Source organism: Flavobacterium sp. DG2-3, assembly GCF_030730925.1.
Lineage (GTDB): Bacteria > Bacteroidota > Bacteroidia > Flavobacteriales > Flavobacteriaceae > Flavobacterium.
Map to the genome: position 1 here is coordinate 1 of NZ_JAVAMB010000004.1, position 57,671 is coordinate 57,671.

A 57,671-nucleotide genomic window follows, 5' to 3' on the forward strand; every position below is an offset into this window, starting at 1 on the left:
TATCTGCTAAATCTGCGGGATCTGCGAGAGACAAAAAACCTTTGCAATCTGTGGCATTTTTTCTCGCAGATTTTGCAAATACAGCAGATTTAGAAATCGAATAAAGATTTCTGCAGATTTTTTATTTAGAAAATCTGCTTAAATCAATTTAATCTGCGTGAAACAAAAAATCTTTTTTAATCCTTTCAATCTTTGGCAAAAACTTATCTATTAATTTGTCTCCAAATTTTAGCCGTAAAATCGTCTTTATACATTAATCTATTTGTTCGCGTTGGGTTTACACGATTGGTTAGGATAATTAAAAACCTTCCATTATCAGGATTCATGAAAAAGAAAGTTCCTGTAAAACCTGTATGGCCGAAATCATCTTTTTTATAAAATTCGTCTGGCTTTCTTTTGTCAAAGCCCAAACCGCGATAAATTCCATTTTTTGCGAGAGGCGAATCTGTAAACTCTTTTACGACATTCGGTTTTAGAATTTGTTTTCCTTTATAAGTTCCGTTATTCAGAAGCATTTTGCAGATTACGGCAATCGATTCTGCGTTGGCGAATAAACCTGCATTTCCAGAAACGCCTCCAAAAATTGCCGCCGCTTCATCGTGTACATAACCTTTTATGGTATCTTTTCGAAAAAGATTATCTACTTCAGTCGGCATGACATCATCTATCGAAGTCCATTTTAACGGATTATAGCCAATTTTTGAAATGCCTAATTCTGTATAAATTTCATTTGTGAAGTAATCTAATTTCTTTCCTGTTTTAGTTTCAATCATTTGCTTCACCAAAAGAAGATTCAAATCGCTATACAAATATTTGCCTCTCGGATTGGTGTTTGCCTTTGCAATCCTGTCATAAACCGAAGGATAAAATTCTGGATTCAACCACATGTTTTTATAAACCTGAATCCAGTTTTCTTTTGACTCGAAAGAGAGATATTTTGAATCGTAAACAATGTTTTTATTGACAAACATAATATCAAACGGCTCAACATATTGCTCTGATTTCTGATTGCTCAGCAAAGGCGAATTGTCTGGCGTAGAAAGCAACGCCTGATAAAAAGTAATACTTGGCGTTAATCCTGAAGTATGCGTTAGCAATTCAAAAAGTGTCAAATCGGCAATGGCTGTGTTTTTGTACATCGGAACAATTTCGCCAACTTGATCTGTAAGCTTTAGTTTTCCATCACCAACCAAACGCATAGTTACCAAAGTCGCTCCTAAAACTTTAGACATTGAAGCCAAATCAAAAACATCTTCTGATTTTACCAATAGCTTTTTGGTATAATCATGAAAACCGTAGTTTTTATAAATTAGATTTTCTTCTTTAGTTCCCACTATAATCTGCGCACCAGGAAAAAAGCCTTTTTCTAGCGCATTGGTCATCATCGAATCAATGCAAACTTCATTTCGTTTTACATCAAAAGAACTCTTGGCGCTTTTCTGAGAATACCCCTTTATTCCAAAAGAAATCAGGCAGACAATTACAATTTTGATCGATATATTTTTCATATTTCTATGGATTAATTTTTAAGTCCTGTCCTGCCATCAAAGGCTCGTTATTGGTTCCTGTAATTTTTATTCTGACTGCTTTTACAGGCTGTTTCGGATAAATTGATGCATTTCCGTAATCAAAATTATCGCCTTTTATAAAATCAGTTCCGTTATATGAAAACTCGACAAAACCATTGTTTATTATAAATCTCGGGTGATGAGGAATTCCAGTTAAAACATCAATTTTAGAGGAAGTTACCGGATTCGTAAAAGTGTACAAAATCCAGTCGCCGTCTTTGCACGGTACATCGGTACGCAAATAGGATTCTTCATTATAATCTTGCAGATTTGAAATTGGAAACTTCGGATTTTCTGCCATCGAAGAAGTCACTTTCACTTCTGGTTCCAGATATGGCGAACAGTTGAATTTTACGTTTGCATCCGACTTTTTCTCTTCTTTATTTTCAACTGTAAAATCTAATCTATAGGTATTTTTTTCATTATAATTTTCAATCGCAAATCTCAAACGAGGTTTTGATTTCAAAGACTTTTCATCTGAATACGTCTGCAATAATTTATCATTTTCAAAAAGTGAAACATTTTTAATTGTTCCATTTGCGCCATCATCAGTTGGATTAAAACTCAAATACCAAATTCCCTTTTTATCCACATGTTCGGTGATGTTTTCTGAAATGGTCAAAACTTCTACTTTCGAAGTATTCCAATTGGCAACTGGCAATTTTTCTACTTTTACCGCAGGACTTGCCGAAGTTTCATTAAAGAAAACTATAAACCTGTATTGCTCGTAATCTTTCGTTTGAATTGGTTCTGTATACAAAGGCGATTGTCTTGTTGGCTCATTTCCGTCTTTGTCAAATCGAACAACGGCGCCTTCATAAGGTGGTGTTACGGTAATCGTTCCGTTCTTATAAATGGCTGTTGGAGGAAAATCTCTAAAAGCGATTCCCATATCGGCCAATCTTTGCAAGTGGCTGTTGGTCAATCTTCCATAAAAATCATCCCAGTTTTTATCTTCTTTTTTAGACCAGCCAATTTCAGATAAAGCACAAATTCTCGGATAACTTTGGTATTCCATAATTCTTGCAGGACGATCTAAATATTCGCTCCACAAAGCACCTTGAACTCCAATTATATTTTTTTGTTCTTCAGGCGTTAAGTCAGCATCTGGAATGGGTTCAAACGAATACGCACGTTTTGTATCGGTAATTGCCGCCCAACGATGGCCGCGTTCTGTTTCCGATTGTGCCATGTCATAATACGTAAATTGTCCCGGCATCATAATGGTTTTATACCCTTTTTTAGCCGATTCGATTCCGTAACTAATTCCCTGCCAAGCAGAAATCAGCGTATTTGGGTCGATTTCTCCACCTTTCAGGATTTCATTCCAGCCGTCTGTTTTTTTATGGTATTTATCGACAATTTTCTGAACCCTTCTAAAGAAATAATTCTGAAGCTGAAAACTGTCTGTAAATCCTTCTTTCGCCATCAAAGCTTGACATTTTGGACAATGCTCCCAGTTGGCACGATTCACTTCGTCTCCTGCAACATGAATATATTCAAAAGGAAATAATCCAGAAACTTCTTTTATAATGTTATCTAGAAGTTCATAATTTTCTTCGCGACCCACGCACCAAACATTTTTCACTTCGCCTTGAACACTTTTCAGCTCTTGCGTTATAGCGCAACCGACTTCTGGATACGAAGCCGTTACCGCACGCGAATGCCCCGGAATTTCAATTTCTGGCATTACGGAGATTCCGCGATTGGCTGCGTAAGCGACTACTTCTTTAATGTCTTCTTGTGTATAAAAACCTCCGTAACGTTTGTCTCCCGAACCGTAAGAGGGCAGTAAAACTTCGCCTGGACCACGCCAAGCGCCTTTTAAGGTCAAATCGGGCATCGATTTTATTTCGATTCTCCAGCCGTTATCATCGGTTAAGTGCCAGTGGAAAACATTCATTTTGTGAGCCGCAAGCCAATCGATATAATTTTTTACCGTTTGTTTATCGAAGAATTGTCTTGAACAATCGAGCATCATTCCGCGCCAGTCAAAACGAGGATAATCTTCAATTTTTACAAACGGAACAGTTCCTTTTTTGACTTCTTTTGCAGAACAAATTTGGACTAAAGTCTGAAGTCCGTTTAGAACTCCGTTCTCAGTTTTTCCTTTTACAAAAATTCCTTTTTCATTTATTTCTAATTGATAGCCTTCATTCGGAAGGTTTAATTTCTTATCGACTAAAAATGAAATGCTATTTTTTCCGTGCTTTTTTCCAATTGAAACTATCGGATTAATTCCTGTATTTTTTGAAAGACTTGCAGCAATATAATCGGCACTGTTTTTTAGTTTTTTATCTACAACTATTTTTAGTGGCGAAGTCAAAACCAACTGTCCAGCGCTTTGCTGAACGGAAACAGGTTTCGGAATCATATCTAATTTTTGGGCTTGTACAAAACCTAACGAACTTAGAAATAGGGCAATTAGAAGAATACTTTTTCTCATCTCTATATTTTATTTTACTGAAAATTCAATCGGACTGCTTTCTGTCTGGGTCTGACTCAAAGCGGTGAGCGCATAAACGTAGTTTTCCAAATCAGCATTTGGCACTTCTAGTTTTAAAGCTGTTGTCACGTAATAAATGTTTTCAGGATTTGAGAAATCGGTTATTTTTCCTTTTGGAAATCTGTAGATCACGTATTTCTTGTCGTTAAATGCCACTTTCCAAGTTAAAACCGCTTTATCGCCTTTTTTGGCAATCACCGCATTAGTTGGCGGTTCTGGTTTTAGTCTTGTAATTCTATTTGCTTCTGGGGTTAAAGCGATGTATTTGTATTCTTTTTGCAGAAGTGGTTTTCTCAATGTATCTCCTTTTTTCAGAAAATTAGAAGCGGTAAAATGCATCGAACCTTCAATTTGAGGCAGTTTACGAATCATTTCAATCTGTTTTACAATTTGATCGGGACTTCTCCACTCTGGTTCTTTTGCCGTAGTCGAAATTTTATAATCGCCATGACCAACATACACATTGGCGCCATATTTATGTTCTGCCCACCATTTTGCCAGAACTTCAAAATCGGCGCGGTCAAAACCAATATGCCAGTACAATTGAGGCGTAACATAATCGATCCAGTTTTCTTTTTGCCATTTTAAAATATTCGCATACAAATCGTCATAGTTTGTAGCTCCTGCATTCGTTTTAGAGCCTTGAGAATCTTTGGCGATATTTCTCCAAACTCCAAAAGGCGAAATTCCGAATTCAACTTCTGGTTTATTGGCAATGATGGTATCTCTAATTTGTTTGATAATTAAATCGACATTATCTCTTCGCCAATCGTCTTTGTCTTTAAACTGACGTGGTTCTTTAGCGAAAGCTTTATTATCTGGAAATTCCTGTCCTTCAATTTTATATGGATAAAAATAATCGTCCATGTGGATTGCCTGAATATCATAGTTGCGAACAATTTCGCCCACTACAGAACACACAAAATCTCTAGTTTCTTGTAAACCTGGATTAAAATATCGAGATTTTCCGTAAGTCAGGAAAAGTTCTGGTTTTTTAAAATATAAGTGATTTTTTGAAAGCACATCTCTCACCGTATCTTTCTGCACACGATACGGATTCAGCCAAACGTGCACATTCATACCGCGTTTTCCTGCTTCATCAATCATCATTTGCAACGGATCAAAACCTGGCGCAACGCCTTGAGTTCCGGTTATCCAATGCGAAGCGGGTTCTTTTGTCGATTTGTAATAGGCATCGGCAGTTGGGCGGATTTGAAAAATTACGGTGTTCAGATTATACGAACGAAGATTATCCAAAAGGGCAATCATTTCGTTTTTCATTTCTTTGTCTGATAAACCTGGTTTAGACGGCCAGTCGATGTTTTCTACTGTAGAAATCCAAGCTGCACGCATTTCTCTCTTTGGAGATTGCTGACTGAAAATTTTGGTTTGAATCAGTAAAACTAGAATTATGATTTTTATGGTTTTCATAATTATTATTTTGGGTTAGTATCGTTATGTTTAACCGCAAAGAACGCAAGGGTTTACGCTATGTTCGCTAAGTTTTTTTTTAAATCGCACAAAGTCGCTAAGTTTATTTTAGCCAATCTTTATTTTTAATCTCGCAAAGTCGCAGAGACGCAAAGTTTTTTTAATCTGTGGCTATTTTTTTCTCTCGCAGATTTGGCAGATTTGGCAGATTCAACAGATTTAATTTGTGTAAATTTGTGTAATTTGTGGCAAAAAAATCTTTTTAATCTTTTTAATCTTTTTAATCTGTGGCAAAAAACTATTAAAAGTTAGTCCAATTTGTAAATTCCGCCTTCAATAAGTGATGTCCACACTTTTCCGTTATTGTCGACAGAAAAACCGTTTACGCTTGAACTTCCTAAATTAAGCACTTTGCTAATTTCAAATTTTACAGCATCTACAATAATCACTTCCCCTTTTCGGCTTCCGATATAAATATTATTATTTTTCTCAATTATTCCTGCCGGATTGTGCTCGTAACCTAATTTCAAATCCAAAACTTTACTTTGGGCAATTACATTTTCTTCTGTTAATTCCAAGTCATCACTTAGCGGAACTCTTACAAGCTCGCCTTCCATTGTTTTACCGTAAAACCATTTTCCATCCTCGCTTTTCCCCATCGATTCTCTAATTTTCCATTTATTAGTTCTCAAAAGAGTTTTTCCGGTTTCAATATCTAAAATAGTCAGAAATCGTTGAGGCGTAACAAAATACAATCTCTTTTTTGTTGCAACCATATTAACATTTCCAGCTGAGTATAAAATTTGGTTTTCGTTTCCGTTATTCCATTTCCAAATCAGATTTCCTGTGTTTTTATCAAGACAGTAAATGTAAGAATCCCAAACTCCATAAATAATTTTATCGCCATGTATTACGGGAATTCCTTGCGAATACGATTTTGGCAGTTTATTTTCCCAAAGCAATTTTCCTGTAACTGCATCAACACAAACAAATGCAGTCGAACTTTCAGTATATAATTTATTGTTTTCAACAATTGGAGAGCCAACCAAAACACCACCTACAGAAGTGCTCCATTTTTGCTTACCTGTTTGCGTGTCGATTCCTAAAATATTGCCTTCGATTGTGCCTTCAATCAGATTATTTTTGACTACAATTGGAGAAAAATAAAGTGAATTTCCTGTCTGTATTTTCCAATTCACCGCTTTATTCTTCAAATTAACCGATTGAATTTCGCCAAGCGAATTTGTAAAATAAAGGTTCTTTTTATCAAACGCCGGAAGATTGTAAATTGAGGCAATATCTTTTATAAAAGGATTTAAGCTTGCTGGATTATCTTTCGGAATTTCAATTTTTGAAGGTGTTGATGGAACAGCAAATTTAAAAACGCCAGGTTTATCGAGCTCTTTCTGATAAATGCGAATACTATCTTTACTTACAATAACCTCATTATAGCTTTTTGTTTTTCCGTCAAGCGAAGTAATCGATGTTCCCATTAAACCACTCAAACCAGAGAAATCGTATTTTCTTAAAGTATGTCCGTGACCGCAAAAAGTAGCTACAGTTGGATATTTTTGTAAAACTGAAAGCACTTCTTTATAATTGCTCACGCTGTTATCTAAAGGATAATGAGCAAAATTCAATACTTTTTTATTGCTGTTTTTTAAATTGTCCTGCAATGTTTTATCCAGCCAAAGTACGTCTTCGTGTTTAACAAATCCATCTCCCATTTTCATGTAAGGTCCACACGGAAATCCGATAAAAACATAATCCCCTTTTGAAAAGACAAATCGGTCTTCTCCCCACAATTTTTTATACGTCAGTCCAGCGCTTTCGCTCCAATTGGTTTCATGATTTCCTGAAACTACATAGTACGGTTTCTTTAGTGTCGAAAGTATTTTATGCACTTCATTCAACTCGTCATCAGCACCGCGATTGGTTAAATCTCCGGTTACGATTACAAATTCAAAATCTGAGTTATTAATTTCTTTTACAATATTTTGAAGTAAAAAATCATTATCATTCCCTACAGAAACGTGCAAGTCTGTAAGTTGAACAAATTTTATAATTTCCTTTTTTTCTGCATTCTGCGAAAATCCAGATGTTATTACAAAAAGCAATAGTATTCTGAAAAATAGATGTTTCATGGTTCTTTTTAGTTAATTAGCAATAATTTATTTTAAACAGTTCTTATTTCGGAATTCACTGTGTCACTTAACAGCAAAGCGCGCAATGATTTACGCAATGTTCGCAAAGTTTTGTTTTTTTTTATCTCGCAAAGACGCGAAGACGCAAAGTTTTTCTCTCGCAGATTTCACAGATTAAGCAAATTAATTGGCGGAAATTTGTGAAATTTGTGGCTAAAAATTAACCGCAAAGCACACAAGGATTTGCGCTATGTTCGCAAAGTTTTTCTCTTGCAGATCTAGCAGATTTAATTTGCTGAAATTTGTGAAATTTGTGGCAAAAAAAAACTTCTAATTTTACAATCTGTGGCTATTCTTTCCTCTCGTTGCTTTCGCAGATTCAAAAGATTTAATTCGTGAATCTGTTGCGAAAAAAACCTAACAGGCTTAAAAAAACCTGTTAGGGATAACCAACCAAAATTTATGTATTGCGAATTATCGGTAGTTTCGCAATGCACTTTATGTTACTTTGTTTTTACACTTTCGTTGAAGAAATCATGAAAAAACAAAAGCTGATATTTTAAAGCATTTTCCCAGTATTTAAGATTATGTTCTCCTGGACGCTCGATATAATCGTGATCTATTTTCTTTGCCAGCATTTTGGCATGCAGATCTCGGTTGACATTCATAAAAAAATCGTCAACTCCACAATCAATAATTAGTTTTAAACTATTATTTGGCAGTAAATCAAGCATATTGACTACTGTATTTTTATTCCAATTTTCTGGAAATTCATTTATAGTTCCAAGGCGTTTTTTAATATCCCAGTTATCAGGAAACGGACGAAAATCTACTCCGCCGCTCATGCTTCCCGCTGCTCCAAAAATATCCTGATGTTTAATCGATAAGTATAAAGCACCATGCCCGCCCATGCTCAAACCAGAAATTGCACGGCCTTCACGACTTGAAATTGTTTTGTAGTTTTTGTCAATGTAAGGAACCAATTCTGCCGTTACATAAGTTTCGTACTTAAATGTAGGGTCAATTGGGCTGTCAAAATACCAGCTAGAATAATTTCCGTCTACACCAATTACAATAAAATTATATAAATCTACCTGTCTTTTAAGTTCTTTAAAATCTTTTGCCCAAGAACCATAATTACCACTGTACCCATGAAGAAGATACACTACAGGAAATTTTTCACTGCTTTTTTTATAACTATCAGGAAGCATCACACAAGTTTTGATGTTCTTTTTCATCGAAGCACTATAAACCTGAATAGTATCTACCTGCGCTGCTTTGGCAGAAAATAGCGAAACTAAAAAGATTAAGATGTAGATTGTTTTCTTCATATTATTGGAATTTCAATTAAAATAATTATTTCAGACATGCTTTTAAAATCGTAACCGGATGTTGGGCTTTTCTGCTTGTTCCGTCAAAAATCTGATGGCGGCAGCTGGTTCCTGCAGCGGCAATTGCTGTTGTTGCTTCTGTTGCCCTGATTTTCGGAAACAGCGTATCTTCTCCCATCTTCATACTGATTTCGTAATGCTCTTTTTCATATCCAAATGAACCCGCCATTCCGCAGCAGCCCGAATTATAAATGGTAACCGTATTATTTTTTGGAATATTCAGCATCGCAAAAGAAGCTTCAACACTGCTCAATGATTTTTGATGGCAGTGTCCGTGAATCTTTATATTTTTCTCTTTTTCAGAAAATTGTCCTGCGTGAATTTTTCCGTCTGTAATTTCTCTTTTGAAAAACTCTTCAACCGTAAAAGTGTTTTTGGCTATTTTTTCGGCACTTTCCTTATCTCCAGCCAATCGTAAATATTCATCTCTAAAAGTTAAAATTGCCGAAGGTTCAAGACCGATTAAAGGCGTATTTTCTGAAATTATATTTTTAAAAGTATTGACATTTTTATTGGCGATTTCCTGTGCTTCTTCTAGAAAACCTTTCGAAATAAAAGCTCTCCCGCTTTCTTCATGATCGATTACGATTACTCTGTAGCCTAGTTTTGTTAATAATTCGTAAGCATCAATTCCGACAGAAACATCGTAATAATTGGTAAATTCATCACAGAAAAGATAAACGCTGCCATTTTCAAAAGCGTTATTCGCATCAAGCTTTTTATTGGCTTGATGCCATTTTCTAAACGTTTTTGGAGCCAGTAAAGGCACTTGTCTTTCAGGGGCAATTCCCATTCTTTTTTTAACGAAAGAAAGATTAGAAGCCCAATTGGTTACAGACGGCGCAATGCTTCCCAATTCATTCAATTTGGAATTGAAAGCAAATATTTTATTTCGAAAAGAAAAACCATTTGCTTTTTGATATTGGTATAAAAATTCGGCTTTTAAAGTCGCTACATCCACATTACTTGGGCATTCGCTGGCGCAGGCTTTACAGCTCACACACAATTCGAAAACCTTATATAATTCTTCGTGATCAAATTTATTTTCTTTTTCAGAATTCGTCAGATATTCGCGTAAAGCGTTGGCACGTGCACGAGTAGTATCTTTTTCGTTTCGTGTAGCACGATAACTCGGACATAAAGTTCCGCCCGCTGACGGCATTTTACGGCAATCGCCAGAACCGTTGCATTTTTCTGCCGCACGTAAAACTCCCAAACTATCAGAGAAATCCTGAATCGTTTTAATCTCCGGTTCTACTCTTCCGGCTTCAAAACGCAGGTTTTCATCCATTTTTGAAGCATTTACAATTTTTCCAACATTCAAAATAGTATCGGGATCAAATGCATTTTTGATTCGTTTCAGCAATTCGTAGTTTTTTTCGCCAATCATAAAAGGCAAAAACTCTCCGCGCAAAATTCCGTCGCCGTGTTCACCGCTTAGTGAACCTCTATATTTTTTTACTAAATGAGCCACTTCAGTCGATAAATTTCTAAACTGACGTAATCCATCTTTTGTTTTTAAATTGATTTTCGGACGCAAATGCAACTCTCCTGCTCCAGCGTGTGCATAATAAATCGCGCTTTGTCCTTGACTTTCCATCATGGCTGCAAATTCGGCGATATAATTTGGCAAATCGCTTAGTTCTACGGCGGTGTCTTCAATAGAATCGGCTGCTTTGTCGTCTCCAACAATACTTCCTAAAAGTCCAAGACCCGCTTTTCGAACTTCGTTTACTTTGTCAATATCAGCTCCGTAAATTTTTGGCAATGCATATCCGAAATTATTAATCTGAAGATCTTTAATCAAAGCATCCGCTTGTAGTTCGGCATCTTCCATACTAATGTGCGATCCTACTTCTAGCATGATAACTGCTTTCGGTTCGCCCACAATAAAAAATCGATTTTTAGACTGTTCTCTGTTGGTTTTGGTACAATCTAAAATCGTATCGTCCATCATTTCGCAAGTGTACAAATGATGTTTCATGGCTACAACGACCGCTTCTAAACTTTCTTGAATAGTATGAAAATGCGCCACAACCATAATAGTATTCGTCGGCGGAAGATCGTCAGCTTTTAAAGTAACTTCTGTGGTGAAAGCCAAAGTTCCTTCGCTTCCGCAAAGTAGTTTTCCTAAATTGATAGTATTTTCTGTTCCCGAAAAAAGTTCTGATTTTAGTAATGCATCAATTGCATAACCTGTATTTCGTCTATGAATTTCTGGTTTTGGAAATTCTCTTAAAATTTCTTCCTGATTTTCTTTGTTCGAAAGCTCTTCGTAAATCGTTTTATAAATTTTACTTTCTAAAGAATCTCCTTTTGTTTTGGCAATAAATTCTTCAGAAGTTAAATCTTTAAATACCGCTGTAGATCCGTCGCTTAAAACGGCTTTTATTTCTACAATTTTATCTCTGGTAACGCCGTACCGAATTGAGGTTGTTCCTGAAGAATTGTTTCCGACCATTCCGCCAATCATACATCTATTTGTGGTAGATGTTGTGGGTGCAAAAAATAATCCGTGCGGTTTTAAATATAAATTTAACTCGTCACGAATTACTCCCGGCTGAACGGTTACCGTTTTATTTTCGCGATCAAAAGCAACAATTTTATTGAAATGTTTTGACACATCGACAATGATTCCGCTTCCGACCGTTTGTCCCGCAAGCGAAGTTCCAGCTGTTCTTGGCGTTATTGAAATCTTATTTTTGGAAGCAAAACGAATAATATTGACAATATCATTTTCTGATTTCGGAATCGCCACAGCAAGAGGCATAATTCTATAAGCAGAGGCATCTGTGGCGTATATTTTTTTATGAAGTTCATCATAAAAAAGAGTTCCTTCTAAGGAGTTTTCTAATTCTTGTAGTTGAAGAAAATCGGACATTGAATTGGTTGTGTTGCTTTTGGTTTTTAATAACTGTTTTATTTCTGAACTCAGTTTTAAAAACTGATCGATAATAAAACAAATTCTAATTTTAATTAGAAATCAATATTTATTAAAGTGCCTAGCTTTGAACTCCCTTCAAATGAAGCAATGGTTTTCATAAATATATTTGACTAACAATATTAGTTTTAACAAATATAGATACAAAAAAGATATAAATACATTATTTTGCGTTTTTTAACATAATAAAATTACAAAAACGCAACAAAACGCAAAAAGTATTTTAGATACGTTTAGATTATAAGATAAAAACGCCAGATTTTCTATATTCGTCCAACCTTTCATCTTCAGGATCCAATTCGGTTACAATTGTGTCCAACTGCGTAAGATCGCAAACGCCGTGTGGCATTTTGGTATTTAATTTATTAGAAGCAAACATCGAAACTACTCTGTCAGAAGCTTCTATCATTGCTTTTTTCACTATAGAAATTTCGTAACCCACTTCTGTAAGTCCTTGTTTTATATTGATGCTACTGGCTCCGATAAAACAAATATCGGCTTTAATTTTAGACACCACCTGAATTACATCCATACCTATTGTTACCATTGCATTTTTCTGCATTTTCCCTCCAATAAAAATCAGATCAATATTAGGATGCTGAGATAATTGCATGGCTATTGGCAAGCTATAAGTATATATGGTAGCTTTTAAATCAGCAGGAATTAACTTTGCAAAAACCAAATTTGTACTTCCTCCGCTCATTATAATAACCTGATCGTCATGAAGTAAAGACAATGCTTTTGTTACAATTTTCTTTTTCTCCTCTTCAGAAGTTATCGCAATGTCAAATACATTTGCAGGTTTTTCTTTAACTTGAACTGCACCGCCGTAGACCTTCTCCAACTGCTTTTTACTGTCCAATTCGTTCAAATCTCTTCTTATAGTATCTTCTGACAAATCGAGAGCCAAAGCTAAATCTGTTGTAACAACTTTTTGGTCTTCAATAAGCTTAGTCATTATATATTTATGTCTTTCGGCTTTCAGCATGTTTTTTATAAAAGTTAAAATTCATCACAAATATATCAAATATTTCAAATTATATCAGAAAAGACCCTTAAAACTGCAAAATCATGCATTTATTAAATTTTTAAAATAAATCAAATAAATAATTCGAATCAAAATTTGCGTTATTTTGCGTTATTTAAAATTATTTTCGAAAAATAATACAAAATAACGCATTTGTATGCAATAATTAAATATATTTGCTCAACAACAACCATAAAAAACCAGATTAATCATGAAAAAATTACTCTTTATTTCAGTGTTGTTTTTGTGCATTCAAACAGTATTTGGACAAGCAAAAACGGTTACTGGAACAGTAAAAAACAAGAAGGATGGCTTTCCTCTTCCTGGAGTTAGTGTCCTTATTCAAGGAACATCAAATGGCACAACTACAGATTTTGATGGAAACTACAGCATTAGTGTTGCTTCTGGACGAAGCCTTAGCTTTAGCTACATGGGTTTTGAAACTGCAGTAGTGAAAGTTGAGGGACAACAGAAAATCAACGTTGACATGGCAGAAAGCGCTGCAAAGTTAGATGAAGTAGTTGTCGTGGGATTCTCTTCGCAAAAGAAAGCAAATCTTACTGGTGCAGTTGCTAAAGTTGATGTAAAAAAAGCTTTAGGAAGTATTCCTGTTACAGATATTACAAAAGGTCTTCAGGGAACTACTCCAGGACTTAATATTACTTATAATTCAGGTAGCATCGGTAAACAATCCAAAATAAATATTCGTGGAGCCGGAACTATTGTAAACGGAGAGGTTTCAGGATCGCCACTTATTTTAGTTGACGGTGTTCCGGGTGATCTTTCTTTATTAAATGCAGAAGATGTTGAATCTATGTCTGTTCTTAAAGATGCTGCCTCTGCTTCTATTTATGGTGCACGTGCTGCATTTGGAGTTATATTGGTTACAACTAAAAGCGGTAAAAACGCAAAAGGTAAAGTACGATTTGCATATAGTGTAAATACTGGTATTAGCAACCCAATTTCTTTGATTCAATTTAATGATCCTACAGTAGAGCTTCCTGCCATGATCGAGGCACAAGCTAGAGCGGGTAATGCCAATCCAGAGTCTTTTGGAATGAATTACAAAACATTATTGCCAGGTATTATTAACTGGAAAGAAAAATATGCTGCAACAAGAAATCCTAATGATAAAAATATGATTTTAGGAGAGGATTTTGACGTAATTGGTGGTAGAGAATATTTTTACAGAATCTGGGATCCGCACGCTGAAATGCTAAAAAAGAATGCTATACAAACGCTTCACAATTTATCAGCTCAAGGTTCTTTGGGAGAAAAAAGTTCGTTTATTGTTTCATTAGGTCTTGCTAATCAAGATGGTGTAATGAAAATTAATACCGAAACCAATCAAAGATTCAGTCTTAATATGGGTATGACTACTCAATTAACAAGCTGGCTTACTGGAGATTTTAAAGTATTGGGAACTTTTCAAGAATATAATTCTCCTTTTAACTACTATAACAACGGTGTTGATACGGCTGGAAATGGATATTTTGGATACTACATGCGTTGGGGTTCTTATTTCCCTTATGGTACTTACAATGGCACTTATTTCAGACATGCGCCAGGTTATATGGCAAACGCATCTCAAAATGAGAATAAGTCAAATGATATGAGGATAAGCGGAAAACTTACTGCTCAAATTACAAAAGACTTTAATCTTATTGGAGAATATAGTATAAACAATAATTTTTCGAGCCTTAAAATGAATGGTGGACAAGTGCCGCTTTGGGACTGGTGGACAAGTGCTGCTGACTTAGTTGCAGGAAAACCTACCTCTATGGAAGTTGGAAATGATTTTGTTGCGCAAGCTAAAACATCTTACACTAGAAATGTAGCCAATATTTATGCAAATTATACTAAAACTTTGGGTGAAAACCACAACTTTAAAGCATTAGGCGGTTTAAACACGGAGTGGTACGATCAAGAAAGAACCTATGCGCGTAGAAATACACTTTTGGATAAAAACAAACCAGAATTTAATCTAGCTATTGGTGATCAATTTACTGCACCTCTTGTGGCTAATGATATCTTAAACCCAGGTTTATCAAGATATGCTATTGCCGGATTCTTTGCACGTGTGAATTATGACTACAAAGGAAAATATCTTTTGGAGGTAAACGGACGTTATGACGGTTCGTCAAAATTCCCTACAAATGAGCAATGGGGATTCTTCCCTTCTGCTTCTGTTGGATACAGAATTTCGGAAGAAGCTTTCATGGAAGGTACAAAAAGCTGGTTAAATGATTTAAAAATTAGAGGATCTGTCGGTTCAATCGGAAATCAGAATATTGCTAACAATGCCTTTTTACCAGTTATGACGAATGTTACTACTAATCCTAACCCTTATTGGATAGGAAGCGGTTCAACTGTTCCTCCAACTGTGAATCAGCCAACAAACGTTGATCCGAATTTAACTTGGGAAAAAGTAACGACTCAGGATATTGGTATTGATATTCGTATCTTTAATATGCTTGGATTAACTTTTGACTATTATCAAAGAGATACTAAAGGAATGTTAGCTCCTGGTAAAACACTTCCTGGTTCATTTGGTCAGGCTGCTGCTAATACAAATTCTGGAAACTTAAGAACAAAAGGTTGGGAGCTTGCGCTTAACTTTAACAAACAAATTAACCAAAACATTAGCGTTTATGCAGATTTAACGCTTTCTGACAATACTACTGAAGTAACAGAATGGAACAACTCTGCGAAACTGATCTCAACTACATCTTTTTACGCAGGTCAAAAATTGGGCGAAATCTGGGGATTAGAAACAGATCGTTTGATTCAAACTACAGATCAAATTGATGCAACTGGATTAATCGTAAATGGTGTTGATTATAAAAATATTAGAACTGGTGCTTTCAAATTTGGCGCTGGAGATGTAATGTATAAAGATTTAGATGGCGATGGTGTAATCTCAAGAGGAGACGGAACAGCTCTTAAACCTGGAGATTTAAAAGTTATTGGAAATACAACTCCTCGTTACCAATACGGAATTCGTTTAGGAGGTGCTTTATACGGATTTGACATTGATGCTTTCTTTCAAGGAGTTGGTAAACGTGAATACTGGGCAACTTCTGATTTAGTATTGCCATTCTACAATAGAACAGATGCTATGTATGTAAACCAGAATGATTACTGGACACCAGAAAACACAGATGCTTATTTCCCTAATCCGTACCCTAACCATGCTGGAAATGCTTTTGGAACTTATGCACCTGGATCTAACAACTTTGTGGCACAGTCACGTTATTTATTAGACATGTCTTATTTACGTTTAAAATCTGTAACGATTGGATATACTTTTCCTAAAAGCATTACCGAAAAAATCGGAATCGATAAAATTAGACCATATGTTTCTGGCTTAAACTTAGCGACTTGGAAAAGCAGCAAATTACCAGTAGATCCTGAGATTAATGAAACTGAAGCGGCATGGGGAAGAACTTTCCCTTATTCTAAAACGATATCATTTGGTATTCAACTTGCTTTCTAAAAAGGTATTTAAAATTTAAAAAATTAATCAAAATGAGAAAATATATAACAAACTCTAGGATAAAACTAACAGTTGCCTTGTTCGCTATTGCAAGTGTAACAGTTAGCTGTTCAGATTTTTTGGACACGCCACCTGAAGATGTGTTTACAGATGACAATTTCTGGACTTCAGAAAACAACGTAAAAACATTCTCTTGGTTGAACTATAATACCTTTAACGGTTATGGAAATAATGCAGGTATTACAGCTGACTTCTATTTTCATTCAGGAACAGGTTTAATAGATGACAATTTAGCGAATAACGTTTTTACCAACTTTCCAACGGCTCCAAATGCAACTAATGCAAACTGGAACGAATACTATACTTTGGTTCGTCGTTGCAATCTTATGCTAGCAAGAGTTCCTAATGTGCCAATGGATCAGGCAAAGAAAAATCACTACATAGGTGTTGCTAAATTCTTTAGAGCGCATACTTATTTCCGTTTGGCACAGCAGTTTGGCGATGTTCCTTATACAGATGAATATTTGTCTCAAAGTGATGCTAACGTATATAAGCCAGCTTTATCAAGAGCAGAAGTGGTTGACAATGTAATTAAAGATTTGGAAGAAGCAATTCCGATGTTATTAAACGTTGATGACAGCAATGTTACTGTAAATAAATATACTGCTTATGCCTTATTAAGCCGCGTGTGTTTAAGTGAAGGTACTTACAGAAAATACAATGGTGGACAGAATGGAAATGCTTATCTTCAGAAAGCAAAAGACGCTTCTTTAGCAGTAATGAACAATAATTTGTACAAATTAAACGCAGACTGGAAATCACTTTATAATTCTGTCGAATTATTAGGAAATGCTGAAGTAATCTTGACAAAGAGATATATTAAAGGTGTTTTAGGAAATTCTGTTCAAGCCTATACCAATACTTCTACAGTTCAAAACGGGTTGACAAAATTTGCTGCACAAAGTTATGTAACGACTAATGGATTGCCAATCAAACAAGCGGGCAATACTCAATATTTAGGCGATAACACTATTGCCAATACTTTTGCCAACAGAGATCCGCGTTTTGCTAAAGCATTTAGCAATGTAGATTATGCTTATTCTGATAAACCTTATACTGGTTTGACCTCTATTACGGGTTATGTGTTCCAGTTATACAACAATCCTGCTACAACAGGTACGGAGGTTTCAACAATTGGCCAAAATCAAATTGACGCTCCAGTTTTCACACTAAGCGAAGTGTATTTAAATTATGCTGAAGCTTGTGCAGAATTAGGAACGATCACAACTGCAGATCTTAATTTGTCTATTAACAAAGTTCGTACACGTGCAGGAATTGCTACTTTGACCACAGATGGTACAAATGCTTCTGCTAACGGAGTACAAATAGATGATCCACAAAGAACAGCAGCATTAGAACAAATTTCAGGAATTGTTAATCCAATTATATGGGAGATTCGTCGTGAGCGCAGAATCGAGTTTATGAGCTGGACTACGATGAGAAAAGAAGATCTTATGCGTTGGAAAAAAGGAGATTACTTAGATACAAATGCTAATCCTGATGTTGCTTTAGGAGCTAAAATTCCTGCCTTGATAGGAACTAATTCTAAAACAAAAGTAAATGCAGAAGGATATGTAATTCCTTACGCTGCAGGTGTTACAAGACCATTTGTTTCTCCAAAAAATTACTTAACTGCTATACCTACAAATGACATCAGTTTATACGCTGCCGAAGGTGTAGAATTAAAACAAAATCCAGGCTGGTAATACACTTAAAAACCAGATTGCCCCATATTAAACTGCCTCTGAAATGAGAAATTTTAGAGGCAGTATTTTAAAATACTCTTTTTTAAACAAAACGAGACTGATAAAAAAGACCCAATAAAATTTCGCCCTGAAAATTCATGTTTTCAATCTTAGTTTTTTAGATTCCCCAATCTACTTTAAACATTCATATATACTCCGATAAAATAGTAATTTTATTAGTCCATTTTGTCTTAACTAATAAACTGTATTTAAAATGATAAAATTTATAGCAAAAAGCGCTTTTGTTGCAGCCTTTCTATTTTCTGCACCGTCCTATTCGACGGTAAATCGATCAATGGAAAGTAATAGTTCAGAAGAAATTAATTACGCTGCAATAAAAACCGGAGCCGATAATTACGAAAAATATTTACCTCTTTTAAAAGATAAAAAAGTTGGAATTGTAACTAATCAGACTGGGATTTTAACCAATAAAACTCATGTGGTTGATTTTCTTTTGGAGAAAAAAATCGCAATTCAAACTATTTTTGCTCCCGAACACGGATTTAGAGGAACAGCCGATGCTGGAGAACATGTTGTAGACGGAAAAGATCCGAAAACGGGTTTGCCAATTATCTCGCTTTATGGTGACAACAAAAAACCAAAACCAGCGCAGTTAGCTGGTCTTGACGTTATGATTTTTGACCTTCAGGATGTGGGCGCGCGATTCTACACCTACATTTCTTCGCTGCATTATGTGATGGAAGCTTGTGCAGAAAATAATATTCCGCTTATCGTTTTAGATCGTCCAAATCCAAATGGTGCTATTGTAGACGGACCTCTTTTAGAAAAAGAATTTACAAGTTTTGTAGGCATGCACCCTATTCCGCTCCTTCACGGAATGACAATTGGTGAGTACGCGCAAATGGTAAATGGACAAAAATGGCTGAAAGATGGCGCTCAATGCAAACTAACCGTTATTCCTTGTGTTGATTATAAAAGAACAATGCCATATAGTTTATTGGTAAAACCGTCTCCGAATTTGCCTAACGACCAATCGATAAATCTATATGCGAGTTTATGCCTTTTTGAAGGAACAAACGTGAGTATGGGACGCGGAACCGAAAAGCAATTTCAAATTTATGGATCTCCTTATTTAACTAAAACAAATTTCAGCTTTACGCCGAAACCAAATTTTGGGGCAAAAGATCCTTTATATAACGGGAAAGAATGTTTTGGCGAAGACTTAACAGCGTATCCAAAACTAAAACAGCTAGAATTAAAATGGCTGATTAAAGCCTACCAAAACACCAGCGACAAAACAAAATTCTTTAATGGATTTTTTACGAAACTGGCTGGAACAAAAAAATTACAGCAGCAAATTGAAAGCGGTGTTTCTGAAAGTGAGATCAGAAAAACATGGCAAAAAGACCTTGAAGCTTTCAAAAAAATGCGAAAACAGTATTTAATTTATTAGTTTTTTAAACACATAGAAACATAGAATTTCTATTTTCTGAAAAAAGAGTTTAGAAGAGAAACTCGTTTCTCCACACATAGCTAGACGTTTCCAACTTTGTCAAAGTTTAAAACTTTGACAAAGTTTCACACAACAACTATGTGCATTAAGATAAGTGAAACGTCTTTTACACATTACAAAAAACTATGTCTCTATGTGTTAAAAAAAGTACACATAGCTATGTGCATTAATGCAAGTGAAACGCCTTTTGCACACTACAAAAAGCTATGTCTCTATGTGTTTAAAAAAACATTCTGTATAAAAATATCAAAATTGTAAATCCAGAATATGGATTTCAAAAATCAAAAAAAAGAAAAATGAAAAATAAAAATCCTGAAACTGAACAAGAATCTTTGTACAAAGACTTGGATCAAATGAGCGTGAAAGAACTTCTTACCAACATTAATACAGAAGACAAAAAAGTTCCGCATATTATTGAAGAACAGATTCCTAAAATAGAAAAACTAGTTAAAGCCATTGTAAAAAAAATGCAGTTGGGCGGAAGATTATTTTATATCGGAGCAGGAACTTCTGGGCGAATCGGAATTTTGGATGCATCAGAATGTCCGCCTACTTTTGGCGTTTCGCATGATATGATTATCGGAATTATTGCAGGTGGAGACACTGCGATTAGAAAAGCGGTTGAAAACGCCGAAGACGATACCGAACAAGCTTGGAAAGATTTAGCCAAATTTGAAATTTCTAGCTTAGATATGATTATCGGAATTGCGGCTTCTGGAAACACGCCTTACGTTTTAGGTGCTCTTAAAAAAGCAAAAGAACACAATATCAAAACAGGAAGTATTTCTTGCATCAGCAACGGACTTATTGCACAAGAAGCAGATTATCCTATCGAACTAATTGTAGGCCCTGAATTCTTAACAGGAAGCACGAGAATGAAAGCAGGAACGGCTCAAAAATTGACTTTGAATATGATTTCTACTTCGGTAATGATCAAACTTGGGAAAGTAAAAGGCAACAAAATGGTTGATATGCAATTGTCTAATGAAAAATTAGTAAAACGCGCTATCAAAATGATTATGGAAGAATTGGAAATTGAGCATGATCTAGCCGAAGAATTATTGCATAAACACAAAAGCGTGAGAGCTGTTTTAATGGCGCACAGCAAAAATCAGGAAAACTAAAAACCACATTATCAAAATCTTTTATAGATTTATACAAATTCAAAAGCTGGATAAATTCATTTTTTGGAGTTTTTAACACCGACCTGACAGAGTAAAATCCGTCAGGTCAATTTAAAAAAGTCTCTTTATTTAAATTTAACATATAGCTAAACTATGTGCATTTAAATTAGTGAAACGCCTTTTTAAATTTGTATAATCTATGTTTCTATGTGTTGAAAACAATTAAACCAAACAGATTTAGATAATTTATAAAAAACCAAAAAACTACCAAATTATAAAATGACACCAAGTACCATTCTTCTATTAATTATAATTTATTTCGGAACCTTATTTTATATCTCACACAGAGTGAGCAAAAAAGACAGTGGAAATGAAGCTTTCTTTACAGCCAATAAAAATTCAAAATGGTATTTAGTTGCTTTCGGAATGATTGGAACAGCACTTTCAGGAGTGACTTTCATTTCGGTTCCTGGAGAAGTTGGCGCTGCCAGCGGAGAGCAATTCAAATATTTTCAGTTTGTTTTGGGTAATGCCTTAGGTTTTATCGTCATAACCAAATTATTATTGCCTCTGTATTATAGAATGAATCTGACTTCTATTTATGGTTATATAGAACAGAGAATGGGCGTTTTTAGCTATAAAACAGCCGCTTCTATTTTCTTAATCAGCCGTACAATCAGCTCGGCTTTTAGACTTTATTTGGTTGTCATTGTTTTACAGCGTTTTGTGTTTGACTTTTATAATATTCCGTTTGCTTTTACGGTTATGATTTCTTTACTATTAATTTTCTCTTATACCTACAGAGGCGGATTAAAAACGATTATTATTACTGATACTTTACAGACTTTCTTTTTAGTTACTTCTGTTTTCTTAACGATTTACTTCATCTGCGACCGAATGGATTTAGGTGCCATCACCGCTTTTGAAGAAGTAAAAAACAGTAATTATTCTAAGATATTTTTCTTCGATGATTTTATGGGAAGTAAGTTTCATTTCGTCAAACAAATCTTAGGCGGAATGTTCGTAACTATAGCTATGACGGGATTAGATCAGGATTTAATGCAAAAAAACCTGAGCTGTAAAAACATTGGCGAAGCACAAAAAAACATGTTCACTTTTACAGGAATCTTTGTCATCATCAATATTTTCTTTTTGAGCGTTGGAGCGTTATTATACATCTACGCCAACAAAAACGGAATCGCTGTTCCAACAGATTTAGTGACAGGGAAACCAAGAACCGATTTGTTATTTCCAGAAATTGCTTTAAATCACTTGGCGCTTGTTCCTGCAATTGTATTTTTATTGGGAATTATTGCGGCGACTTTTGCTACGACAGATTCAGCTTTAACAGCTTTAACCACTTCTTTCTGTGTTGACTTTTTAGGAATGGACAAAGCAGAAAACAGTCAAAAGAAAAACACCGTGAAGATTAGACATTTGGTACACATCAGTTTTTCCATTTTAGTCTTTTTTATCATCTTGATTTTTAATGCCATAAACGACAGTTCTGTTGTCGGCATGATCTTCAAAGTGGCTTCGTATACTTATGGTCCGTTATTAGGATTATACGCTTTTGGCTTATTCCAAAAATCAAGAAATGTAAATGACAAATTAGTGCCAATAATCTGTTTATTGTCTCCATTTTTCACTTATTTAATTAATGAAAATTCGAAAACGCTATTCGGAGGATATGTTTTTGACAATGAATTAATCGTATTAAACGGATTAATAACATATCTAGGATTATATATTACAAGCTCTAAAACGAGCGAAAAAATAAGCTTCTAATCCAGCTTATCAATATTGATGAATCAATTTGGGTTTAATAGTAAAACTCAAATTGATTTTTAAAAATAATTATATGAAAAATTCATTCCTAAAAATCAGTTTATACGCCATTTTTATATTTTTAATAACCAATTGCGCTTCTAAAAAAAATACCGTAACCGATGCCAAAAAGGATCTTCCTGTAAAAGACACCGTTGTTTACGTTCAAAAAAATAGTGCCGAGAAAAAAACTTTCTTTAAAGATTCTGATAAAGAAACCGCTTGGGTTGACAGCATTTACAATAAAATGACAGTGCAGGAAAAAATTGGCCAGCTGTTTATGGTTTCTGCTTATTCGAATAAAGATTCTGTACACGTTAATCAGATTAGCAAACTGATCGAAGATTATAAAATAGGAAACGTTATTTTCTTTCAAGGCGGACCCGTTCGTCAAGCAAAATTGACCAATTTATATCAGTCTAAAGCAAAAGTGCCTTTAATGATCGGAATCGATGCCGAATGGGGATTAGCCATGCGTTTAGACTCCACTTATCGTTATCCTTGGAATATGACTTTGGGCGCGATCCAGGATTTGAGTTTAATTGAAAAAGTGGGAAGAAATATGGCTGCCGAAAACAAAAGAATTGGCGTTCATTTCAACTTTGCTCCTGTTTTGGATATTAATACGAATCCTAAAAACCCAATTATCGGAAACCGTTCTTTTGGTGAAGATAAAGTAAATGTAACCGAAAAAGCTTTAGCCTTAATGAAAGGAATTCAAGGCAATGGCGTTTTCTGTACGGGGAAACATTTTCCAGGTCACGGCGATACTTCAACCGATTCGCATAAAGCTTTACCTACCGTTGATTTTTCTAAAGAAAGAATGGATTTGGTTGAATTATATCCGTACAAAAAATTATTTGATGAAGGTTTGGCTTCTGTTATGGTCGCGCACCTTAATATTCCGAGTTTAGAATCGCAGCCAAATTGCCCGTCATCGGCTTCTTATAATGTGGTGACGAATCTGCTTCAAAAAGAATTAGGTTTCAACGGATTGATTTTTACAGACGGTTTAGCGATGAAAGGCGCTGCCAATTTTAAAGGCCCAGGCGATTTGGAAATTGCCGTTCTTTTGGCTGGAAATGATATTTTGCTTTGTCCAGAAAATGTTCCTGTAGCTTTCCAGAAACTAGAAGTAGCTTACAACGAAAATGTAATTACTGAAGAAAGATTAGCACATTCGGTTAAAAAAATATTGCATTTCAAATACAAAGCAGGCTTAAATAAATACAAACCGATCGATTTAAATAATTTGGTTGAAGATTTAAATCCGACTCAAAATGATGCGCTTCATTATAAATTATACGAAAATGCGATTACGGTTTTAAAAAACGAAAAAGAAATTCTTCCGATAAAAGATTTAAGCGAAAAAATTGCATACATCAAATTGGGCGAAGATACCAACAGTACTTTCCTTTCTACCTTAAAAAAATATACCAATATTACAGAAGTGAAAGACACCAATTTGGATAGTTTAAATAAGGAATTGAGAAAATTTGACAAGGTTATTATCAGTTATCATAAAGTAAATAAAGCTTGGGAAAAACAAGAATTTACTTTAACCGAAATGCTTTGGCTGAAAGAAATTGCAAAACACAACGATGTAATTTTAGACATTTTTGCAAAACCGTATTCGCTATTATCGATCCAAGATTTTGATGATATTGAAGGATTGGTTGTTTCGTATCAAAACTCAGATATTAGCCAAGTGGTTTCGGCAGAATTGCTTTTTGGAGCCATCGCAGCCAAAGGAAAACTGCCTGTTTCTATAAATGATGCCTTTCATGTAAACGATGGTTTAACTACCGAAAAACTAAACCGACTTGCTTTTACAGCTCCAGAAAATGCTGGAATGAATCCTGCCGTTTTATCTAAAATAGATGCTGTCGCGCAAAAAGCAATTGACGGAAAAATGGCGCCAGGAATGCAGGTTTTGGTAGCGAGAAAAGGAAACGTAATTTTTCAGAAATCGTACGGAGCACAAACCTACGATAACGGAAAAAAAGTAACTGATTCTGATCTGTACGATGTGGCTTCGATTTCAAAAATGATTTCGACACTGCCAAATGTGATGCAATTGTATGATAAAGAAAAAGTTACGCTAGACACCAAACTAAAAGATATGGTGCCATTTTTTGCCAAGACCAATAAAGAAAACATCACTTTCAAAGATTTATTAAACCATTACGCGGGACTTCAAGCTTGGATTCCGTTTTACAAAGCGACATTGGACAGCAACAATCAGCCTTCTGAAAAATATTATAGAAAAATAGCAGGTCCAGGTTTTACGACCAAAGTTGCCGAGAATCTTTATATAAGAAATGATTATCACGATACGATTATGAAAATCATTGCTGATAGTCCGATTTCTCCAAAAAAAGAATACAAATACAGCGATTTTACTTTTATTATTTTAAAAGAATATTTAGAAAGAAAAACACATAAAAAGTTGGAAGATCTGAGCAAAGAAAACTTCTATAGCACATTAGGAATGACCAATACGCTTTATAATCCGCTGGACCGATTTGACAAAAGCAATATTGCACCAACTGAAATTGATAATTATTTCAGACATCAAGTAATTCAAGGTTATGTGCATGACATGGCTGCCGCAATGGAAGGCGGAGTGGCAGGTCATGCCGGAATTTTTTCGAACAGTATGGATGTAGCCAAAATGATGCAACTGTTTTTACAAAAAGGAAATTACGGCGGTATTCAATATTTTTCTCCGCAAACTTTTGATTCTTTCAATACCTGCTATTACAAAAATGAAGGTGTTCTAAGAGGTTTAGGATTTGACAAAAGAGTTCACAAAGGCGGCCCAACCTGCGACTGCGTTTCTGAAGCAAGTTTCGGACACACTGGTTTTACAGGAAACATGGCTTGGGCAGATCCAGAAACCGAAATTGTGTATGTTTTTCTATCCAACAGAACATATCCTGAAGTGGTAAACGACGAAAATAAATTAGCCAAAGGAAAAATCAGAGAAGAAATTCAGCAAATAATTCAAGATGCAATTGTAAAATAATAGAATCTTTCTTCTTGCATCTTGCATCTCAAAAATCTAACATCTAAAATATTTAACCATGACAAAAGAACGTTTAACCTCACTCGATGTCTTTAGAGGATTTACCATTTTCTTGATGACTATCGTCAACAATCCGGGAAGCTGGTCATCTATTTATCCGCCTTTAGAACACGCCGAATGGCATGGCTGCACGCCTACTGACTTAGTTTTCCCGTTTTTTGTTTTTATAATGGGAACAGCGATTCCGTTTGCAATGCCTGTAAAACATTTTGACGGAAGCGTTTTCAATAAAATCTTAGTCCGTTCCCTTCGAATTTTCTGCTTAGGATTGTTTTTAAGCGTTTTCAGCAGAATACATCTTTTTGGTTTAGAAGGAATTCCATTGTTAGGATTAAGATTGGTTATTGCCTTTGCAGTGGCGTATGCGCTCTTAGGAAACTTCACCATGAAAGTGAAAACTATTCTTGCAGTAGGAATCTTTATAATACTAATTGGACTTTCATTTAGTGGATTAGAACATTTTGAAGACACTAGAATTCCTGGCGTTTTACAGCGAATTGCCATTGTGTATTTCTTTACTTCCATTTTGTATTTAAAAACCAATTTAAAAACACAGCTTTTAGTTTTAGCGACACTTTTAATCGGATATTGGCTTTTAATGGCTTTTGTTCCCGTTCCAGGATTTGGTCCTGCCAATTTCGATAAAGGAACCAATCTTGCAGCTTGGGTAGACGATACTCTTTTAAACGGTCATTTATGGGCATCGTCTAAAACTTGGGATCCAGAAGGAATCTTGAGCACGCTGCCAGCCATTGGAACTGGAATTTTAGGAATGTATATCGGACAGCTTTTAAACTTATCGGTTACCAAAATAGAAATCGTAAAAAAGACGGCTATCACAGGAGTTGCGTTAGTAATTGGCGGTTTAATTTGGAACATCTTCTTCCCTATCAACAAATCGCTTTGGACAAGTTCTTATGTTTTATACACAGCGGGAATTGCAACTATTTCATTGACACTTTTATACTACATAATCGATATTAAAGGCTATAAAAAATGGACGAAATTATTCTTGATTTGGGGCGTAAATCCAATGATTGTGTTTTTCTTTTCTGGAGTAATTCCGAGAGTTTTGAGTTCGATAAAAGTCGCTGATCCAGAAAATGTTGGAGAAGAAATCGGTCTTCAAGCCTACATTTACGATCATGCAATTGTGCCTTGTTTTGAAAATCCGCTGAATGCTTCGCTGGCTTATGCTTTGTCTTATGCGGTTTTCTGGTCGTTTATTTTATGGATTTTCTACAAAAAGAAACTGATTTTTAAAGTGTAATCTAATATTCCGTAGGAATATCTCATCGGTAGAAAAATAATATATAGTTTTCCATTGTGTTCCGTAGGAACACCTGATTTTAGGAGCGCTATTTTATTAATCAAACGTTCCTAACGGAACGATAACCACAATTCCAAATTGTTCTACCAATGAAACATTCCTACGGAATGAATTGTTTCTGAAAAAAAATAATTTCAGCCGGACCTACATAATTGTTTGTTAGTTATGTTTTCTGATGCTTGTATAATGGAACTGCTTTTCTTTTCTAAAAATTTTAAGAAAAGCAGTATCTTGCCGTACTAATCAAAGCATCAGATTTTAAATTATGGATAGTCCGGTTGAAATTCCTTTTAAAAGCTTTATTCAGCTTAAACCAGAGGAAAGCACTGCAATATACCTGCAGTTGGTTTTTGAGTTCATCAAAGCCATACAAACAGGTTTTCTTCCTGAAGGCACCAAACTTCCCGGCACACGAATTTTATGCAAAGTCCTTTCTGTAAACCGAAATACTTTAATCAAAGCTTTTCAAGATTTAGAATCTCAAGGCTGGATTGAAACACTTCCGAATAAGGGAACTTTTATCCTTTCGCAGCAAAAACAGAAAAACAAAGCAGAATTTACGATTTCGAAAGAGCAAAATTCATCTGAAGAAAATATCGGATTTAGTTTTCAGCGTTCAACTATCCTCGAAAATCCAATAGAGATAAGTAATCTTCCGTATCAATTTAATGACGGAATGCCCGATTTAAGATTGGTGCAAACGGATGTTTTGGCAAGATTGTATGTTTCGAAATTAAAAAGAAGAAAAACGTCTAAAACCTACGAGCAGATAGAAATGCGTTCGCATTCGAATTTTAAAACGCACTTTTCTAATTATCTCAATCTTACCCGCGGCATTCGTATTTCCACTTCAAATTTGCTTACCGCAAGCAGTCACGAAATTGCTTTGTATCTGGTTACCAAAGTCCTTATTGCTCCTGGCGACAAAGTGGTTGTTGCTTCTCCAGGTTATTATATGTCAAACATGACGCTGACGAATACAGGAGCACAGATTATTTCTATTCCTGTAAATGAGGACGGAATCGACACGAAACGTTTGAAAGAAATCTGCGAAACATCAAAAATTCGGGTTTTGTATTTAACTTCCAATTATCATTATCCGACGACTATTTCGCTTAGCGCGAAAAAACGAATCGAAGTTTTAGAATTAGCCAATCAATATGGATTTGTGATTCTGGAAGACGATTACGATTTTGATTTTCATTATGATAATAATCCTGTTCTGCCTCTCGCTGCTTTCGATTCGAATCAGAAAGTGGTTTATATTGGTTCTTTCGGAAGATCGCTTCCGTCTGGTTTCAGTTATGGTTTTGTTGCCGCTCCAGCGGAATTTATTAAAGAACTCGAAAAACATCAAAACATTCTAGAACCAAGAATTGATGTGCTCAAAGAACAAGTTTTAACCGAATGGATTACGGAAGGAGAAGTGCACCGTCTTTCTAAAAAAAATAAAAAAATCTATAAAGAGCGCCGTGATTTTTTTGTTGCTGTTTTAAATGAAAAATTAAATGGCAAAATCAAATTTAAGGTTCCGCCTCGTGGATTGGCTATTTGGGTCGAATGGCTGGATCATTTTAATCTGATACAATTTCAGAAAGAATGTTCGAATCATGGTTTGTTTCTGCCAAAAACTATTTTGTATCAAACCAAAAATCTTACTGCGACCCGCTTGGGATTTGGACATTTGGAAATAGAAGAAATGGAAAAAGCGGTGACTATTTTGGGTGAATGTTTGGAGATTGTTTTAGCGAAATGATGTTTATTTTTTAAACACGGAGCATAGAAGCCAAAATTGTATCCCCAAGGTTGAAACCTTGGGCTATGTTTGAATAGGATTGTATTAAAACCATTCTAAGCTATTTTTCAAAACCCAAAAGAGTCATATTTTACTGATAATTATATAATTACACTTTTTAATCCTATAACAAAAAAAGTCTTTTTGAAAGTAACTTTGAAATAGAGTTTAATTTAAATAAAAGGGCTTATGATTTTATATTTACTTATACAGTTAATTCTAGTTGCAATTGGGGCGACATCGGCAATGACTTGGTTTAGTTATGCAGTGTCGAAAAGCTTTAGAGAATTGTATAAAGAGCCTGTTTTATTGAGTTACGCTCTGCAAAAAACAAATATCAGCCTTTCTAAAAAATCACAAGATACTTGGGCATGGCTGATACATTACATTATTGGTTTTCTATTTGTTATGGGATATCACATAGTATGGGTAAAGGATATATTGCCAATTTCGCCACTAAGTGCACTTATTTTAGGTGCTATCAGTGGTGTAATTGGAATACTCAGCTGGATAGTTATATTCAAAATGACCGATCATCAACCCCCCATTGATTTTAAAGGTTATTATATTCAGCTGTTCTTTGCCCATATTATTTTTGGTGTTGTCGCAACGGCTCTATACGCTATTCCGCTAATCTTTTAATACTCGCAAAAGCTTATGTCACTGTCTAAATACAACGAGAAAAGAGATTTTAAACAAACGCGCGAACCGAAAGGAAAAATCGAAAAGTCGGCAAGCGAATTGATTTTTGTGGTGCAGAAACATGCTGCGTCTCATCTTCATTATGATTTTAGACTGGAAATGGATGGGGTTCTAAAAAGCTGGGCCGTGCCAAAAGGTCCATCAATGGATCCAGAAGTAAAACGTCTCGCCATGATGGTCGAAGATCACCCTTACAGTTATAAAGATTTTGAAGGTACAATTCCAGAAGGCAATTACGGCGCAGGAAATGTAATTGTTTGGGATAACGGAACGTATACTTCTGATGAAAAAACAGCTTCAGACGAAAAACAATTATTAAGTGATTTAGCAAAAGGCCGTTTGAGTTTTATTCTAAAAGGCAAAAAACTAAAAGGCGAATTTTCATTGGTCAAACTGCACGGAAAACAAGAAAATGCTTGGCTTTTAATTAAGAAAGATGATAAATATGCTTCTAATGTTGATATTTTAGAAAAAGATAAATCGGTTATTTCTAAAAGAAGTTTGGAACAATTGGAGAAAAATGCTGAAAAACTGGCTTCAAAAACCAAAGAAAAAACCACGCCGAAAACAGCTCAAAAGAAAGCAGTAAAAAAAAAGTCTGATCCAGAAACTGAAAAAGCAACATTCCTAAAACCGATGCTTGCCAGCGTACGCGAAGAACCTTTTGATGATGATGAATGGATTTTTGAAAATAAATACGATGGCTACAGAACCATTGCTGTTATTAACGAACAGGAAGTGGATTTATTCAGCAGAAATGAAATTTCTTTTAATACTAATTTCAAACCTATTGCCGAAGAGCTAAAAAAAATAGATCATAATGTGGTTCTGGATGGCGAAATTGTGGTCGAAAATGAGGCTGGAAAAGCAGAATTTCAACTGCTTCAAAACTACATGAAAACTGGAATTGGCAATCTGAAATATTATGTTTTTGATTTATTGAATCTAGATGGAAATCTCATTACCGAATTATCGCTTTTGGAACGAAAAGAATTGCTTAAAATTCTCTTTAATAAATATTCCTTTTCGAATGTTTTCTATTCGGAACATACAGTCGGCGACGGAATTAAACAATTTGAAAAAGCGGCTAAAAATAAAACAGAAGGCATAATTGCCAAAAGAGCCGACAGCAATTATACTATCAATAAAAGAAGTTCAAACTGGTTGAAAATAAAAACTGCCAACGAAGAAGAAGCCATCATTATCGGAATTACCGAACCTAAAAATTCGAGAAAATATTTTGGCGCCATCCTTTTGGGACAATATAACGGCAAAAAACTGGAATATATTGGTAAATGCGGTACTGGCTTTACAGAAAGTATACTGAAAGATTTATATACTAAATTGAAACCGCTTTTTATAGATAAATCTCTTCTTGACGCGAAAATTCCGCTACGCGATACAATCCAGTGGGTAAAACCAAAAGTGGTTTGTCAGGTTAAATTTTCAGAATGGACACAAGACCAGCATCTAAGACATCCCGTTTATCTCGGAATACGAATAGACAAAAAAGCAGAAGAAGTGCTTTTGTCTTTTAAAAATGAAACTACAGCAAAACTAAACCAAGAAGAAATGACAGTTACAAAAGAAAATAAAGCCCCGATTAAAACAGAAAATGATTTCGATTTGAAAGTCGGAAAAACGGTTTTACATCTTACCAATCAGAATAAAGTTTATTTTCCGAAAGATAAAATCACAAAAGGCGAAATTGTTCAATATTATGATGAAGTTGCAGAACTTATTCTTCCATATTTGAAAGACCGTCCGGAATCGATGAACCGCTTTCCTAACGGAATTGACGGACCAAGTTTTTACCAGAAAGATGTTGATGTCGATAAAATTCCGAAATGGTTGAAAACAAAAAAAATCTTCTCTGAATCAAACAATGCCGATATCGATTATCTGATTTGCAACAATAAAGAAACATTGCTTTATATGGCCAATTTAGGCTGTATCGAAATGAATCCGTGGAATTCTACCATTAAACATATTCAGAATCCGGACTGGCTCGTAATTGATTTAGATCCTGCAAAAGATGATTTTAAACAAGTTGTTCAAACCGCGTTGGTCGTAAAAGAAGTTTTAGACGAATTGGAAACCGAATGTTTGTGCAAAACATCAGGCGCTTCTGGACTTCATATCTACATTCCGCTTGGGGCGCAATACGATTACGATTCTATAAAAATATTAGGCGAACTGATCGCAAAAGAAGTGCAATCGAGACTTCCAGATATTACATCTGTGGACAGAAGCATCAAAAAAAGAAACAACAAATTGTACATTGACTTTTTGCAAAACAGACGCGGACAAACTTTGGCGGCGCCTTATTCTGTTCGTCCAAAACCTGGCGCAACAGTTTCAACGCCTTTAGAGTGGAGCGAAGTGAATGAAAAACTGCATCCGTCGCAATTTACAATTAAAAATGTTTTGCAGCGATTTGAGAAAAGAGGCGATTTATGGAAACCTGTTTTATCCAAAGGCGCCAATATTAAAAAGATTATTCATAAACTAGAAGCAAGCCAGAACAGTTAAGACGATTTTTTCTTTTTGGTCTCTAAACTTGCTTTTAGCATCGACATTAAATCGTCGCTTTGTTTGTGTACGACTTTTAGTTTTGGAGCTGCCTTTTGCGGTTTCCCTTTGGCTTTCTTTTTAATAATATCTAAAAGCTTAGCAGTATATTCGTCTTTATAGCCAGAAATATCAAATTTCTCCGTCAGTTGGTCGATTAGTTTTTCGGCCATATCCATTTCTTTTGTTGCCTTTTTAGACATTGGCGGAAGCTTTAATTCATCTGTGCTTCGAATTTCTTGTTCAAATCGAATTCGATTTAAAACAATAACATTTTTGTACGGTTTTAAAATCGCCAAACTTTCTTTGTTTCGCAACACAAATTTCGTAACGCCAACTTTTCCAGAAGCTTCGAGCGCATCGCGGAGCAATCCGTACGCATTCATCGCGCCTTTGTCTGGTTCGAGATAATACGGCTGTTCGTAGTAAATGCTTTGGATTTCTTTTTCGAAAGCAAAACTTTCAATATCTATTGTTTTGGTTTTAATCGCGTCGGCGGCTTCAAAATCAGAATCTTCTAAAATGACATATTTATCATCTAACTTGTAGCCTTTTACTATATTTCCAAAATCAACCTCTTTACCTGTGTCTTCATTAACACGTTTAAACTTGATGTTGGCATGATCTTTCGCGTCAAGCATATCCATATCTAGACTGCTTTCCTGCACTGCGGAAAACATTTTAATCGGAATATTAATTAATCCAAAACTTACCGAACCTGTCCAAATTGATCTCATGGCTTTTGTTTTTAAATTGAACTCTAATTTAGTCCATCTAAAAAACGTAAGTCTTACAAAATCAAAGATTTGTTTTATAAAGTTATGAGGAAAAAGAGTTATGAATTATGAGTTATGAGTTATGAGTTATGAATTATGACCCTACAAAAACTTGAAACTTGAAACTTGAAACCTCCAAATCTTAAAACCTCTGTCCCTCTGTCCCTTTGTCTCTCTGTCCCTAAAAAATCAATAATAAATACTCAAAATTATTTTTGATTTGGAGCTGTCGATAATCTTTTCTAATTTTTTAAAAAAAGCTTCGCTAACCATTGGACAGCCTTGACTGTTGTAGATATAATAATCCTGTTCTTCATTTGGCACCGCTGAATAAGGATGTAAAACAATTGCCCTTTTTTCGGCGTTGCTATTGGTATCATGCAAACCTTGCAATTTATAGGCTTTACCAAACATTCCGCGATACGATTTTCCAATCGCATAACACCCTAAAGAAGTACATTTAGAATTGGGTTCGTTGCTAAATTTTAGATCTCCTCTTACATTGGTTTCAGATCCAGAGCCATTGGCAACTAGACCTTCTTCAAGAATTTTATTGTTTTCGAGATCGTAAACAAAAAATCTGTTTTTGCCAGATTTAATCTTCATATCGATTAAAAAAGCAATTTTTGTATTGTAGGTATTATTTTTCGAAATTGTATTTTTTACTTCTTGAAGCTGAACGTAAAGACGTTCCATATCAGGACTTATTGGTTCTCCTGAGACTTTACTTTCATTCGGATTTCCAAAGAAAATAAAATAAGAGTAAGCAATCAGACTTAGAATTTTCATTGTAATTGTTCTTAGAAATTAACAGTACAAAATTACTTGCCGTTCTAAAAAACAAATACCTACAAAAGACTGAAAAACAATACAATACGATTTTATTTTATAAAAAAAACAGATGATAAAATCATCTGTCTTTTTATGTTTCAAGTTTGAGGTTTCAAGTGAAACTCATAACTCATAACTCATAATTCATAATTCATAACTCAAATTACCAACCTCTTACCGCTCCACCTTTAAATTGCTCTTCTGCTACTTTTTCTACTTCTGGAGATTGAAAAGCTTGTAAAAACTGTTTTACTTTTTCTTCGTTTTTATTGTCTTCACGGCTCACCACCAAATTCACATAAGGCGATTCTTTATCCTCAATAAACAAAGCATCACGAGACGGAACCAATCCCGCCGCAGAAGCAAACGTATTGTTGATGATGGCGATAGAAACGTTTTCATCATCTAACGCGCGAGGCAATTGAGGCGCTTCTAATTCTAAAATTTTTAAGTTTTTAGGATTACTTACAATGTCAGTCACTTTTGGCAATAAACCAACGCCGTCTTTCAGTTTTAATAATCCGTTTTTCTGTAAAAGCAATAAAGAACGTCCGCCGTTTGTTGGATCGTTTGGAATAATAATCGTGCTTTCGTTCTTCAACTCAGAAAGGCTTTTTATTTTTTTAGAATATCCTGCAATTGGATAAACAAATGTATTTCCGATAATTGCCAATTTGTATCCTCTTTGTTTTGACTGCTCATCCAAATATGGTTTGTGCTGAAAAGCATTGGCATCAATATCACCTTGACTTAAAGCTTCGTTCGGAATTACATAATCGTTGAAAGAAACCAACTCTACTTCTAATCCAAATTTTTCTTTGGCTACTTTTTTTGCCGCTTCAGCTACTTTTAGTTCTGGTCCAGAAGCCACTCCCACTTTAATAAAATGTGGATCATTATTTTTTTTATCGCCTCCGCAATTTGATAAAACAAGTGCTAAAGCAACTACTCCAGCTGTTTTTAAAATATTTAATTTCATAAGATTAACTTTTATATTTTTTTATATTTTGATGAGCCAATTATCTAATTTTCTAATTGACCAATTATCTAATTTTCTAATTATCTATGGTCAAATCGCTTTGATAATTTGTCTCCTGCAAACTGAATTATGAATACTAAAATGACCAATAAAGCTAGAACAGAATTCATCGTCACGGCATCATAACCAATATATCCGTATTGATAACCAACTTGTCCTAATCCGCCTGCGCCAACTGCTCCGCCCATTGCCGAATATCCGACAAGCGTGATTAAAGTAATCGAAGCCGCATTGATTAATGATGGCAATGCTTCTGGCAATAATACTTTATACACAATTTGAAAAGGTGTTGCTCCCAATGCTCTTGCCGCTTCGATTAATCCTGACGGAAGGCTTAGCAAACTATTTTCTACCAAACGTGCAATAAAAGGCGCTGCACCAATACTTAACGGAACCAAGGCGGCACTCACTCCAATTGAAGTTCCCACAATGGCACGCGTAAAGGGAATCATCCAAACGATTAAAATAATGAATGGAATAGAACGAAAAACATTTACTATAACAGATAATGTTCTGTTTAAAACTGGCTGCTCCAGAATTTGGTTTTTACGGGTTAGGAAAAGCAAGATTCCTGTTGGAAGTCCTAATAAAAAACCGAAAAAGCCCGATACAAAAGTCATAACAATGGTTTCCCATGTTCCTTTTAGCAATAAATCTATAATAGAATCAGACATAACCTAAAATTTCTGTTTTAATGTGTTTGGAATTAAAATATTGAATCGCCGCATCGTAATTTTCGCGTTTTCCTGATAATTCAATCAGCATTACACCAAAATTAACTTCGCCTGCCTGATCCATTTGTGCGCTCACGATTTTGAAATCGGTATCAAAAATTCTTGACACTTCTGAAATAACTGGTTCGTTAACCGATTTTCCTGTCATTTCCAATTTCAATAACGGATTTAAAGTTCCGTTATCTTGCTTTTGCAATTTATCCTGATAAACTTCTGGAATATCAATATGAAGAGACGAAGCGATAAATTCTTTTGTCAGTTCGTGTTTTGGATCAGCAAAAATTTCGCCTACGCTTCCCTGCTCTATCAGTTTTCCGTGACTGATTACTGCCACTTCATCACAAATTGATTTTACCACTTCCATTTGGTGTGTAATCAACAGAACCGTAATATTCAGACGTTTGTTAATGTCTTTCAATAAATTTAAAATCGATCTTGTAGTTGCAGGATCTAATGCGCTTGTCGCTTCATCAGACAAAAGCACTTTAGGATTATTGGCTAGAGTTCTCGCAATGGCAACTCTTTGTTTTTGTCCGCCCGAAAGACTTGCTGGATAATCGTTTGCCTTTTCTGCCAGACCCACCAATTGCAATAATTCTAAAACACGCGTTTTGATTTCGTTTTTAGGAGTTCCTGCTAATTCTAACGGAAAAGCCACATTATCAAAAACGGTTCTAGAAGAAAGCAGATTAAAGTGCTGGAAAATCATTCCGATTTGTCTTCTTTCAATTGCCAAATCTGCATTTGACAATTGCATTAGTGCTTTACCATCCACTATAATTTCACCAGAAGTTGGTCTTTCCAATAAATTGACACAGCGAATCAGCGTACTTTTTCCTGCTCCTGAAGTTCCAATTACACCAAAAATTTTCCCTTCAGGAACTCTAAGCGAGACATCAGACAAAGCCGAAACGATCTTGTCTTTCTGATGGAAAGTTTTGGTTACATTTTTTAATTCAATCATTTTTTGAGTTTTAAAAAACAAAAAAGCCTTTCATATATAAGTTGAAAGGCTTTTCGAAATAAATTTTATTATTTTATATATAAGCCAGATCAATAAATACCATAATAGCAACACAGCACATCATACTGTGGCGATAATAATTATTCATTTTCTGGTTCTGTTTCTTCATAGCGAGTGCAAATTTAAATAGTTATTTTCAATTTTAACACATAAATCGTCAAAACTTTTATTTCCCTATCAATTTAGTAGGTTATTTTGAAGGGAATTCCAATTTTGAAAAATCCCAAATTCCAAATGGGGAATGAAAATTCTAATATTTAAATTCCAAACCCCAAATAATCAGAATGAAACTCTTAAATCATTTTCATTAGGACCTCGAAGAGGTCAAATATTTATAAAAGCTCAAAATAGTTGTATGTGCGACCCCGATGGGGTCGTATTACATTATCTTAATATCTTTCTATAAACATATAATCCCTTCGGGATTTCTCGCATCTTGAAAATATTCAAAATGAAAAAAGTCCAAATGGAATGAAACTCTAAATAAAAAAATTCCAAATCCCAATTGACATTTGGAATTTGGAATTTAAAATATTGGAATTTAATTTTTAATTATTTTGTTCTGCAATTACAGATTTATTCAGTTTGATTACTCTGATTTTTTTATTGGTATTATCAGACAAGAAAATGCGGTCGTCTAGCTGAGCTGTTGCAACAATGGTTCCGAAAGCATTTTTTCCTAAAATATCAGAAGCGCTTAAGGCTGCTTTGTAATTCATTTTAACGAAATCTGCTTTTGGATATAGTTTTAAATAAGATGCACTTCCCACATTTTCTGAAGTTACAGCCCAATCTTTACTGAAAAAAACCGCAATTGGCTTGATATCTACAAATTGTACTTTTTGTGGTTCAATAGGAGTTGTTAACGAAGCCGTGGCATTGGCTTTAATATTGGCAATACTGTAATATAAATAGCTTTTTGCGTCTCTTCCTGCTACAACCAGATTTCCATCAGAAACATCCATAGAATATACTTCTGTGTATCCGTTTAAGGTATTCAGTTTGGCAATAGGCTGTAAATTCCAATCGCTTGTTTCGGTAATTTGAGAAGCTTCAAAAACCTTAATGCTCTTTTCTTTTTCTTTTACGAATATCAATCCGTCTTTTGCCACAACGCCAAAAACGTGTACAAAAGTCTGCCACCATTGTCCATTTCCAACCGTGCTGATTCCGGCAGTAGTAGCTTCATCAAAAACAAACAATCTCGATTCTGTACTTCCAACATAAATACGGCCGTTATCAACGCTAACCGATGTTAAACTCGTCAGCGCAATGGTTGTGGTTCCTTTTTTATATTCTTTTATGGTTTTAATGTGTTGCAATGTTAGAGCATTAAATATCTCCAACACATTTCCGTTGATCACATACAATTTCTCATTCGCAATAGCGATGCCTTTTGGGTCAAATGCTTCTGTACTTCCTGGAATATTTTCGTTCGTAATTACAGCTTCATCCGTCGGATAATAATACGTGTAATCTTTAGAGGCAACATCGTCTTTACTGCAATTGGTAAACAAACAAAGTGCTAAAATTAGGGGCAGGATATGTTTCATGTGTGAGGTATATTTTAGTTCCATTTTCCTTCGCCTTTATATTTCAGCAAAAATGGGTTTTTAGGATCGATTTTAAATACTGGTTTTTTATAACTTCCTTTTACGTAAGCTGTTTTTGAATACGTTTTTAAAACCTCTGGATCTGTAAACGGAAGATCATTCAGATGAATTAAGTATTTATAAAAATGAGTCAGCATTTCTTGCTGGCCTCCGCCCTCTCCGCTATTTGCAAGATTGCTACTATGGCTAAAGCCAATATGATGCGAATATTCGTGAGACCAAACCGACATTTCTCCAACCCAATGTCCAGTTACATAACCCGATTCCCATTGCGATGCCAGATTTCCTCCGCCCCAAGCAGAATCTCCTCCTACCATAGCCATCCAAACGGGTCTTTTATCCAAGTAATTCCAATATATTTTTTCGATTTCTTCTTTCGAATAATAATCGTAAACGCCATCAACATCGTCAGCATTCCCGTGCCAGTTTAAGGCACCGTTTATTGCCGTTCCAGCTGTTGTCGCTTGCTCTTGTTTGTATTTGTCAAAATTGGTAAAAGTGCTGTAATACAAAGGATGGCTCAGCGCATAAGAATAATTGATAATCATCGTAATAGCTTCTTTTGCCAATGCCGGATTCATTGGAAGAAATTTACCCAATTCGTTAATGTGGTAACCGTCATGAAACTGAACTAAATGGTTCGATTTTATTTTTTTGAATTTCTGAAATAAAGGATCTTCCGATTCTACAGAAAACTCAATTGCTCCAGACGAAAAACCTTCAATTTTATCAATAGTTACGGTATTTCCTGTTTCTAACAAATAATCGTTTGTCTTGTCTGTCAAAGGAATTTTATGAAACGAACGATGAAATGCGGGAACTTTTGAAAAGCTAAAAAGCAAAAACTTCTTGTCGTAATTAGGCAGTTTTGCATACACTTTTACATCTGTCAATCCAACTGGAGAATACAGGGAAACTTGTACAGAATCTTTTCCTTTTTGAATAACCTGAAAGGGTTCGTTTACTCTAAACCAGCGGTCTGTTTTATCATACATTTTTGAAGGACTTTCGTCATCTTCAAATAGGATCATCGGTTTATTATCTGCGGGTAAAGCTGAAGCGTCAATGCTTGGTAGGTAATTTGGCTTGTAGTTTTCGCCATCATCACTACAGCCAAAAATAATACTTGCTAATAGGGCAAGTACAAAAAAGTGAGTGTTTTTTCTCATCAGTAAGTAAGTAGGTTTGGGGTTAAATATTCCTGCAAAACTATAAATATGCTTGGTATAAACAAGCTTCTTGCAAGAAAAATACGAATATAAAATATACTAACCGTAAGTTTATACCAATACCTACTATACTTAAAAGTTATATTTTAGAATTCTATCGGCTCAAGTCCAAAGTTTTGATTGCAGATAAATCAGAATTGAACTGGACAAAACTCGAAGGAAATCCTAACTTGATTTTTCCTACTTTATCCTGCAGACCAATTGCTGCAGCGACTCTTGTGGTTGCCATTTTTATAGCTTCGTCCGCCGAAACATTTAGATTGTTATAGGCATTTTGCACGGCTTCTGTCATCGAGATTGAGGCTCCTGCCAAATTTCCATCTTCATTTCTATAGAAACCATCTACCAAATGGGCATCAAAATTATCCCACTTAAAGTTGGCTACTTTTCGACCTAAAAATGTTGCGTCACTAATTAAGAAAAACTTATCCTGTTTCAATTTATATGCAATTTTAGCGGCTGCGTAATCGCAATGAACTCCGTCTAAAATAACTGGTGCATATACTTCTTCATTTTCAAAAACGGCTCCAACCAAACCAGGCTCACGATGTCCGAATTGTGTCATGGCGTTGAATAAATGCGTTACTAGGTTTATTCCTTTAGAAAAATAAACTTGCGCTTCTTTATGTGTTATGGTCGAATGTCCGATAGAGATTGTTATACCTCTTTCGATCAGCATATTTAACTGCTCTTCTGTAAAACATTCTGGAGCAATTGTAATGACTTTTATAACATCTTTTCCTTTACTGATAATTTCTTGAAGTTCTTCATTCGTTGGCTTTCGAACCTGATCTATACTGTGCGCGCCACGTCTTTGTGGATTCAAAAATGGGCCTTCTAAATGCATTCCGATTACGCCGTTTTTATGTTTTTTCATGTAATCGCGAACAGCTTCGATTCCTTGTAAAATGGTTTCTCGCGAAGAAGAAATTAAACAGGGTAAAACATGTGTCGTACCGTATTTCATGCTGGCATCATAAATATCCTGAATGGTTTCTTCGTTTGGAGTCTGGCTGAAATAATACTTTTCTCCGCCGTTTATTTGAATATCTATAAATCCTGCGGCAAGGTGATTTCCGTTCAAATCGATTGTTTCAATATCGTTTGGAATTTCTTTTTGTACCGAAATAATAGTTCCGTTTTCTACAATTACAACTCCATTTTCTATTATTTCGTCACCTGTATGCACCACAGCATTGACAATTGCCTGTTTCATGTTTTTGATTAATTTCTTTTTTCCAAATTTAAAGAAGAAGTTTTGATTAACAGAAATAAAAAATTTCATAAAACAAATAAGTCGTCATTTTTTTTAACAATTAAGATTGCTAGCGCGAGTCTCGCTCGTGAACATAAAGTATTTCTTATATTTACTCAAAAAATATCATGAAATTAAAACAGCAAAATAAAAACCAGAATTAATTTTGAGGATATTCAATGGGGAGACTGGGATTATGATGGATGTCACAAAGTACTCTTTAACAATAAATTGTTTTCAGGATATGTTGTCTATGACAGGCATGAGAATGGTAGTATCATGAATGAAGTTGAGTATAAAAATGGAAGTCATCTCGGCTGGGAAAATGAATATAACGTAGACGGACAACTTACATATTCTTGCTTAACAGTTGGAGAAACATCTCTTGAAGTATTTGAATACGATAATGATGGAAATCTAATTGATCACTGGAAAACCGTTGGGGACGTTTATTTTCAGGAAATGACTCTAAAATTTAATTTAGATTAGGTTTTAAAATGTTACCTCGCTAGCGTGTGCACAACAGCATTTACGATTGTTTGTTACATTTCTAGTTTTTTTCAAGTTTATTTTTTTCAAATAAAAAAGCTCTAGATTTCTCCAAAGCTTTTTTGAATTTAAATTCTGAAAATTAATATAATGAGCTATTATATACGTTTCCCACGGTTGAAACCGTGGGCTATGTTGAATTAGATTATCAAGATTTTTAATCTGGATTGGCCAATATTTTATACAATTCGGCATTCGAAAGATAAAATTGGTTTTCTAAACTTATTTGCGAAAGCTTTGCACTTACTAAATTATTTTCTCTCGAATTGATTAAGAAAATCGAACTTTCGCCAAAAGAGAATAATTTTTCTTCTGAGTTCAGCATCGTCATATAATCGTTTACCAGATTATCGATTACGATTTTTTGTTTTCTTAAAGAAGCAATTTCGGTTTGCTGTGCTTTGATTTTATTTTTAAGCTCCAATCGCTGCTGTCCAATATCATATTGCATATCCTGAATTTTCAGTTTTGCCATTTTTAAGCTTCCACGTTCTTTTCTCAAGAAAATCGGAAAACTGAAATCGATATTAAACTTATAATCATCGGTGTTGAAATTATTCCAATAATTCGGTTCTGAAATATAATTGTAACCTACATTTATCTTAGGAAGCAATGAATTGGCTTTCAGCTGTCGATTGACTTCCAAGATATCCATTTTAGTTTCTAAAGACTGAATTTTTGGGTGCGAATCTAACGACTCCACATCGACCATCATAGCATCTGTTCTCAGGGTTTCTTCGATTGTCTGTATTAAATTTTGCTCTGGTTTTACTACGTCTCCCAATTCAACCGGAACATTTTCAATCCATAAAAAATTAGCCAATTTCAATTTCGCTTTAGCCAATTTTAAATTTCCGTTTTCAACATTCAGCTCTCTGTTTCGCACTGTAATTTTAGCTTCAACACTGTCAATTGCTGGTGCATCTCCAGCCGAAATTAATTTCTTAACTCCTTGAAAACGAGTACTAGCAAAACCTAAATAGTTTTTGTACAATTCGGCTTCGTTATAACTTTTTCTCCATTCAAAATACGCTTCACTAGCCTGATATAAAACTTCGATTGCTCTTAGTTTTCGCTGTGCATCGCTTAGTTTTACTTGAAGTTTACCTTCTCTAACATCGGCCATTCTTTGGTTAATAAACATTCCCTGCCCCAAAGCAACGTTAATTCCAAGCGAAGTTAAACCCGCTTCTGGAGTTTTATTTTGCGGGTTGTAATATTCTCCGCTGGTATCGTCAAAACCTGCTTTGATCTCCACTCCATACCAAGTCGGAATTTTGAAACTGCTGTTTAATAACGAATAATATTCTGTGCCTTTAAATTCTTTCTTATTGTAATCTACTTCCAGTTTTGGATCAAATCCGCCTCGCGCCGTCATCAATTTTGCCTGCGCATTCGACACTTCAAGATTGGCTTGTTTTACCAATGGGTGGTATTTTTTTACATAACCCAAGAACTCGATATAAGTAAGTTCCTCTTGATTAAAGTTCTGACTTTGCAGTGTAGAAAAACAAAATACCAGTAAGAAAGAAAACAGTTTTACAAGATTTCTCATTTTACTTTTTCTCCTTTCCTTTTTCTTCTTTTTCTCCTGAATTGTAATAGTTTGGCGGGAAACCATTCAAGTTTCGCCAAATCTCGTACCATACCGAAACTGTTTCTAGCAAAGCAATACTTTGTGCTCCGGCACCGATGCTTAACTCTTTCGGCCAGTGGCGGTCTACTCCATCTGGAGCTACTAATATTCTGTATTTTCCGTTCGGGCTTATAAAGTTTTCAATAGCAACGACTTTTCCTCCGTAAGTTCCATAAGATAATCCAGGCCATCCAGAAAATACGATTCTCGGCCATCCGTCAAACCAGACACGAACTTTTGCACCGCGGTGAACCAACGGCAAATCGATTGGATCTACGTACGTTTCTACCGCAATATCATATTTAGAAGGCATAATACTTACCACAGAAGTTCCTTCTTTGATCGTTTCTCCAAGACCCGCCAATAAAGCACGGTTTACATAACCGCTTTGAGGTGCTGTAATGTAGTACAAACCATTTCTAAGTCTATAATTGGTGTATTGGTTTTCTAGCTTATTTACCTGAGCTTCTGTATCGTACTGCGTGCTTAAAGCGGTAAATTTGTCGCTTCTCGATTTTGATATCTTTTCAGCATATTCTGCCGTAATTCTATTGATTTCTACTTTCGCATTAATCAATTCGTTTTTGCTGCTTAGCAATTTATTTTCTTGCGTAATTACATAAGCTTCAGATTCTTGCAATTTTAATCTTTTTTGCTCGACATCTGTCAAAGGTTTTAAACCTTCTTTGTTTAAAGCAGTCGAACGATCAAATTGCGTTTTTGCAATTCGAAGCTGTGTTTTAACCGCCACAAGATCCATACTGTCACTTTTTATTTTTAGCAATGACTGGCGAATTTTGTTCTGCGCTTGCTGTAATTTCAATTGTCTTTCTGTGTTTAGCGACTGTGCTTGCACATCAAGAGAGTTTACTTTATCGCCATACGATTCTACTGCCATTTTTTTAGCATCTACCTGCTGTTTGGTATTACCAACCAGATTCGGATCCAAGTAATCTTCTTTGATCTCCGAAATAAAAAGTATCGTATCTCCTTTTTTTACATAATCTCCTTCTTTTACAAACCATTTTTCAATACGTCCCGCAATAGCGTTGTGAACCGTTTGCGGTCTTTGATCTGGTTTTAAAGTTGTTACAGAACCGCTTCCTGAAATATTCTGCGTCCAAGGCAAGAAAAGGCAGCAAACTAGAAAAATCAAAAATCCGATAATGACTTTGTTCAAAATTCTGTAATGCGGTCTGCGGGCAACGCTTGTAATCGATTTGTATTTGCCCGGCGTTATAAGTACGTTATTATCTTTAGATATGTTGAGCATGATTAAAGCTTTATGTCGTTAATAATTTTTCCGTCATCAATCGTAATCATACGAGTGCATTTGCTTTTCCAAACATCATTTTTAGAAGTTACAATAACAGTCCAGTCATTTTCTTCAGAAAGTAAAAAGTCAACTATTTTACTCGAAGTAATGTCGTCCATTTTATCTACTGGATCTTCTAAGAATAAGATATTCGGTCTACCCACAATACTTCTGGCCAAAAGAATTTTTTGAACATCAGAAGCAGAAAGTTCACGACCTCCGGGATGAATTTGATTCTCCAGCCCGTTTTCGAAAGTTTTAATGTACGGTGTAAGACCAACATTGTCTAAAGCCCATTTTAAATCATCGCTATTTAGTTTTTCGTTTCCAAAAACAATATTTTCGCGAATCGTTCCTGCAAAAAGCGTGTCGCCCTGCAAGTACGTTCCTGCCTGCGCTCTATAAGTATCTTCGTTAAGACGATTCATATAATTGTCTGTCACATACATAGCTCCGCTTTCTGGTTCTAAAACGCCCGAAAGCAATCGCAGTAAAGTACTTTTTCCTGCACCGTTTGTTCCGGTAAGAATAATTTTTTCTCCTTGAGAGATTTTTAGATTAATATTCTTAAGCGATTTTTTATTGTGTTGCGGATAATTGTAATTAATGCTTTCGGTTTCGATATTGATTCCTTTTTCTGTTTTGTCTGAAGTTTGCGGAATGCACGAAATCTCCATATCTGTCACCTGTCCGATTTTTTCAACAGAAGTCAAAACGTCGTAAAAAGATTCCAATCCGAAAATGATTTTTTCTACCGAATTGATTAATAATACAATTACGATCTCAGCTGCTACGAACTGCCCTATGTTCATTTGGTGGTGAATTACCAGAAAACCACCGATCGATAATAAGGCAGCAGTAACAATTACCTTAAAAATAGTAAGCTGAATGTATTGTTTTTTCATTATCTGAAAGTGTTTTTCACGGTAATTGACGTAGTTGGTCACATAGCCGTCATTTCGTTCCAGAGCATATTCAAAAGCTCCTTTTCTGCGGAAACTTTCTCTGTTTCTGGCAATTTCCTGAAGCCAAGCTGCAACTTTATATTTAAATTTTGATTCGTTCAAACTGGTTTCCAGTCCGTCTTTATACGAAAATTTAAAAATGACATATAAGATCACAATAAAAAGAAGTCCGATTACCATAAAGAAAGAATGGTACAGAACTAATAAAATAATCCCCAGACCGACCTGAAGAAATGCTGTACAGAAATCTAACAACAATTTAGCTGTACCTTTCTGCACCATCAGCGTATCGAAAAAACGATTGGCTTTTTCTGGAGCATATTCAGAATACATTTCTTTAAATTTAATTAAAGGCATTCTGTAAGCAAATTCGAAAGAAGAACGAACGAAAATTCGCTGCTGCAGATTCTCTACAATACGCAGCTGTAAAATGTTAAGGACTCCTCCAAAACCAACTCCAATTGTTACCAGAATCACTAGAACTATCCACGAAACGCTCAACTGTCCGCTTTGAATAAAATTAATAATGGCTTGGATTCCCAAAGGCAGAGAAAGATTTACTAACCCTGCAAATGCAGCATAGAAGATAATTTGATATACATCGCGCTTATCGAGCTGCAATAAGTTATAAAAACGTTTAAATGGTGTCATGAAATGTAAGTATAAATACAAGATTATTACATAGAATAAATATACGGCAAAAACCGCACTTATAGATTAAGATTTTGATCCTAATCCTTAAAAAACAAGTATTTATGAATTCAGCCGAGGAGGCGGTATGTCTATTTTACCATGAAAACCAAAGGAAAAGATTGTATTATCAATATATTTTTTTCCCTCAGATTCAATTCGGAAACCCATATTAGGCATCAATGATTCTGATGAAATCAAATATTCCATTAAGGGAATTCCTTTTGCTAATTTGGCTGTTTTAGTATCTTTTGTTTTATAGTCATCCAGTTCTTCTGGAATTCCGTCACATTTGAAGATTTTTTTCAAGAAATTACACGTAATCCCTTTTACGGTGTAGGTTTCAGCGTTATCGGTTAAGATGCGGCTCACGCTGTTAGAAATGTTCAAACTGCTAATTAGAAAATAGCCGACAAGTAACGCCTGAAGGCATTTACATAAAAAGCTATTTTTAATTCTGTTCAACATTTTCTAAAATAATTATTTTATTCTACTGCTAAATTTTACTTCTTAGTGGGCAAAAAAACGATCTTTTTCATCTAAAAACCCAATGATTTAGCGGTGTTATTCTAATTTTTGTGAGCGCGCAAGTTAGACCCATATTTTTTGCCGTACATTAAAATAACATTAGAATTTCGCTTATTTAGAAACTTTAAAAATTAATTAACAAGTCATTCTTACAGAGCTATCGGAATTATGTAAAGACAGATCAGAATTCTATAATTCTTACAGCAATATCCGTTCTACTTTTGGGTATCGAAAATTTGACTTAGTTCTATAAAAAAATATATAATGTTACCCGTTACAGAAATTAGATTTAACCATTTAATACACAATCAAAAGATGATCTACGCAAAAAATGATTTGACCCGATTTTTAGATGCACAGAACAAACTTTATTTAACTGCTTTTTCTGAAATCAAAAAAGGTAAAAAAGAAACGCATTGGATGTGGTTTATTTTCCCGCAGATTAAAGGTTTAGGAAAAAGTACTCTTTCTGATTATTATGGTATAGCCGATTTGAAAGAAGCAACGGAATATTTGAAACACCCCATTTTGGCGAAACATTTAATCGAGATTTCAAAATTACTTTTGACGTACAAGAAAAAATCTGCTGAAGGCATTTTGGGCGAACTTGGAGCTAGAAAACTACACTCGTCTATGAGCCTTTTTGTTCAGGTAGAAAATGCAGATCCTGTATTTCAACAAGTTTTGGATACCTTTTTTTATGGACATTTAGATCCATTGACTTTAAATTTTGCAACCAACGAAATGTTCCTAGCGGAACAATAGATATCAAATAATCATTCCGTAGGAATGGTTGGTAAAAACAATAATAACCCCGCAGTCACGTTCCGTAGGAACGTTTGATAGACCCAATTTAAAAAATGATGTAAAAAATGAAACGTTCCTACAGAACGTTGAATAATTATTGCTACCGATGAAATGTTCCTAGCGGAACATATAAAAAAATCTGTGAAAATCATTTAATCTGTGGCCAAAAAACTACCGACGAAATGTTCCTAGCGGAACATTTAAGCATTTCGTAGGGATGTCTGTTGGTAAACTAGTGTTCTGCCAAGCACTGTACTTTCTTAATATTCTTAGGACAAAAAAGGGAATAGCTCAAAAGCTATTCCCTTTTTGATTAACAACATAATTATAAATAAAGTACAAATCCTGAACTTTAGCTTTTCTCAAATTTCGAAACTCCTTTTTTGAGCCAATTCAAATAATCTTCAATATTGGGATTATAGGCCGAAGTTTCGTTAAGCGCTTCTCCGTTATGATCAACTAAAACATAAAACGGCTGTGCGTTGGTTTTATAAGTAAGCGTTTGAAATTCGCTCCATTTCTGTCCAATATATTTCAATTTTTTTCCTGTTATCTGAGACGTAATTTGCTCATTCGGATGCAGTTCTCTTTTATCGTCTACATACAGCGAAATCAAAACCAAATCTCCTTTTAAGATTTTCTGCACCTTTTCGTCAGACCAAACGTTGTCTTCCATTTTACGGCAGTTTACGCACGCATGACCCGTAAAATCGATCATGACTGGTTTTCCGATTTTTTTGGCGTATTGCATTCCTAAATCGTAGTCGGTAAAGGCCATAATATTGTGCGGACCAAGTTCTGCGCCTTCTGGCAAGTTTTGCGTGATTTCTTTTGAAGAAGAATTATTGAGACCATTCGGAATTTCGCTGTAATGCATTGGCGGCGGAAAACCGCTAATCATTTTAAGAGGCGCGCCCCAAATTCCGGGAATCAGATAAATGGTAAAAGCCAGAACCAAAACGCCCAATCCTACTCTTCCAACGCTTAAATTAGAAATCGGACTATCATGCGGCAACTGGATTTTTCCAAAAAGATAAAAAGCCAATGTTCCAAAAATAGCAATCCAAATCGCTAAGAATGTTTCTCTTTCGAACCAATGCAATTGCAGCACCAAATCGGCATTAGACAGAAATTTAAAAGCCAAAGCCATTTCTAAAAATCCTAAACATACTTTAACCGAATTTAACCAACCACCCGATTTTGGCAGCGAATTTAGCCAGCCTGGAAAAGCGGCAAATAAAGTAAACGGCAAAGCCAAAGCCAAAGAAAAACCAAACATTCCGACAAACGGTGCAATTCCGCCTCGAGATGCTGCTTCTACTAATAAAGTCCCAACAATTGGTCCCGTACAAGAGAACGAAACAATTGCCAAAGCCAACGCCATAAACAATATTCCGACGATTCCCCCTTTGTCTGCCTGAGAATCGACTTTGTTGGCCCACGCATTTGGAAGCATAATTTCGAATGCTCCTAAAAATGAAAAAGCAAAAATCATTAAAAGGATAAAAAAGATCAGATTGAACCAAACGTTTGTCGAAAGCGCATTGAGAGAATCTGCTCCAAAAGCCCAAGTTACAACCGCTCCCAAAAAGATATAAATGGCAATAATCGCGATTCCGTAAAAAATTGCTTTTCTAATTCCCTGCGATTTTGTTTTGCTTTGTTTGGTAAAAAAACTCACCGTCATTGGGATCATCGGAAAAACGCAAGGCGTGAGCAAAGCTGCAAATCCAGAGAAAAATGACAATAAAAAAATCGTCCACAGACTTTTGGATTCGGTTTCAGATTTTGCTTTTTTGAATTCTTTTTTTGGCATTTTTAACGCTTCTGCAGGAACAATTTTCGCTGTCTGCACTTTTGTTTCGGCAACAACAGAATCAATTATTTCTGTTTTATTTTCTTCTTTTACAGCAACTTCAATTAAAGTTTTCGCTTTCGCGGAAGGGCTAATTGCAAACTCCAATTCGTCTGAACTTGGCGGAAGGCAATTTTCATCATTACAAACCATAAATTCAACCTCAACCTTAATTTTGAACGGTTTTGATGAAAGTATTTTTATGCGCTGTCTAAAAGTGGTTTCTTTTTCAAAAAACTTAATCTGCATCTTGAAAACAGGATCGTTAATCGTTTTTCCTTTTTCTTCTTTTACAGCATCTGTCAACTGAAAATCGGCACTTTTGATAAAATTAAAATGAGTGGGTATCGGGCCACCGTCTGCCACTTCCTGACTGTATAAATGCCAGCCCGATTCTATAATGGCTTTTGCCTGCAATTCGTATTCAGTATCAGAAATTTTCTCGACACTGGTTTTCCATTTTATGGGATTATAGATCTGAGCCTTTACGAATATGGAAAACAGCAGGAAAAAGCCCAGTAAAAAAACATTTTTTTTCATGGGAAAATTTTTAAAAAAGAGGGTTGAATAGCAAAAAACAACCCTCTAAGTAATCCGCTATACAAACTAAATTGCTTACTAATTCAAAATTTTATTTGATAGGGAAACACAAATTAAACTCTAATAAAAAGAGGTCAGATTATTTTAGTGGTTTGAAAACTATTTCATAAGAATCTGCTTTGTTCAAAAATGAATTGGCAAATTCTTGAATGTCTTTCGCAGTAATGTTTTTTACAATATCCTCGTAATTTTTAGGATCATTCATGTCGTACTTATTCTCAAAATAATTCTGAAGCAAATTCAAGCTGTAAGTATTAAAGTTTTTACTGTCTTCTTTCGACTTTAAATAGTTGATTCTGGTTTTCTCGATATCTTCAGCACCAATTTCCCCTTTTTTGATTTTATCAATTTCCTGGTATACAATTGGCAGTAAGTGCTCTACTTTATCAGCATCACAATCAAAAACAACATTCATTCTTATTTTCGAAATTGGAAATTTTTCTAAGCTTGCCGAAACATGCGTTCCATAGGTTCCACCTTCTTTTTCACGCAAACTTTCAGTATAACGTAAGGTTAATATATCAGCTAAATAAGAAGTCAGAATTCTGTTTTTTTGAGTAAAAGAATATTCTTTAGAGAATGCAATTCGCACAGAACTTTTAGGTGTTTCCATTTTAATAAAAACATCCTTGTCTATTTTAGGCGCAATCCATTTTGGATTATCATTTTTAAAATGTTCTTTACGTTTTATTCCTTCAATGCTTGCTATGTATTTTTCTAGCAATGGTTTCAAAATTTCTGGAGTTACATCACCAACAATAAAAAATTCAAAATTTGAAACATCTGAGAAACGATCCAGATAAAATGACTTCATTTTATCAAAAGACAAATCATCAATAAACTGCTGATTCATGATGCGAATTTTTGGATTGTTTTTTCCATAGATTGCAAAAGTTAGGCTGTCTTTCATTTTAGACGAAATATCATTTTGTCTATTTTTTAAAGAATTTTGCATTCTCTGTTTCAGCAAATTGTATTGATCGGCATCAAATCTTGGCTTTACAAATTTTAAATAAACGAGTTGCATGAATGTCTCGATATCTTTAGTATTCGTAGAACCAGATACCGACTCAGATAAGCTAGAAATATCTGCAGATACTCCAAGGATTTTCCCTTTTAGTACTTTTGACAGCTCTACATTAGAAAGTTCTCCAACGCCCGACATCGATGCAAATTCTGAAAGTGAATTTATTGATGGCAAATCTTTAGCTCCATACAGAGAAGATCCTCCCAAACTTTTTGCTTGCAGCAATACGTGCTTTTTATTTTTATCTGCAAATTTGTAATGCACTTTTACACCATTGCTAAGTACAAAAGTTGTGGCATCAATGGCTGTTTCTTTTTTCTCAGACACAATTTTTCCTGGAACAATTTTTAGATTTCCTAAAAGTGTTTTTCCTTCAAAAGTATCTACATAAGGCTGTAGAGAAGCATCACTTTCTGCTTTCTGAATAATAGCAAAAGCTTTTTCCTGAGTCAAATTTTCTTCGCCTTCAACTCCAGTAACAGCAACAACTCGGTTTTGAGAAGTATACAATTTACTGATTTGTTCTTGAAGAATTTTGCTGTCCAAATTGTTCAAAATGCTTTTTGTCATTTCAAATTCTGCTTTTGGATCAGCAATTACTTGATGATTCAAATAATCGCCTTTTACCATTCCGATTACTTGTTTGTGCGAAATCTCGTTTAGTTTATCTAAGTAGTTTTCGTATCCTGAAATAGTTTCTGTAACGGCGCGTTCAATTTCTCCTTTAGAAAAACCAAATTTATACGCTCGCACCCATTCGTTCATTACCATTGCAAAAGCTTCGGCCTGTTTTTCTGGTTTTGGCGAAACGCTTAAAATCCAGATATCATTTAATCGAGAATAGTTTTGGTAACCAATCTGAGCACTTTTAAATGGACATTCTTGTTTCTGCGCCATTTCTGCCAAACGATTATTCAGAATCGAAAACGCAATACTTCTTTGCGTCGATTTTTCTAATTCGGCGTACGTATTGGTTGATTTTTCAGCCGCATGGCGAATCATAAAACTAATTCCAGAAGCCGAAATTTCTTTGTCCAAAGCCAATTTAAAAGTTGGTTCTGCTCGATCTGGAATCGCAATTTCAAAACGTTTTTTCGGGTTTTGAGGCGTCGGAATATCAGCAAAAAGTTTCTTGATTTTCGCTTCAATTTCATCTGCATTAATGTCTCCAACAATAGCGATTGCCTGCAAATCTGGACGGTACCAATCTTTATAAAAATCTTTTAAAACCTGATATTTAAAGTTTTTTACAATATCCATATCACCAATCGGCATACGGTCTGCGTAAAGCGAATTATTGTAATAATAAGGTGCCAACTGATTGTAAATTCTCGCACGGGCATTTTGTCTCGTACGCCATTCTTCGGTAATTACACCGCGCTCGGCATCGATTTCTGCATCTGTAAGCGATAAGAAATTAGACCAATCGTGCAAAACCAATAAACAAGTATCTACTACTCCACCATCTTTTGACGGAATATTGTCTAAGTTGTAAACCGTTTCGTCTGTACTCGTATAGGCATTGATGTTTTTCCCGAAAACGGCTCCTTGTTTCTGAAGCGTATTCAAAATGCCTTTTCCTTCAAAATGTTTGGTTCCGTTAAACGCCATGTGTTCCAGAAAATGCGCCAAACCTTTCTGCTGATCGTTTTCTAAAATTGAACCTACATTTTGAATGATATAATAACTTGCCGTATTTTTATTGACTTCTGTCGGATAAATATAATACGTCATTCCGTTTGGCAGAACTCCTTTTTTTATTTTCTGATTGACCGCAATTGGATCACTCGATTTAAAGTTTTGCGCTTTCGCGGAAGAAAAAACTCCCGCGATAAACAGTAAAATGAATATTTTTTTGCTGCACCACATAAAATATATTTTTTTTAGCTTTTCAATAATTTGTCCAGCTGCACTCTCAATTCAGGATTTGAAGGTCGAAGTGCATCTGCATTGATAATATTTCCTTTTGTATCAAACAATAAAAATCTCGGAATCGCATTGACATCGTAGTTTTTAGCCACATCAGAGCCAAAATCTTTGTCTGCCATTAACTGAATTCCTTTTAATTCTTGTTTGGTTACAAAATCTTTCCATTTCTGAGCATCTTTTGCTTTATCTAACGAAAGACTCACAAAAACAATATTTTTTCCGTGATAATCTTCTTCAATTTTTTTCATGTGCGGAATTTCAGCCTTACATGGTCCGCACCAAGTTGCCCATAAATCGATGTATACAAATTTACCTTTGAAATCTGAAAAAGAAACCGGTTTGTCGTTAATATCTTTATAGGTAAAATCTAAACCTTTTTGTCCGACATTTTTGTGCAATACTTTTTCATATTCTAGTAAAAACGCTTTACTCGCCTCAGAAATCATAAAAGGTTTGATGCTTGGGGCAATTTTTTCGTATTCTTCTATTTTCATTCTAGAAGTTGCTACTGCATCACGAAGATAAACATCTTTTAACGCTGGATTTGTAATATGAATTAATGATTCAACAATATCCAAACGCTTTGCAGGCGCAGTGCTGTTCATACTAATGTAGAAAAAGTAATTTGACATTAAAGAAACGCCGTTTTGCAGTTTTAATAAGTCTGGATCTGTAAACTTTTGGTCTGTTTCCCAAGTTTTTATAACTGCTGGACGGTCATTTTTATCTGGAAATGCTGTTCTTGGCATTCTGAAAAAAGTATACGTCAATTCTTCAACATCTGTTGCAACAGCTAATTTTAATAATTTATTGAATGCAGCATCTTTGGTTTTAATTGATTTCGAAAATTCTTCGGCTTTTGCCACACCTTTGTCAATAAACGGATAAAACTCCACATAGGTTACATTTTCACCAAGTCTTGAAAACGGTGCAAATTCGTTGTAGATTTCATTTGCTTTTTGAACTATAGCATTTTGCCCTACATTCTTTCCACTCAAAACATAATTCTCTTTATTGATGGAAAGACTAATGTCTAATTTTGGTTCTAAATACAAACGAATTAATTGATTTCTACCTTTCATTTGACCATAATCTACGTAATAAAAACCAGCTGCTGAAACTGGCACCATAAAACCAAACTCCCCAGACGTATTGATTTTAGCCGTCGCAGCTACCGCTGGCTTTCCTTCTTCAACATTATAAAGCGTTACTTCTTTCGCTTTAAGATCGGGGATTGAAATTGTTCCTCTAATTACTGCATATTCAGAAAAATTGGCAGCAAAACTCATTTGAACCGTAATAAAGGTCAAAATGAAATGTAAAATGTGTTTTTTCATATTATTTTCTTGTTTTTTGATTGATAGCTTATATTGAAATTTGCATAGACTGATCGCCTTGCTCGATAATAAAATCTTTGCTTTCTTTTGTTGCCTTTAGCTTTTTAAGGCTTTCTGGATTTACTAAATCTTTGGCTTCAAAATCGTTAATCTGTACTACTTTGGCTCCGATTTTTACTTTCTTCAAATCTTCATTTTCATGATCTAAAATTCGTTTTACAAATAGATTTTGGTTTTCATCAAAATCCAGCTCTAAACCATTTAAGTAAAAAGAAGAAAGCTTTTTAAAATTTTTATTGGGTTCCAGATACACCGTTTTGTGCAAAAGATCGATTGTAAAATTGAAGCGTTTGATTAAATCGATTCCGAGTGAGCCGTCGGCAAAAGCCCAGCTTTTATTTTCTTCATCGTATTCCTGCAAAGCAATTGTAACGTTTGGAAAATTATTTCCGTTAATGGCAATATTCGGAATAGTACCGCCGACAATTTTGGTTTGTTTTCCTAAACTGTGATTGATAGAAGTATATTCTGTTTTTAAACTTGCTTCGAGATTATTTTTATGATTGAAAGGGCCGTAAGCAATCAAATCGTAGCCTGCGCCCGTATCAAAAGTAAAATTGCCTTCGACTGTTTTTTTATCTTCAAAAGTCAGATTCATTTTTACAACCGGAAGTCCCGATTTATAATCGAAAACAAAAGGTTTGGCTTTTCCCCAATAATTGAAATTCCCGAAATTGTACAAATCAATCGTCATCGTATCAAAATTGACCGAAGTGATAAAATTTCGAAGCAAATTGGCACCAAAAAGTCCGTCGTAAACACCATGTTTTGGAAAAATAACCAATGCTTGATTTTTAAGAACCTGATCGCCAATATAAATCGTATTGTCTGCCGAATACTGGACTTGCTGAGTACCGCCGACAACACCTGCAGATTTTGTTTTAGTAACGACAACACCCGCTTTGTAAGCACTGTCAGGATTTAAAGCCATTCCGTCGGCACCAGTATCAAACTGCATTAAAAATTCACGATCCGATTTGTTCAGTTTTATTTTAATGGCAATTCCATTTTCGATAATTTCAAACGGAATACTAGCAACTTCTTTTACTGCGGCATTTCGATCCACTTTATATAATCCATCAAAAAATGTTACGTACAAAATTTTATTTTCAGAATTGAAAACGAATTGAGTCGTTTTTTTTTCTTTTCCTTTAAAACAAAAATCGGCCAGAACAAAAGTTTCCTTTTTAATTTCGACAGATTTTCCAACTTGAATAGAATCCAGAACCGGAAAGGCGTTCATAATTCCGTTCAAATAAAATTCGTTTGACGAAGAATCTCCTACTCCGACTGTAAATTCTTGCGCTAAAAGATTTTTAATGCTGCTATAATTCTTTTGCTGAAAAGCTTGCTCAAATGTTTTTATACATTGGCGGACATTATTTTTCTGTCCGTAAAGGGAACAACAGAAAATCGTCAGTAACAAGACTGCTATTTTTTTCATTTGTAATTACTTTTGTAAAGTGTACGGATTGCTTGCTGCAGCTTTTTCTACACCAAAATCTTTTAGCAGAATGCCTTCATATTTTGTCCATTCTTCTGTAGTGTAAAGGGATTTCATTTCTTCTAAAAGCTTTTTAAAAGAAGCCATATCTTTCGTTTTTTCAAACTCTTTTCTTTTGCTTCTCAAAATATTAAAAACATGAGTATTTACACTTGAAGAACCGTAATCCTTATAAAGCTGCTGTGCATTTTTTAAATAAAAATCATCATACTGGCGCCCAATTCTTAATCCTGAAATTATTACAAAAGGAACTTCTGCCATTAATGAAGGCTGTGCTTTTAGGTAAGCATCAACGGTTTCAAAAGGAACATTTCTTTTGTTTGCCATATACGCCTGCACATAAAAATCAGGATAATCTTTTTCGTTAATTGTGGTGCTGTATTTTTTGAAATCTCCTTTTGCAGCCTGACTTTTTGCGTTTTGAAGCAAAGCCGTAAATTGCTCTACGTTTTGAAAACCGCCTGCAATATCAATTACTTTTCCATCAGCATTCATAAATAAAAAAGTTGGAAATCCAGTTACGCCATATTTCATGCATAATTTTTTTCCGATTTCTTCTTTCAAAATATCCGATTTGAAAGTGACAAAATCTGCGTTTAAAAGCGCGGTCACTTTCGGGTCTGGAAATACCTCTTTGTCCATTTGTGCGCACGGCATACAACCTGTAAAATACAAATCGACAAAAATTAATTTCTTCTCTGTAGCGGCTTGTTTTTTAGCGCTTTCCCAACCAGAATCTGGTGATTGTGTTTGTGCTTTTAAGGCAATAGAAGGACAGGCAAGCAGCAAAACTGCACTTGCGATTTTAAAAAAACGTTTCATAAAATGTGGTTTTTAGAAACCGAATGAAGAATGAGGTTTATTCTTCATTCGGTCTTGTTTATAGGTTTTTAATTATCTGCGACGGTATGCAACATCAACAATTTTGCTTAAGCCACTGAATTTATCGGTTAATATCAAATCTCCATTTACGGGAGGAACAGTATACAATTCTAATGTGCCAGCTGTGCCATAACTTCCAAGCACTAACTTTTTGTCTGCGTTTCTGGCGTAACTATGAAAACCAATATAAGTCACAGCTTCTGAACCTTTGTCTATCATCAATTTTGCCGACTGTGTACCGTGATCGTATTCGTAGACTTTATTTCCAGCAACGTAAAATAAATATCCAGAATCTGGGCTCACAGCAAACTGAGTTGCTTTATCAAAATCAGGGGCATTTAAAATTTCTTTATAATAATTCTGTACCAAAGTTTTTGTAAAACGAAGCAAATGGTATTTTCCAGTTGCTAAATTCTTAAGAACTGCAAAATTTTCAATTCCGTTATAGCTAGAAGTTGTCATATAAACCAGATCAGAATTGGTATTATTCCAATCTAAAACAGTTGGACTCCCAACAAGCGGCGGCATTGTAGAACAGTTGCCTTTAGAATAATTAAACCTTACAAAACGGCGCGCATCTAGGTCAAAAAATACTGGTGCTCCAATAGAATAACCCGCATTTTCTGCAATAAAAGGCGCCGCATTAAATGTTTTGGTTTCGGTTTCTAAAATATTCTGCGGCAATCCGTATTTGATATTAAAGACACGTAAATAGTAGTAAATATTTCCTTTAGAGTAAAGAAAATTTTCTCCTCCGCCTGGCGATTTCATAAAATCTATGCCAAAATTTGTTGGAAATGCTCCGCCTAAAGTTTCGTAAGCCAAATTTTGCGACTGTGCCCAGCCGAAAGAATCTGGATCTATACGCGCCGTACCATTTTCTGTAGTGGTAACATATATACCATAAGCTGAAGTTGTTGATAAAGCATTACCTAAACAAGTAACTTCAACAGGTTTACCAGATAATTTTAGTGCAGAACCGGCAGCATCTAAAACATCTGTAATGATACGCGGCTGCGGAATTGAAGGCAAAATAGAAATCATATCTAGACGCGCTTTTCCGTCTGCTTCACCAATTACTAGCCAGCCTTCATAGATCGAAGAGACTACATTTAGATCAAAAGATTTTCTTTTCCATGTTACTCCCGTGACATTATCTTTAATAAAATAATACACATCATAAGATCCTGGTGGCAATTTTAATATTCCATCAAAATTTTTGGTTGTTGCTATAATTGTTTTTGATTCTAACAAAAGTTTTGACGG

Annotated in this window: 37 protein-coding genes (1 of these 37 running past the window's edge); 12 read left to right on the top strand and 25 right to left on the bottom strand. The window is 35.0% G+C overall.

What is annotated here, in order from left to right:
* Positions 1-203 precede the first annotated feature (203 nt).
* The 7 genes from Q9Q97_RS07490 to Q9Q97_RS07520 form a co-directional block, all read right to left on the bottom strand.
* Positions 204-1,508, bottom strand: coding sequence for a serine hydrolase (locus Q9Q97_RS07490; RefSeq protein ID WP_306155936.1), 1,305 nt, complete (start codon positions 1,506-1,508; stop codon positions 204-206).
* A gap of 4 nt (positions 1,509-1,512) precedes the next feature.
* Positions 1,513-4,014 (bottom strand): beta-N-acetylhexosaminidase, encoded by a 2,502-nt coding sequence (locus Q9Q97_RS07495; protein ID WP_306155937.1) that lies wholly within the window; start codon positions 4,012-4,014, stop codon positions 1,513-1,515.
* Positions 4,015-4,023: 9 nt separating this feature from the next.
* Positions 4,024-5,505, bottom strand: a complete 1,482-nt coding sequence (locus Q9Q97_RS07500; protein ID WP_306155938.1) for a glycoside hydrolase family 10 protein — start codon at positions 5,503-5,505, stop codon at positions 4,024-4,026.
* Between the two features lie 308 nt (positions 5,506-5,813).
* Entirely contained in the window at positions 5,814-7,649 is a 1,836-nt protein-coding gene (locus tag Q9Q97_RS07505) for a PQQ-binding-like beta-propeller repeat protein (RefSeq protein WP_306155939.1), read from the bottom strand.
* 503 nt (positions 7,650-8,152) lie between these two features.
* Positions 8,153-8,980, bottom strand: a complete 828-nt coding sequence (locus tag Q9Q97_RS07510) for an alpha/beta hydrolase family protein (RefSeq protein WP_306155940.1) — start codon at positions 8,978-8,980, stop codon at positions 8,153-8,155.
* Between the two features lie 25 nt (positions 8,981-9,005).
* On the bottom strand, positions 9,006-11,921 hold the full coding sequence (locus tag Q9Q97_RS07515; RefSeq protein WP_306155941.1) for an FAD-binding and (Fe-S)-binding domain-containing protein: 2,916 nt from the start codon (positions 11,919-11,921) through the stop codon (positions 9,006-9,008).
* Positions 11,922-12,219: 298 nt separating this feature from the next.
* Complete coding sequence (locus Q9Q97_RS07520) at positions 12,220-12,969, bottom strand: DeoR/GlpR family DNA-binding transcription regulator (protein WP_306155942.1); 750 nt, start codon at positions 12,967-12,969, stop codon at positions 12,220-12,222.
* A 250-nt stretch (positions 12,970-13,219) separates the two neighbouring features.
* Between Q9Q97_RS07520 and Q9Q97_RS07525 the strand changes: the two genes are divergently transcribed.
* The 10 genes from Q9Q97_RS07525 to ligD all read left to right on the top strand — a co-directional run bounded on the left by Q9Q97_RS07525 (position 13,220) and on the right by ligD (position 32,181).
* On the top strand, positions 13,220-16,504 hold the full coding sequence (locus Q9Q97_RS07525) for a TonB-dependent receptor (RefSeq protein ID WP_306155943.1): 3,285 nt from the start codon (positions 13,220-13,222) through the stop codon (positions 16,502-16,504).
* Between the two features lie 32 nt (positions 16,505-16,536).
* Positions 16,537-18,270: a RagB/SusD family nutrient uptake outer membrane protein gene (locus Q9Q97_RS07530; RefSeq protein WP_306155944.1), complete on the top strand. Its 1,734-nt coding sequence runs from the start codon at positions 16,537-16,539 to the stop codon at positions 18,268-18,270.
* A gap of 334 nt (positions 18,271-18,604) precedes the next feature.
* A complete protein-coding gene (locus Q9Q97_RS07535) occupies positions 18,605-19,723 on the top strand; it encodes an exo-beta-N-acetylmuramidase NamZ domain-containing protein (protein ID WP_371878210.1) in 1,119 nt (372 codons plus the stop codon).
* A gap of 356 nt (positions 19,724-20,079) precedes the next feature.
* Positions 20,080-20,907 carry an N-acetylmuramic acid 6-phosphate etherase gene (gene murQ, locus Q9Q97_RS07540; RefSeq protein ID WP_306155946.1) on the top strand — a complete coding sequence of 276 codons (828 nt, stop codon included), beginning with the start codon at positions 20,080-20,082 and terminating at the stop codon, positions 20,905-20,907.
* A 279-nt stretch (positions 20,908-21,186) separates the two neighbouring features.
* On the top strand, positions 21,187-22,695 hold the full coding sequence (locus Q9Q97_RS07545; protein ID WP_306155947.1) for a sodium:solute symporter: 1,509 nt from the start codon (positions 21,187-21,189) through the stop codon (positions 22,693-22,695).
* 73 nt (positions 22,696-22,768) lie between these two features.
* Positions 22,769-25,762 (top strand): glycoside hydrolase family 3 N-terminal domain-containing protein, encoded by a 2,994-nt coding sequence (locus Q9Q97_RS07550; RefSeq protein WP_306155948.1) that lies wholly within the window; start codon positions 22,769-22,771, stop codon positions 25,760-25,762.
* Between the two features lie 58 nt (positions 25,763-25,820).
* Complete coding sequence (locus Q9Q97_RS07555; RefSeq protein ID WP_306155949.1) at positions 25,821-27,092, top strand: acyltransferase family protein; 1,272 nt, start codon at positions 25,821-25,823, stop codon at positions 27,090-27,092.
* Positions 27,093-27,417: 325 nt separating this feature from the next.
* Positions 27,418-28,908: a PLP-dependent aminotransferase family protein gene (locus Q9Q97_RS07560; protein ID WP_306155950.1), complete on the top strand. Its 1,491-nt coding sequence runs from the start codon at positions 27,418-27,420 to the stop codon at positions 28,906-28,908.
* A 228-nt stretch (positions 28,909-29,136) separates the two neighbouring features.
* Complete coding sequence (locus Q9Q97_RS07565; protein ID WP_306155951.1) at positions 29,137-29,589, top strand: hypothetical protein; 453 nt, start codon at positions 29,137-29,139, stop codon at positions 29,587-29,589.
* A gap of 15 nt (positions 29,590-29,604) precedes the next feature.
* Positions 29,605-32,181, top strand: coding sequence for a DNA ligase D (ligD, locus tag Q9Q97_RS07570; RefSeq protein WP_306155952.1), 2,577 nt, complete (start codon positions 29,605-29,607; stop codon positions 32,179-32,181).
* On the opposite strand, the gene Q9Q97_RS07575 is transcribed toward ligD, so the two are convergent.
* The 8 genes from Q9Q97_RS07575 to nagA form a co-directional block, all read right to left on the bottom strand.
* Complete coding sequence (locus Q9Q97_RS07575; RefSeq protein WP_306155953.1) at positions 32,178-32,957, bottom strand: Ku protein; 780 nt, start codon at positions 32,955-32,957, stop codon at positions 32,178-32,180. The genes ligD and Q9Q97_RS07575 overlap by 4 nt on opposite strands.
* Positions 32,958-33,185: 228 nt before the next feature.
* The gene (locus Q9Q97_RS07580) at positions 33,186-33,785 is read right to left on the bottom strand and encodes a murein L,D-transpeptidase catalytic domain-containing protein (RefSeq protein WP_306155954.1); all 600 of its coding nucleotides are present in this window, start codon (positions 33,783-33,785) and stop codon (positions 33,186-33,188) included.
* 205 nt (positions 33,786-33,990) lie between these two features.
* Positions 33,991-34,806, bottom strand: a complete 816-nt coding sequence (gene metQ / locus Q9Q97_RS07585) for a methionine ABC transporter substrate-binding lipoprotein MetQ (RefSeq protein ID WP_306155955.1) — start codon at positions 34,804-34,806, stop codon at positions 33,991-33,993.
* A gap of 80 nt (positions 34,807-34,886) precedes the next feature.
* A complete protein-coding gene (locus tag Q9Q97_RS07590) occupies positions 34,887-35,540 on the bottom strand; it encodes a methionine ABC transporter permease MetI (protein WP_306155956.1) in 654 nt (217 codons plus the stop codon).
* Positions 35,533-36,564, bottom strand: coding sequence for a methionine ABC transporter ATP-binding protein MetN (gene metN / locus Q9Q97_RS07595; protein WP_306155957.1), 1,032 nt, complete (start codon positions 36,562-36,564; stop codon positions 35,533-35,535). The genes Q9Q97_RS07590 and metN overlap by 8 nt, the downstream gene beginning before the upstream one ends.
* 608 nt (positions 36,565-37,172) lie before the next feature.
* On the bottom strand, positions 37,173-38,201 hold the full coding sequence (locus tag Q9Q97_RS07600) for a hypothetical protein (RefSeq protein WP_306155958.1): 1,029 nt from the start codon (positions 38,199-38,201) through the stop codon (positions 37,173-37,175).
* Positions 38,192-39,406, bottom strand: coding sequence for a hypothetical protein (locus Q9Q97_RS07605; RefSeq protein ID WP_306155959.1), 1,215 nt, complete (start codon positions 39,404-39,406; stop codon positions 38,192-38,194). Before Q9Q97_RS07605 ends, Q9Q97_RS07600 begins: the two co-directional genes overlap by 10 nt.
* 154 nt (positions 39,407-39,560) lie before the next feature.
* Positions 39,561-40,682: an N-acetylglucosamine-6-phosphate deacetylase gene (gene nagA, locus Q9Q97_RS07610; RefSeq protein ID WP_306155960.1), complete on the bottom strand. Its 1,122-nt coding sequence runs from the start codon at positions 40,680-40,682 to the stop codon at positions 39,561-39,563.
* A 318-nt stretch (positions 40,683-41,000) separates the two neighbouring features.
* On the opposite strand from nagA, the gene Q9Q97_RS07615 reads away from it, so the two are divergent.
* Positions 41,001-41,210 (top strand): hypothetical protein, encoded by a 210-nt coding sequence (locus tag Q9Q97_RS07615; protein WP_306155961.1) that lies wholly within the window; start codon positions 41,001-41,003, stop codon positions 41,208-41,210.
* A gap of 217 nt (positions 41,211-41,427) precedes the next feature.
* Here Q9Q97_RS07615 and Q9Q97_RS07620 read toward each other — a convergent pair whose 3' ends face one another.
* The 4 genes from Q9Q97_RS07620 to Q9Q97_RS07635 all read right to left on the bottom strand — a co-directional run bounded on the left by Q9Q97_RS07620 (position 41,428) and on the right by Q9Q97_RS07635 (position 46,344).
* Complete coding sequence (locus Q9Q97_RS07620) at positions 41,428-42,825, bottom strand: TolC family protein (RefSeq protein WP_306155962.1); 1,398 nt, start codon at positions 42,823-42,825, stop codon at positions 41,428-41,430.
* Between the two features lies 1 nt (position 42,826).
* A complete protein-coding gene (locus tag Q9Q97_RS07625) occupies positions 42,827-44,179 on the bottom strand; it encodes an HlyD family secretion protein (protein ID WP_306155963.1) in 1,353 nt (450 codons plus the stop codon).
* 2 nt (positions 44,180-44,181) lie between these two features.
* The gene (locus tag Q9Q97_RS07630; RefSeq protein WP_306155964.1) at positions 44,182-45,837 is read right to left on the bottom strand and encodes a peptidase domain-containing ABC transporter; all 1,656 of its coding nucleotides are present in this window, start codon (positions 45,835-45,837) and stop codon (positions 44,182-44,184) included.
* 102 nt (positions 45,838-45,939) lie between these two features.
* The gene (locus tag Q9Q97_RS07635; protein WP_306155965.1) at positions 45,940-46,344 is read right to left on the bottom strand and encodes a hypothetical protein; all 405 of its coding nucleotides are present in this window, start codon (positions 46,342-46,344) and stop codon (positions 45,940-45,942) included.
* Between the two features lie 375 nt (positions 46,345-46,719).
* On the opposite strand from Q9Q97_RS07635, the gene Q9Q97_RS07640 reads away from it, so the two are divergent.
* On the top strand, positions 46,720-47,169 hold the full coding sequence (locus tag Q9Q97_RS07640) for a DUF1810 domain-containing protein (RefSeq protein ID WP_306155966.1): 450 nt from the start codon (positions 46,720-46,722) through the stop codon (positions 47,167-47,169).
* Positions 47,170-47,563: 394 nt separating this feature from the next.
* On the opposite strand, the gene Q9Q97_RS07645 is transcribed toward Q9Q97_RS07640, so the two are convergent.
* The 6 genes from Q9Q97_RS07645 to Q9Q97_RS07670 all read right to left on the bottom strand — a co-directional run.
* Positions 47,564-49,606, bottom strand: coding sequence for a thioredoxin family protein (locus Q9Q97_RS07645; RefSeq protein WP_306155967.1), 2,043 nt, complete (start codon positions 49,604-49,606; stop codon positions 47,564-47,566).
* 139 nt (positions 49,607-49,745) lie between these two features.
* Positions 49,746-52,562 carry a pitrilysin family protein gene (locus Q9Q97_RS07650; protein ID WP_306155968.1) on the bottom strand — a complete coding sequence of 939 codons (2,817 nt, stop codon included), beginning with the start codon at positions 52,560-52,562 and terminating at the stop codon, positions 49,746-49,748.
* Between the two features lie 14 nt (positions 52,563-52,576).
* Positions 52,577-53,959 (bottom strand): redoxin family protein, encoded by a 1,383-nt coding sequence (locus Q9Q97_RS07655; protein WP_306155969.1) that lies wholly within the window; start codon positions 53,957-53,959, stop codon positions 52,577-52,579.
* 28 nt (positions 53,960-53,987) lie between these two features.
* A complete protein-coding gene (locus tag Q9Q97_RS07660; RefSeq protein WP_306155970.1) occupies positions 53,988-55,463 on the bottom strand; it encodes a retropepsin-like aspartic protease in 1,476 nt (491 codons plus the stop codon).
* 6 nt (positions 55,464-55,469) lie between these two features.
* Entirely contained in the window at positions 55,470-56,345 is an 876-nt protein-coding gene (locus tag Q9Q97_RS07665) for a thioredoxin family protein (RefSeq protein WP_306155971.1), read from the bottom strand.
* 72 nt (positions 56,346-56,417) lie between these two features.
* On the bottom strand, positions 56,418-57,671 hold the 3' portion of the coding sequence (locus tag Q9Q97_RS07670) for a PKD-like family lipoprotein (protein ID WP_306155972.1). It continues 240 nt past the right edge of the window; the window shows 1,254 of its 1,494 coding nt (coding positions 241-1,494); its start codon lies beyond the right edge, outside the window; its stop codon occupies positions 56,418-56,420.

Coding starts and splice junctions, on each gene's coding strand:
- Q9Q97_RS07525 (WP_306155943.1), top strand. CDS start 13,220: ATGAAAAAATTACTCTTTATTTCAGTGTTGTTTTTGTGCATTCAAACA.
- Q9Q97_RS07520 (WP_306155942.1), bottom strand. CDS start 12,969: ATGCTGAAAGCCGAAAGACATAAATATATAATGACTAAGCTTATTGAA.
- Q9Q97_RS07565 (WP_306155951.1), top strand. CDS start 29,137: ATGATTTTATATTTACTTATACAGTTAATTCTAGTTGCAATTGGGGCG.
- Q9Q97_RS07640 (WP_306155966.1), top strand. CDS start 46,720: ATGATCTACGCAAAAAATGATTTGACCCGATTTTTAGATGCACAGAAC.
- Q9Q97_RS07635 (WP_306155965.1), bottom strand. CDS start 46,344: ATGTTGAACAGAATTAAAAATAGCTTTTTATGTAAATGCCTTCAGGCG.
- Q9Q97_RS07630 (WP_306155964.1), bottom strand. CDS start 45,837: ATGACACCATTTAAACGTTTTTATAACTTATTGCAGCTCGATAAGCGC.
- Q9Q97_RS07490 (WP_306155936.1), bottom strand. CDS start 1,508: ATGAAAAATATATCGATCAAAATTGTAATTGTCTGCCTGATTTCTTTT.
- Q9Q97_RS07550 (WP_306155948.1), top strand. CDS start 22,769: ATGAAAAATTCATTCCTAAAAATCAGTTTATACGCCATTTTTATATTT.
- metN (WP_306155957.1), bottom strand. CDS start 36,564: ATGATTGAATTAAAAAATGTAACCAAAACTTTCCATCAGAAAGACAAG.
- Q9Q97_RS07625 (WP_306155963.1), bottom strand. CDS start 44,179: ATGCTCAACATATCTAAAGATAATAACGTACTTATAACGCCGGGCAAA.
- Q9Q97_RS07615 (WP_306155961.1), top strand. CDS start 41,001: ATGAATGAAGTTGAGTATAAAAATGGAAGTCATCTCGGCTGGGAAAAT.
- Q9Q97_RS07495 (WP_306155937.1), bottom strand. CDS start 4,014: ATGAGAAAAAGTATTCTTCTAATTGCCCTATTTCTAAGTTCGTTAGGT.
- Q9Q97_RS07655 (WP_306155969.1), bottom strand. CDS start 53,959: ATGAAAAAACACATTTTACATTTCATTTTGACCTTTATTACGGTTCAA.
- Q9Q97_RS07500 (WP_306155938.1), bottom strand. CDS start 5,505: ATGAAAACCATAAAAATCATAATTCTAGTTTTACTGATTCAAACCAAA.
- Q9Q97_RS07510 (WP_306155940.1), bottom strand. CDS start 8,980: ATGAAGAAAACAATCTACATCTTAATCTTTTTAGTTTCGCTATTTTCT.
- Q9Q97_RS07665 (WP_306155971.1), bottom strand. CDS start 56,345: ATGAAACGTTTTTTTAAAATCGCAAGTGCAGTTTTGCTGCTTGCCTGT.
- nagA (WP_306155960.1), bottom strand. CDS start 40,682: ATGAAACAGGCAATTGTCAATGCTGTGGTGCATACAGGTGACGAAATA.
- ligD (WP_306155952.1), top strand. CDS start 29,605: ATGTCACTGTCTAAATACAACGAGAAAAGAGATTTTAAACAAACGCGC.
- murQ (WP_306155946.1), top strand. CDS start 20,080: ATGAAAAATAAAAATCCTGAAACTGAACAAGAATCTTTGTACAAAGAC.
- Q9Q97_RS07535 (WP_371878210.1), top strand. CDS start 18,605: ATGGAAAGTAATAGTTCAGAAGAAATTAATTACGCTGCAATAAAAACC.
- Q9Q97_RS07590 (WP_306155956.1), bottom strand. CDS start 35,540: ATGTCTGATTCTATTATAGATTTATTGCTAAAAGGAACATGGGAAACC.
- Q9Q97_RS07555 (WP_306155949.1), top strand. CDS start 25,821: ATGACAAAAGAACGTTTAACCTCACTCGATGTCTTTAGAGGATTTACC.
- Q9Q97_RS07650 (WP_306155968.1), bottom strand. CDS start 52,562: ATGTGGTGCAGCAAAAAAATATTCATTTTACTGTTTATCGCGGGAGTT.
- Q9Q97_RS07505 (WP_306155939.1), bottom strand. CDS start 7,649: ATGAAACATCTATTTTTCAGAATACTATTGCTTTTTGTAATAACATCT.
- Q9Q97_RS07645 (WP_306155967.1), bottom strand. CDS start 49,606: ATGAAAAAAAATGTTTTTTTACTGGGCTTTTTCCTGCTGTTTTCCATA.
- Q9Q97_RS07560 (WP_306155950.1), top strand. CDS start 27,418: ATGGATAGTCCGGTTGAAATTCCTTTTAAAAGCTTTATTCAGCTTAAA.
- Q9Q97_RS07515 (WP_306155941.1), bottom strand. CDS start 11,921: ATGTCCGATTTTCTTCAACTACAAGAATTAGAAAACTCCTTAGAAGGA.
- Q9Q97_RS07575 (WP_306155953.1), bottom strand. CDS start 32,957: ATGAGATCAATTTGGACAGGTTCGGTAAGTTTTGGATTAATTAATATT.
- Q9Q97_RS07580 (WP_306155954.1), bottom strand. CDS start 33,785: ATGAAAATTCTAAGTCTGATTGCTTACTCTTATTTTATTTTCTTTGGA.
- Q9Q97_RS07605 (WP_306155959.1), bottom strand. CDS start 39,406: ATGAGAAAAAACACTCACTTTTTTGTACTTGCCCTATTAGCAAGTATT.
- Q9Q97_RS07600 (WP_306155958.1), bottom strand. CDS start 38,201: ATGGAACTAAAATATACCTCACACATGAAACATATCCTGCCCCTAATT.
- Q9Q97_RS07660 (WP_306155970.1), bottom strand. CDS start 55,463: ATGAAAAAAATAGCAGTCTTGTTACTGACGATTTTCTGTTGTTCCCTT.
- Q9Q97_RS07530 (WP_306155944.1), top strand. CDS start 16,537: ATGAGAAAATATATAACAAACTCTAGGATAAAACTAACAGTTGCCTTG.
- Q9Q97_RS07545 (WP_306155947.1), top strand. CDS start 21,187: ATGACACCAAGTACCATTCTTCTATTAATTATAATTTATTTCGGAACC.
- metQ (WP_306155955.1), bottom strand. CDS start 34,806: ATGAAATTAAATATTTTAAAAACAGCTGGAGTAGTTGCTTTAGCACTT.
- Q9Q97_RS07620 (WP_306155962.1), bottom strand. CDS start 42,825: ATGAGAAATCTTGTAAAACTGTTTTCTTTCTTACTGGTATTTTGTTTT.